Annotated in this window: 53 protein-coding genes (1 of these 53 running past the window's edge); 24 read left to right on the top strand and 29 right to left on the bottom strand. The window is 72.3% G+C overall.

Going from position 1 to position 55,659, the window contains the following annotated elements:
* Positions 1 to 104: 104 nt before the first annotated feature.
* From ACFV2X_RS08840 to ACFV2X_RS08855, 4 genes are all read right to left on the bottom strand, one after another.
* Positions 105 to 998, bottom strand: a complete 894-nt coding sequence (locus tag ACFV2X_RS08840) for a right-handed parallel beta-helix repeat-containing protein (protein WP_385613289.1) — start codon at positions 996 to 998, stop codon at positions 105 to 107.
* 130 nt (positions 999 to 1,128) lie between these two features.
* On the bottom strand, positions 1,129 to 2,061 hold the full coding sequence (locus ACFV2X_RS08845; protein ID WP_385613291.1) for a D-alanyl-D-alanine carboxypeptidase family protein: 933 nt from the start codon (positions 2,059 to 2,061) through the stop codon (positions 1,129 to 1,131).
* A gap of 76 nt (positions 2,062 to 2,137) precedes the next feature.
* Positions 2,138 to 2,791 (bottom strand): HAD family hydrolase, encoded by a 654-nt coding sequence (locus ACFV2X_RS08850; RefSeq protein WP_385613293.1) that lies wholly within the window; start codon positions 2,789 to 2,791, stop codon positions 2,138 to 2,140.
* A gap of 244 nt (positions 2,792 to 3,035) precedes the next feature.
* Positions 3,036 to 3,584, bottom strand: coding sequence for an Lrp/AsnC family transcriptional regulator (locus ACFV2X_RS08855; protein WP_385613295.1), 549 nt, complete (start codon positions 3,582 to 3,584; stop codon positions 3,036 to 3,038).
* A gap of 275 nt (positions 3,585 to 3,859) precedes the next feature.
* On the opposite strand from ACFV2X_RS08855, the gene ACFV2X_RS08860 reads away from it, so the two are divergent.
* Both ACFV2X_RS08860 and ACFV2X_RS08865 read left to right on the top strand, forming a co-directional pair.
* On the top strand, positions 3,860 to 5,368 hold the full coding sequence (locus tag ACFV2X_RS08860; protein ID WP_385613479.1) for an FUSC family protein: 1,509 nt from the start codon (positions 3,860 to 3,862) through the stop codon (positions 5,366 to 5,368).
* Positions 5,369 to 5,466: 98 nt separating this feature from the next.
* Entirely contained in the window at positions 5,467 to 6,528 is a 1,062-nt protein-coding gene (locus tag ACFV2X_RS08865; RefSeq protein WP_385613298.1) for a lactonase family protein, read from the top strand.
* Between the two features lie 113 nt (positions 6,529 to 6,641).
* Here the strand turns inward: ACFV2X_RS08865 and ACFV2X_RS08870 are convergent, their stop codons facing one another.
* The 6 genes from ACFV2X_RS08870 to ACFV2X_RS08895 all read right to left on the bottom strand — a co-directional run bounded on the left by ACFV2X_RS08870 (position 6,642) and on the right by ACFV2X_RS08895 (position 12,879).
* Positions 6,642 to 7,643: a hypothetical protein gene (locus tag ACFV2X_RS08870; RefSeq protein WP_385613301.1), complete on the bottom strand. Its 1,002-nt coding sequence runs from the start codon at positions 7,641 to 7,643 to the stop codon at positions 6,642 to 6,644.
* Between the two features lie 140 nt (positions 7,644 to 7,783).
* A complete protein-coding gene (locus ACFV2X_RS08875; RefSeq protein WP_385613303.1) occupies positions 7,784 to 8,995 on the bottom strand; it encodes an N-acetylglucosamine kinase in 1,212 nt (403 codons plus the stop codon).
* Between the two features lie 3 nt (positions 8,996 to 8,998).
* Positions 8,999 to 9,814 carry a phospholipid scramblase-related protein gene (locus ACFV2X_RS08880; RefSeq protein WP_014174656.1) on the bottom strand — a complete coding sequence of 272 codons (816 nt, stop codon included), beginning with the start codon at positions 9,812 to 9,814 and terminating at the stop codon, positions 8,999 to 9,001.
* Between the two features lie 39 nt (positions 9,815 to 9,853).
* A complete protein-coding gene (locus ACFV2X_RS08885; protein WP_089510105.1) occupies positions 9,854 to 10,531 on the bottom strand; it encodes a uracil-DNA glycosylase in 678 nt (225 codons plus the stop codon).
* A 64-nt stretch (positions 10,532 to 10,595) separates the two neighbouring features.
* The gene (locus ACFV2X_RS08890) at positions 10,596 to 11,681 is read right to left on the bottom strand and encodes a WD40/YVTN/BNR-like repeat-containing protein (RefSeq protein WP_385613305.1); all 1,086 of its coding nucleotides are present in this window, start codon (positions 11,679 to 11,681) and stop codon (positions 10,596 to 10,598) included.
* A gap of 100 nt (positions 11,682 to 11,781) precedes the next feature.
* Positions 11,782 to 12,879 carry an NADH:flavin oxidoreductase/NADH oxidase gene (locus tag ACFV2X_RS08895; protein ID WP_385613307.1) on the bottom strand — a complete coding sequence of 366 codons (1,098 nt, stop codon included), beginning with the start codon at positions 12,877 to 12,879 and terminating at the stop codon, positions 11,782 to 11,784.
* 132 nt (positions 12,880 to 13,011) lie between these two features.
* On the opposite strand from ACFV2X_RS08895, the gene ACFV2X_RS08900 reads away from it, so the two are divergent.
* On the top strand, positions 13,012 to 13,395 hold the full coding sequence (locus tag ACFV2X_RS08900) for an ArsR/SmtB family transcription factor (protein WP_385613310.1): 384 nt from the start codon (positions 13,012 to 13,014) through the stop codon (positions 13,393 to 13,395).
* On the opposite strand, the gene ACFV2X_RS08905 is transcribed toward ACFV2X_RS08900, so the two are convergent.
* The 3 genes from ACFV2X_RS08905 to ACFV2X_RS08915 form a co-directional block, all read right to left on the bottom strand.
* Complete coding sequence (locus ACFV2X_RS08905) at positions 13,300 to 14,706, bottom strand: nucleobase:cation symporter-2 family protein (protein WP_385613313.1); 1,407 nt, start codon at positions 14,704 to 14,706, stop codon at positions 13,300 to 13,302. The two genes, ACFV2X_RS08900 and ACFV2X_RS08905, sit on opposite strands and share 96 nt — an antisense overlap.
* A 131-nt stretch (positions 14,707 to 14,837) precedes the next feature.
* The gene (locus ACFV2X_RS08910; protein ID WP_385613316.1) at positions 14,838 to 16,184 is read right to left on the bottom strand and encodes an FAD-dependent oxidoreductase; all 1,347 of its coding nucleotides are present in this window, start codon (positions 16,182 to 16,184) and stop codon (positions 14,838 to 14,840) included.
* 190 nt (positions 16,185 to 16,374) lie between these two features.
* Positions 16,375 to 17,082, bottom strand: a complete 708-nt coding sequence (locus ACFV2X_RS08915; protein ID WP_385613319.1) for a DUF305 domain-containing protein — start codon at positions 17,080 to 17,082, stop codon at positions 16,375 to 16,377.
* Between the two features lie 243 nt (positions 17,083 to 17,325).
* On the opposite strand from ACFV2X_RS08915, the gene ACFV2X_RS08920 reads away from it, so the two are divergent.
* Complete coding sequence (locus ACFV2X_RS08920; protein ID WP_385613322.1) at positions 17,326 to 18,783, top strand: LVIVD repeat-containing protein; 1,458 nt, start codon at positions 17,326 to 17,328, stop codon at positions 18,781 to 18,783.
* On the opposite strand, the gene ACFV2X_RS08925 is transcribed toward ACFV2X_RS08920, so the two are convergent.
* From ACFV2X_RS08925 to ACFV2X_RS08945, 5 genes are all read right to left on the bottom strand, one after another.
* Positions 18,774 to 19,490 (bottom strand): TetR/AcrR family transcriptional regulator, encoded by a 717-nt coding sequence (locus ACFV2X_RS08925; protein ID WP_385613325.1) that lies wholly within the window; start codon positions 19,488 to 19,490, stop codon positions 18,774 to 18,776. The two genes, ACFV2X_RS08920 and ACFV2X_RS08925, sit on opposite strands and share 10 nt — an antisense overlap.
* A gap of 179 nt (positions 19,491 to 19,669) precedes the next feature.
* The gene (locus ACFV2X_RS08930; protein WP_385613327.1) at positions 19,670 to 20,380 is read right to left on the bottom strand and encodes an HAD family hydrolase; all 711 of its coding nucleotides are present in this window, start codon (positions 20,378 to 20,380) and stop codon (positions 19,670 to 19,672) included.
* Between the two features lie 26 nt (positions 20,381 to 20,406).
* A complete protein-coding gene (locus ACFV2X_RS08935; protein WP_385613330.1) occupies positions 20,407 to 21,099 on the bottom strand; it encodes a phosphatase PAP2 family protein in 693 nt (230 codons plus the stop codon).
* A 105-nt stretch (positions 21,100 to 21,204) separates the two neighbouring features.
* Complete coding sequence (locus tag ACFV2X_RS08940) at positions 21,205 to 22,140, bottom strand: M56 family metallopeptidase (protein WP_385613332.1); 936 nt, start codon at positions 22,138 to 22,140, stop codon at positions 21,205 to 21,207.
* A 106-nt stretch (positions 22,141 to 22,246) separates the two neighbouring features.
* Positions 22,247 to 22,837 (bottom strand): DUF5134 domain-containing protein, encoded by a 591-nt coding sequence (locus ACFV2X_RS08945; RefSeq protein WP_385613335.1) that lies wholly within the window; start codon positions 22,835 to 22,837, stop codon positions 22,247 to 22,249.
* A 173-nt stretch (positions 22,838 to 23,010) separates the two neighbouring features.
* Here ACFV2X_RS08945 and ACFV2X_RS08950 point away from each other — a divergent pair, with 173 nt between their 5' ends.
* Both ACFV2X_RS08950 and ACFV2X_RS08955 read left to right on the top strand, forming a co-directional pair.
* A complete protein-coding gene (locus ACFV2X_RS08950) occupies positions 23,011 to 23,967 on the top strand; it encodes an SDR family NAD(P)-dependent oxidoreductase (RefSeq protein WP_385613337.1) in 957 nt (318 codons plus the stop codon).
* 90 nt (positions 23,968 to 24,057) lie between these two features.
* A complete protein-coding gene (locus ACFV2X_RS08955; protein ID WP_385613340.1) occupies positions 24,058 to 24,531 on the top strand; it encodes a hypothetical protein in 474 nt (157 codons plus the stop codon).
* On the opposite strand, the gene ACFV2X_RS08960 is transcribed toward ACFV2X_RS08955, so the two are convergent.
* Together ACFV2X_RS08960 and ACFV2X_RS08965 are read right to left on the bottom strand one after the other, a co-directional pair.
* Complete coding sequence (locus ACFV2X_RS08960) at positions 24,490 to 25,086, bottom strand: GNAT family N-acetyltransferase (protein ID WP_385613343.1); 597 nt, start codon at positions 25,084 to 25,086, stop codon at positions 24,490 to 24,492. The two genes, ACFV2X_RS08955 and ACFV2X_RS08960, sit on opposite strands and share 42 nt — an antisense overlap.
* Before the next feature lie 86 nt (positions 25,087 to 25,172).
* Positions 25,173 to 25,565: a VOC family protein gene (locus ACFV2X_RS08965; RefSeq protein ID WP_385613345.1), complete on the bottom strand. Its 393-nt coding sequence runs from the start codon at positions 25,563 to 25,565 to the stop codon at positions 25,173 to 25,175.
* A gap of 80 nt (positions 25,566 to 25,645) precedes the next feature.
* Here ACFV2X_RS08965 and ACFV2X_RS08970 point away from each other — a divergent pair, with 80 nt between their 5' ends.
* On the top strand, positions 25,646 to 26,200 hold the full coding sequence (locus ACFV2X_RS08970) for a GNAT family N-acetyltransferase (RefSeq protein WP_385613347.1): 555 nt from the start codon (positions 25,646 to 25,648) through the stop codon (positions 26,198 to 26,200).
* A 36-nt stretch (positions 26,201 to 26,236) separates the two neighbouring features.
* On the opposite strand, the gene ACFV2X_RS08975 is transcribed toward ACFV2X_RS08970, so the two are convergent.
* Positions 26,237 to 26,920, bottom strand: a complete 684-nt coding sequence (locus ACFV2X_RS08975) for a glycerophosphodiester phosphodiesterase (protein ID WP_385613349.1) — start codon at positions 26,918 to 26,920, stop codon at positions 26,237 to 26,239.
* 290 nt (positions 26,921 to 27,210) lie between these two features.
* Between ACFV2X_RS08975 and ACFV2X_RS08980 the strand changes: the two genes are divergently transcribed.
* From ACFV2X_RS08980 to ACFV2X_RS08990, 3 genes are read left to right on the top strand one after another with little or no spacing between them, the layout of a single operon-like run.
* Complete coding sequence (locus ACFV2X_RS08980; RefSeq protein ID WP_385613351.1) at positions 27,211 to 28,617, top strand: DUF6421 family protein; 1,407 nt, start codon at positions 27,211 to 27,213, stop codon at positions 28,615 to 28,617.
* A 59-nt stretch (positions 28,618 to 28,676) separates the two neighbouring features.
* Positions 28,677 to 29,462 carry an SDR family NAD(P)-dependent oxidoreductase gene (locus ACFV2X_RS08985; protein ID WP_385613354.1) on the top strand — a complete coding sequence of 262 codons (786 nt, stop codon included), beginning with the start codon at positions 28,677 to 28,679 and terminating at the stop codon, positions 29,460 to 29,462.
* Complete coding sequence (locus tag ACFV2X_RS08990) at positions 29,459 to 30,532, top strand: threonine aldolase family protein (RefSeq protein ID WP_385613357.1); 1,074 nt, start codon at positions 29,459 to 29,461, stop codon at positions 30,530 to 30,532. The genes ACFV2X_RS08985 and ACFV2X_RS08990 overlap by 4 nt, the downstream gene beginning before the upstream one ends.
* Before the next feature lie 69 nt (positions 30,533 to 30,601).
* On the opposite strand, the gene ACFV2X_RS08995 is transcribed toward ACFV2X_RS08990, so the two are convergent.
* Entirely contained in the window at positions 30,602 to 31,330 is a 729-nt protein-coding gene (locus tag ACFV2X_RS08995; RefSeq protein WP_385613359.1) for a lysophospholipid acyltransferase family protein, read from the bottom strand.
* A 272-nt stretch (positions 31,331 to 31,602) separates the two neighbouring features.
* Here ACFV2X_RS08995 and ACFV2X_RS09000 point away from each other — a divergent pair, with 272 nt between their 5' ends.
* The 5 genes from ACFV2X_RS09000 to ACFV2X_RS09020 all read left to right on the top strand — a co-directional run bounded on the left by ACFV2X_RS09000 (position 31,603) and on the right by ACFV2X_RS09020 (position 36,918).
* The gene (locus ACFV2X_RS09000) at positions 31,603 to 31,941 is read left to right on the top strand and encodes a TlpA family protein disulfide reductase (RefSeq protein WP_385613362.1); all 339 of its coding nucleotides are present in this window, start codon (positions 31,603 to 31,605) and stop codon (positions 31,939 to 31,941) included.
* A 196-nt stretch (positions 31,942 to 32,137) separates the two neighbouring features.
* Complete coding sequence (locus ACFV2X_RS09005; protein WP_385613364.1) at positions 32,138 to 32,923, top strand: electron transfer flavoprotein subunit beta/FixA family protein; 786 nt, start codon at positions 32,138 to 32,140, stop codon at positions 32,921 to 32,923.
* Between the two features lie 60 nt (positions 32,924 to 32,983).
* Entirely contained in the window at positions 32,984 to 33,958 is a 975-nt protein-coding gene (locus ACFV2X_RS09010) for an electron transfer flavoprotein subunit alpha/FixB family protein (RefSeq protein ID WP_385613366.1), read from the top strand.
* Between the two features lie 176 nt (positions 33,959 to 34,134).
* Positions 34,135 to 35,427: a DUF6986 family protein gene (locus tag ACFV2X_RS09015; protein ID WP_385613369.1), complete on the top strand. Its 1,293-nt coding sequence runs from the start codon at positions 34,135 to 34,137 to the stop codon at positions 35,425 to 35,427.
* 273 nt (positions 35,428 to 35,700) lie between these two features.
* Entirely contained in the window at positions 35,701 to 36,918 is a 1,218-nt protein-coding gene (locus tag ACFV2X_RS09020; protein WP_385613372.1) for a hypothetical protein, read from the top strand.
* Positions 36,919 to 36,934: 16 nt separating this feature from the next.
* On the opposite strand, the gene ACFV2X_RS09025 is transcribed toward ACFV2X_RS09020, so the two are convergent.
* Positions 36,935 to 37,564 (bottom strand): GAP family protein, encoded by a 630-nt coding sequence (locus ACFV2X_RS09025; RefSeq protein ID WP_385613374.1) that lies wholly within the window; start codon positions 37,562 to 37,564, stop codon positions 36,935 to 36,937.
* A gap of 211 nt (positions 37,565 to 37,775) precedes the next feature.
* On the opposite strand from ACFV2X_RS09025, the gene ACFV2X_RS09030 reads away from it, so the two are divergent.
* Positions 37,776 to 38,159, top strand: a complete 384-nt coding sequence (locus ACFV2X_RS09030) for an SHOCT domain-containing protein (RefSeq protein WP_358640477.1) — start codon at positions 37,776 to 37,778, stop codon at positions 38,157 to 38,159.
* A gap of 40 nt (positions 38,160 to 38,199) precedes the next feature.
* Here the strand turns inward: ACFV2X_RS09030 and ACFV2X_RS09035 are convergent, their stop codons facing one another.
* A complete protein-coding gene (locus ACFV2X_RS09035; protein WP_385613376.1) occupies positions 38,200 to 39,246 on the bottom strand; it encodes a LacI family DNA-binding transcriptional regulator in 1,047 nt (348 codons plus the stop codon).
* Positions 39,247 to 39,412: 166 nt separating this feature from the next.
* Between ACFV2X_RS09035 and ACFV2X_RS09040 the strand changes: the two genes are divergently transcribed.
* A complete protein-coding gene (locus ACFV2X_RS09040; RefSeq protein ID WP_385613378.1) occupies positions 39,413 to 40,369 on the top strand; it encodes an ROK family protein in 957 nt (318 codons plus the stop codon).
* A gap of 177 nt (positions 40,370 to 40,546) precedes the next feature.
* Positions 40,547 to 42,673, top strand: a complete 2,127-nt coding sequence (locus ACFV2X_RS09045; protein WP_385613381.1) for a protein kinase — start codon at positions 40,547 to 40,549, stop codon at positions 42,671 to 42,673.
* Between the two features lie 66 nt (positions 42,674 to 42,739).
* On the opposite strand, the gene ACFV2X_RS09050 is transcribed toward ACFV2X_RS09045, so the two are convergent.
* Positions 42,740 to 44,833: an NPCBM/NEW2 domain-containing protein gene (locus tag ACFV2X_RS09050; RefSeq protein WP_385613383.1), complete on the bottom strand. Its 2,094-nt coding sequence runs from the start codon at positions 44,831 to 44,833 to the stop codon at positions 42,740 to 42,742.
* Positions 44,834 to 45,043: 210 nt separating this feature from the next.
* Between ACFV2X_RS09050 and ACFV2X_RS09055 the strand changes: the two genes are divergently transcribed.
* The 4 genes from ACFV2X_RS09055 to ACFV2X_RS09070 all read left to right on the top strand — a co-directional run bounded on the left by ACFV2X_RS09055 (position 45,044) and on the right by ACFV2X_RS09070 (position 49,360).
* Entirely contained in the window at positions 45,044 to 46,327 is a 1,284-nt protein-coding gene (locus ACFV2X_RS09055; protein ID WP_385613386.1) for an ABC transporter substrate-binding protein, read from the top strand.
* Positions 46,328 to 46,339: 12 nt separating this feature from the next.
* Positions 46,340 to 47,254 carry a carbohydrate ABC transporter permease gene (locus ACFV2X_RS09060; protein WP_385613388.1) on the top strand — a complete coding sequence of 305 codons (915 nt, stop codon included), beginning with the start codon at positions 46,340 to 46,342 and terminating at the stop codon, positions 47,252 to 47,254.
* An 8-nt stretch (positions 47,255 to 47,262) separates the two neighbouring features.
* Entirely contained in the window at positions 47,263 to 48,189 is a 927-nt protein-coding gene (locus ACFV2X_RS09065; RefSeq protein ID WP_385613481.1) for a carbohydrate ABC transporter permease, read from the top strand.
* Positions 48,190 to 48,325: 136 nt separating this feature from the next.
* On the top strand, positions 48,326 to 49,360 hold the full coding sequence (locus tag ACFV2X_RS09070) for an NUDIX hydrolase (RefSeq protein ID WP_089510072.1): 1,035 nt from the start codon (positions 48,326 to 48,328) through the stop codon (positions 49,358 to 49,360).
* 622 nt (positions 49,361 to 49,982) lie between these two features.
* Here the strand turns inward: ACFV2X_RS09070 and ACFV2X_RS09075 are convergent.
* Positions 49,983 to 51,419: a dipeptidase gene (locus ACFV2X_RS09075; RefSeq protein ID WP_385613392.1), complete on the bottom strand. Its 1,437-nt coding sequence runs from the start codon at positions 51,417 to 51,419 to the stop codon at positions 49,983 to 49,985.
* Positions 51,420 to 51,599: 180 nt separating this feature from the next.
* Between ACFV2X_RS09075 and ACFV2X_RS09080 the strand changes: the two genes are divergently transcribed.
* On the top strand, positions 51,600 to 52,829 hold the full coding sequence (locus tag ACFV2X_RS09080; protein WP_358640100.1) for a geranylgeranyl reductase family protein: 1,230 nt from the start codon (positions 51,600 to 51,602) through the stop codon (positions 52,827 to 52,829).
* A gap of 73 nt (positions 52,830 to 52,902) precedes the next feature.
* Here the strand turns inward: ACFV2X_RS09080 and ACFV2X_RS09085 are convergent, their stop codons facing one another.
* Positions 52,903 to 53,394, bottom strand: a complete 492-nt coding sequence (locus tag ACFV2X_RS09085) for a nitroreductase family deazaflavin-dependent oxidoreductase (RefSeq protein ID WP_385613396.1) — start codon at positions 53,392 to 53,394, stop codon at positions 52,903 to 52,905.
* 140 nt (positions 53,395 to 53,534) lie between these two features.
* Between ACFV2X_RS09085 and ACFV2X_RS09090 the strand changes: the two genes are divergently transcribed.
* Complete coding sequence (locus tag ACFV2X_RS09090; protein WP_385613399.1) at positions 53,535 to 54,230, top strand: TetR/AcrR family transcriptional regulator; 696 nt, start codon at positions 53,535 to 53,537, stop codon at positions 54,228 to 54,230.
* A gap of 23 nt (positions 54,231 to 54,253) precedes the next feature.
* Here ACFV2X_RS09090 and ACFV2X_RS09095 read toward each other — a convergent pair whose 3' ends face one another.
* Both ACFV2X_RS09095 and ACFV2X_RS09100 read right to left on the bottom strand, forming a co-directional pair.
* Complete coding sequence (locus tag ACFV2X_RS09095; protein ID WP_385613401.1) at positions 54,254 to 55,123, bottom strand: biotin-dependent carboxyltransferase family protein; 870 nt, start codon at positions 55,121 to 55,123, stop codon at positions 54,254 to 54,256.
* Positions 55,120 to 55,659, bottom strand: partial view of an allophanate hydrolase subunit 1 gene (locus ACFV2X_RS09100; RefSeq protein ID WP_385613404.1) — the 3' portion only. 195 nt of this gene lie beyond the right edge of the window; the window shows 540 of its 735 coding nt (coding positions 196–735); its start codon lies beyond the right edge, outside the window — the gene reads right to left on this strand; the stop codon is at positions 55,120 to 55,122. Before ACFV2X_RS09100 ends, ACFV2X_RS09095 begins: the two co-directional genes overlap by 4 nt.

The raw sequence follows: 55,659 nt of genomic DNA on the forward strand, positions 1-55,659 counted from the left end.
GGGGGGGGGGGGGGGGGGGGGGGTTGGGGGGGGGGGGGGGGGGGGGCCCGCGCCCCCCCCTCCGCCCGGCCCCCCCCGCCGCCTGCCCCCTTCCCCCCTGGCTGTTACGGCTCTCCGCCGGGCTCCGGGCCCTCGTAGCCCGGCCGGGACGAGGCGTCGACACCGACCTCGTAGCGGATACCGGCGTGCAGCCTGTTGCCGCTGACATGAGCTCCGGTGGAGTGGATGGCGAGCCCGATGGCGTGGTGAGTGGGCGCGGCGAAGGTGTTCTTGGTGATGGTCACGTTCTGGACGTCTTCGAACATCAGGGCCTGCGAAGCGCGCAGCGTCTCGCAGAAGTTGTCCTTGATGACGAAGTCCGAGGTGGTGCCCCGCCCGTCGCCCTCGCCGTCATTGGGCCCCTCGGCCATCAGGCACATGTTGTCGACCTGTTCGCAGCGGTTGCCCTCGATGCGCACCCGGTGGCTGGGCGGGGTGTCGCTGGCGAACGTCTGCATGCAGTCGGCGTGGCGGCCGCCGCTGTTGTCGGTGTCGCGCACCGCGTTGTGCGCGATGGTCAGATCGTCGCCGAAGAAGCGGATGCCGTCGCCGTCCCCGCCCTGCGGGCGGATCACGGTGGTGTTCCGCAGTGTGATCCGGTCGCCGGTCAGCACGACCCCCGGCGCCTGGGGACGGACCGCCCGGAAGCCCTCGACGACCACGTCGTCGGCCTCGACCGTGATCCCCTTCACGGAGTCCCCGCCGCCGGAGTACACGATCGGGTGGCGTGGCGTGCCGCCCTTGGTGATGACCAGCCGGCGCCGGGAGAGGTCGCCGTCGAAGCAGACCACATCGCCCGGCCGCGCCGAGCGCGCCGCGTCGGCGGGTCCGGTGGCGTGCCGGGTGCAGCGCGGGGCCGCGTCCGACCGGGCGGACGCCGTCAGAGCGGTCAGCGTGATCAGAAGCGCGAGAACCGAGATCGCGAGAAAGCCCACGACGTGTTTCCAGGTGATCCGCATGCCGGTCACCGTAGACAGCCGGGGTGGGGACCGGTCCCCACCCCGGCGCATGGCGAACGACGCGACGCCCCGCCCGGAACCGGTCCGGACGGGGCGTCACGCGCTCACGAGCGCTGGAGGACTGAGCGGATCAGTCCTGCTGCGCGCCCTTGGGGAGCTGGCGCCACTTCACCGTGGTGCTGGAGTTGAACGCCCAGTCGAGCATCTTCTTGGCGTCCGGGTACCGCTTCGGGGCGTTGAGAATCACGCCCACCACCGTCCGCCCGTTGCGCTTGGCGGCGAAGACGAGGCACCTGCCGGGCGCGGTACCGGTGCCCGTCTTGATGCCGATCGCGCCGCTGTACGAACCCAGCAGCCGGTTGGTGTTGTTCCAGGAGTACGTCCTCGTCCTGCCGTTGGCCGCCGGCGCCTTCTGAACGGTGTCGACGGACTTGACGACCGTGGAGAGGGTGGAGTTGCCGAGCGCATGCCGGGCGAGCTTGGCCATGTCGCGGGGCGTGGTGTAGTTCTGCCCCCCGTACGAGATGCCGTCGAAGGTGTCGTAGTGGGTCTTGGTCATCCCCAGCGCGGACGCCTTCTTGTTCATCTGGGAGATGAACGACTTGGTGCGCTTGGCCGTGGTGTCGCCGGTGCCGAACGTGTCGGCGAGCGCCATGGCCGCGTCGCAGCCGGACGGCAGCATCAGGGCGTACAGCATCTGCTTGACGGTGAGCTTGTCGCCCTTCTTCAGGTCCGCCTTGCTGCCGCCGACCCGTGCGACGTAGTCGATGTACGACTGCTTGACGGTGACCTTCTTGCTGAGGTTCAGCCCCCGGGAGTCAAGCACCACGACCGCGGTCATGAGCTTGGTGGTGCTGGCCATCGGCCGCTTGGTGTCGGCGGCCTTGGCCCACAGCTGTTTGTTGGCGGTGTTGTCCAGCAGATAAGCGCCCTTGGCGCTGATCCCCGACGGACCGCCGGCGGCCTGCGCGCTCGATACCGGCAGCGCGACCGATACGGCCGCCGCGGATGCGATGACGGCCGCTCCCCAGCGACGCACCGCCGTTCCCCCTAATCTCCTCATATGCCCTCCATCTTCTAGGAATTTCGCGGGCGAGCGCATCATTCCATCGGGTGACGGAGGGACGGAAATCGGGGCGTCAGTTCGATTGTGCGACCCAGTCGTAGGCGATTTGTGCGTCGAACTCCCGCTGGCCGCCCGCGAAGACCAGCCCGGCCGAGGCGAACGCGGCGCCGTCCTGGCCCTCGCTCTCGTCGCTCCCGGGCCGCTGGCCGTCCGGAACGTAGGGCACCGCGATACAGCGCATCCCGGCCCGGCGCGCCGCCTCGACCCCGGGCGCGGAGTCCTCCACCACCCCACACTCGGCCGGAGCGGCGCCCAGCAGGCGCGCGGCCTCCAGGAAGACGTCCGGCTCCGGCTTGCCGCGGCCGACCTCCTCCGCCGAGACGCGCACGGTCAGCAGCGAGCCCAGCCCGGTGGCCTCCAGCGCGGCGTCGATCGCGGTGCGGGAGGACCCGGACGCGACGGCGAGGGGGTGCCCGGCGGTGTGCAGCCGCTCCATGAACGCCCGCATCTGGGGGAAGGCCGTGGCGGAGGTGCCCACCAGCTCCAGGTAGTGGTGGTTCTTGACGGCCAGCAGCTCGTCCACGGGCGCGTCGATGCCGTACTCGGCGCGCAGGGTCTCCAGGGTCTCGCGGGTGCCGATCCCGATGAAGCGGGTGTGCTGCTCCCAGGTGAAGCCGGTGACCCCGTACCGCTCGAGGGTCAGCCGCCCCGCCCTCCCCTTTTTCAAGTGCTCGGTTCGCCTCCGGGGCGCTACAGCCCCTGTCGACGGTCGACCGTGCTCGGCCCTTCGTTCCTCAGGGCCTCCGCGCGCTCTCCCTTTCGACAGCGGCGCGCCCCTTCGGCTCACTCGCTGGGGTAGTGCGGCTCGCTGTCCACGAGCGTGCCGTCCAGGTCGAAGAGCACCGCGGGGGTGCGGGAGGCGCGGGGCGTGGTGCGGGACGTCATGGGCACCAGCATGCCAAGCGGGGCGGTCAGCCCTCCCGGCGGGCTCGCGCCGCCCGGTCCCGTCCGGTCGGGGCCGCCGCCCGTTCCTGCCTGGCCGTGGCCGCCGCCCGCCCCACCGCCTCGACCAGCGGCAGCACCCGGTGGGCCACCCGCTCGCGCAGCGCCATCTCGGTGCGGGTGCGGACCACGCCCGGCAGCTGGATGAGCCGCTGGACGACGTCCTCCAGATGCTCGTTGTCCCGCGCCACGACCCGGGTCAGCAGATCCCCGGCACCGGTGATCGAGAACGCCTCGATGATCTCGGGCACCTCGGCGAGCGCGTCGCCGACGTCGTCCAGATGGCCCTGGGTGACCTCGATGTGGACGAATGCCAGCACCGGATGGCCGAGGGCTGCCGGGGACACGCTCGGCCCATAGGCGGTGATCACCCCGTCGCGCTCCAGGCGGTCGAGCCGCGCCTGTACGGTGCCGCGCGCGACGCCCAGGACCCGGGCGTACTCGCGCACGCTGGTGCGCGGCTGCTCCAGGAGCAGCCGCAGGATCTTCGCGTCCAGCGCGTCCACCGCTGCCGCCATGGGCGGGCGTCCTTTCTCCGGGGTCCACCACGCTGCGGCGATCTTACGGCGGGGCAGCCTGACGCCCGTAGTCCATTGGCCCGCCCCTGGCCGGTGAAACACGCCCCAGGCTGTACCAATGGCCCAGCGATTTCCGGGTCTGTTGAGCCAGCGGCGCGACCATGCTGTGATGACACCGTCGATGGCGCTGCGGATTCCGCGGCGCCTTTTTCATGTACGGGCTGTACGGGCGTCAGGGGAGCGGGGAAGCGGTGCTGAAGAGGGCGTTCGCAGGGGTGTTTGTGGCCGCGGACCCGGGGCGGCTGCGGCTGCGCACCTCGGCGCGCGCCGTCCTCGGCATCGGCCTGGCCGTGGCCGCTGTGGTGGCGTCCGGTCTGCCGCTGTCCGCCGCGATCGCGGGCGGACTCGCGGCGCTGCTCGCGCTGTTCACCGTCGCCGATCCCACGGTGCGGGGGCAGGCGGTCACGACCGCGCTGCTCCCGGTCGTCGGCCTGCCGGTGCTCGCTCTGGCCACCGCGCTGCACGGGCGGCCGCTGGCGCGTGACGCGGCCTTTCTCGCGGTCGTCTTCTGCGGGGTCGCCGCCCGGCGCCGTGGGCCGCGGGGCAACGCGCTCGGCATCTTCGCCTTCATGATGTTCTTCGCCACCCAGTTCCTGCACGCGGTGCCCGGCGAACTGCCGCAGCTGGTGGCGGCGGTGCTGCTCGCGCCGGCCGTGGCGGCCGGTGTGCGGTTCGGCGTCTGGCGCATTGAGCGCGGCTCCCTGCCGCCCGCCGCCGCACCGACGCCCTTGCCGGCCGGGCGGGGGCCGGCTCACCCAGCCACCCGGCAGGCCGTCCAGGCGGTCGCCGCCTGCGGCTTCGCGCTCGCCGTCGGGCAGGCCGTCTCCGGAGAGCGCTGGTACTGGGCCGTCGGCACCGCCTGGTGGATCTTCGTCAACACCGCCTCGCGCGGCGAGACGCTGGTCCGCGGCTTCCGCCGGATCCTCGGCACGGTGTGCGGCATCGCGGCCGGGCTGCTGATCGCCGTACCGCTGCACGGCGCGCCCGTGCCCACCGCCGCCCTCGTCGCCGGCTGCGTCTTCGGCATCTTCTACGCCGCGCCGCTCTCCTACAGCTGGATGATGTTCTTCGTGACGCTGATGGCCGGACTGCTGTACGGGCTCCTCGGCGTGCTCCACCCGGGGCTGCTGGCGCTGCGCCTGGAGCAGACCGTCATCGGCGCCCTCGGCGCGGCCCTCGCCGTCACGGCAGTCCTGCCGGTCACCACGCACGCCGCGACCGACGCCTGGATCAGGCGCGCCCTGCACTGCGTACGGGAGTGCGCCGCCGAGTCCGCCCGGCGGCTCGCGGGCGACCCGGCCGCCGACCCCGCGCCCCGGGTGGCCGAACTCGAAGCGGTGCTGGTCAGGCTGCGGATGTCGATCGCCCCGCTGCTGCACCCGCTCAGCCCGCTGCGCGCCCGTAAGTCCCGGGCCCGGCAGGTCATGGTGGCCCTCGACGACTGCGCCCGGCAGGTACGCGGCCTCGCCGAGGTCGCCGCCGACCCGGACGCCTCCCACGACGCCCGGCTGAACGCCGCCTGTCTGCGAGTCGAGGCCGCGGTGGGGCGCCTGGTGAACCCCGCCGCCCGCCCCGCCGCCGAACCCACCGCGCCCGGAGCCGAGCCGCACCACCACCCGGGCGCGGAGCGCGCCCTCGCCCACCTCCACGGTCTGGAAGCGGCGCTCGCCGGTCTCGCGGCACCGCTGTACGGCGGCGCGCGGGCGCCGCTCGCGGGGGCGTGACGCGCGCGAGCGGCAGATATCCGGGAGTTGGCCGGGTTGGTCTAGACCGCTGCGTTACCGTCGGGCTGCATCTGTAAAGTCGGCGGAAGGGCAGTGCGGTGAGCACCACAGGCAGTGGACAGCGGGCGTACATCGGGTCGTTCACCTCGGCGGGCGGCGCCGGCGTCACGGTCGCGTCCGTGGACGCGGAGACGGGCGGGCTGGTCGCCCTGCACAGTACGGACGCCGTGCCCAACCCCTCCTACCTCGCGCTCGCCCCCGGCGGCGAAACCCTCTACACGGTGAGCGAGACCGACGATGGCGCGGCCGCCGCCTTCCGTGTCGCGGACCCCACCCGGCCGCCCGTCCCGCTGGGCACCCCCGTACCGGTGCGCGGCGCCGCCCCGACGCACCTCGCGCTCGCCGCCGGGCATCTCCTCACCGCCAACTACGGCTCCGGAAGCGTCACCGCGCTCCCGGTCCGGGACGACGGCGCGCTCGCCGAACCGTCGGGGGTGCTGTACCACGAGGGCAGCGGCCCCGACGCCGTTCGCCAGGAGGGCCCGCACGCGCACGCCGTAGTGCCGGACCCGTCGGGGCGCTGGGTGCTCGCGGTCGACCTGGGGACGGACTCGGTGTGGGTGTACGCGGCGGGTACGGGTGGGGGAGCCGGCGTGGCCTTGCGGGTTCACCGCGAGGCCCGGCTGCGCCCCGGCAGCGGCCCGCGCCACCTCGCCTTCCACCCCCGCGGCGAGCGCGCTTACGTCGTCAACGAACTGGACCCGACGGTCACGGTGTGCCGCTGGGACGCGGCGTCCGGCACCCTCGACCCGCTCGGCGGGGTACGCGTCCTGCCGAGCGGTACGGACGTCCCCAACTTCCCGTCAGAGATCGTCGTCTCGGCGGACGGCCGGTTCGCCTGGGTCGCCAACCGCGGCCACGACAGCGTCGCGACCCTCGCCCTCGACGCGTCCGGCGACACGATGACGCTGGTCACCACCACCCCCTGCGGCGGCCACTGGCCCCGCGACCTGACCCTCGCCCCCTCGGGCCGCCACCTCTACGCCGCGAACGAGCGCTCCGGCGATGTGACCTGGTTCCGGATCGACCCGTCATCGGGCGTCCCGACCCGGATGGGCTCACTCGCCGCCCCGGCGGCCTCGTGCGTGATCTTCGCCTGAGCGGGCGACCCGCCGCCCCGCTGCGCAAGCGACGGCCCAGGGCGTCGTACGGGTAAGCGGGGCGGCGGCCCCGGTGGCGGGGCCGCCATGTACCCGTGCGGCTCAGCGCGGCGTCAGCGCATGGCCGGGTTCGGCTGGAGCTTGATGCCCAGGACCGTCGCGTACTTCGCCAGCACCAGCTTGCCCACGGCCGGGTACGCGCCGAGCGGCTCCGCCGCCGCGCACTCCGCTTCTTCGGCGGCGGCCGCGGGGAGGTCGGCCGCGACCTCGGGACCGATGAGGTAGGGGGCGAGGGCCAGCCGGGTGGAGCCGGCCGTGCGCAGTTGCTCGGCGACGCGGACGACGGCCCCGTCCTCGTCCAGCGCGGCGGCCATCACCGGTATGGCCAGGCGCGCGGAGAGCAGCATGCCGGTGATGCCACCGGCCTGGGCCGCCTCGGCGCCGCCGACCGTGGCGAGGACGATCCCGTCCGCGGCGGTGGCGACCGTGAAGAGGCGGGCGCGGTCGGCGCGGGCGAGGCTCGCCTCCGACAGGCGTACGTGCAGCGCCTCGGCGAGGAGCGGATGCGGGCCGAGGACGTCGGTGAGTTCGGCGGCGGAGCCGCTGTGCTTGACGGCCTGGCGTATCCGGCGCAGCAGCGCGTTGTCCGGCCCGGCGAGCAGCGGCACGACGACGGCGGAGGCGGTCTCGTCGGTGACGGCGGGCTCGGCGGCGGCCGCCGCGGCCGCGCCCTCCTCGCCCAGCGCCTCCGCTTCCGCCTCGGCCTTGGCCTTGGCCGCAGCGGCGGCCCGGCGGGCGCGCTCGCCGCGCTCCTGCGCGGCGCGGGTGAGCACGCCCTCGAGCGCCGGGAAGTCCTCGCTCGCGCCTTCCCCGTCACCGTCGCCGTCCACGTACCCGATCCGGGCGTCGAGGCCGGGCAGCTCGGAGCGGGCGATGCTCAGGACCTCCTCGGCCAGGCTCCGGGTGGCGTCGTCAGGCGAACCCGGGACGGCCAGCACCAGCGGAGGGGCGCCTACAGGGGCGACCACGGGCTCCGGTCGGCGGTGCCGTCCGGGCTGGCGGGGACGCGGCATTCGTACAGGCAGGCCGGACGCGGGCCCAGTGGGGGAGCTCATGGCGCCGCATGTTAGTCGCTTGTTGTGATCGACTGTTCGGGAGGGTGCGACGCGGGGTCTTCTGTCCCTATTTGCCGAGCCGTGTTGTTCGACACTGTTCGCTTTACCGCTGTTTGCCTTGACGCCGTGCGATGGCGGGTTCAGGACTCCGGAGCGACCGAGCCGACGTCCATGACGCGCAACAGCGCCGCGTCCAGCGGCAGGCGCAGCGAGTCCGTGGCGAGCGCCGTGGCGATGCGCACCGCGCCGGCCAGCGGATCCCCGGCCGCCTCGGTCACCCGGGCGTTCGGCAGCCGCTCGGCCAACTGGGCGCGCAGCGGTACGAGCAGGGGCGCGCCCATACGGAAGAGGCCGCCGGTGAGTGCCACCACACGCCCCTCCACATCCGGGCAGACCGCCTCCGCGGCTTGCGCGATGTGCTGTGCGGCGCCCCGCAGGATCGCGGCCGCGACCGGATCCCGCTCCGCGCAGCGCCCGACCTCGGGCGCGAACGAGGCCAGCACGGCGGGCCGGTCGGGGCGCGGATACAGCTTCCCCGGCAGCTCGCCCGCCGGTCCGAAGACCGCTTCCAGACGCGCCAGCAGCGGCTGTGAGCCGCCCTCCCGCCCGTCGTACGCGCGCATCGCCGCTTCGAGTCCGGCCCGGCCGATCCAGGCGCCGCCGCCGCAGTCGCCGAGGAGATGGCCCCAGCCGTCGGCACGGCGCCAGCCGCCGCCCCTGCGGGCACCGGCAGTCGAACGGGCGGTGTTTTCCCCGCCGCCGTCACCGTCCGCGCCGCCCGTGCCGTCCGCGCCGCCCGTGCCGTCCGCGCCGCCCGTCCCGTCCGCGCCGCCCGTGCCGTCCGCGCCCGCCGTATCGCTCGGCAGGGCGCCCAGCGCGATCAGGCCCGTGCCGGCCGCGACCACCGCGCCGGGCCGCTGGCCGAGGGCGCCGGCGTAGGCGGTCACCCCGTCGGCCGCCAGGGCCAGCCGCCGGGTGCCCAGCGAACTCGCCAGCGCGTCCGGCAGCTTGGCGCGCAGATCGTCGCCGAGCGAGGCCATGCCCGCGGCGCCGACGCACACCGCCGCCACCCGGTCCGCCCCCGCCTCGCGCAGCAGTGCGCGGGCGGCGGGGAGCACTCGGGCGAGCAGGCTGTCCGCGTCGATGCCCCGGTCGCCGACCACGGCGGGCGTGGGCACGGACGAGGACCAGGTCAGCCCGCTCGCCGGGCCGTCGCCCCCACCGCCGCCCCGCTCCTCGCCGCCGTCCTCGTCTCCCTCGTACGGGGCGTCCGCGCGGGCGAGCGCGACTCGGACGCCGGAGCCGCCGGAGTCGATGCCGAGTACGAATCCCTGCTCCGTACTGTCGCCCACCGCTCAGCCGAACCCGCGCGCGTCCTGCTTGAGCGCGGTGTCGACGGTCAGTGCGGTGGCCACGACGAGGCTCAGCAGCGGGTCGGGCAGCTGGCGGTGGATCTGCAGGACGTAGTTGTCCGCGGTGGTGAACATCGTCTTCGCCAGACCTTCCCAGGTCTTGGTGATCCGGGCGATCTCGGTGTCGGTGTGGTCGACGATGGCGAAGTTCCAGGCCCGCCAGTTCTCCGCCTTGATGGCGCCGATCTGCTGGCCGTTGACCTGAATGGCGAAGTTGATCTTGCCGATGGCGTTCTGCTGCACGATCTCGCCGACCGGCTGCCCGTCCGGGCGCGTCACGAGCACCTTGGACTTGATGAACTTCGCCGGGCGGGTGAGCACCAGATGCGGCTGCCCCTGGGCATCGCGGATCTCGAGCTTGTGGGTCATGAACTGGTCGAGGCTGGAGACGAACCGAGCCACCTTCTTCAGGGTGCTCTGGCCGACCTGGACCACCGAGCCGATGGTGCGCCCGTGCTGGTCGAAGACGCTGTACTCGTTGGTGAGCTCGATCAGCTTGGCCTTCTGGTTCACCACCAGCACCGGCTCGCTGAAGAGCGTGCCGCCGCCGGCGTGGACCGGGGCGACGCCCGCCTGCTGCTGCACCTGGCGCTGGACCTTGGCCGGGTCGGCGACCGGCGCCTGCTGCTGCGGGACCTGCCCGGGCTGGCCAGGGTGGGTGTGCTCGGTCCACTGCGCGCCGTCCCACCAGCGCAGCAGGTTGGGCGTGCCCTGCGGGTCGGCGTACCAGCCCGCAGGGGTGTTCGGATGTGTCGTCATGGCGGGCAGACTACCCGCCCCTCACCAGGAAGGAAGCCGTCAGGGAAGGCGCCAGTCCACCGGCTGGGCCCCTTGCTGTACCAGGAGGTCATTGGCCCGGCTGAACGGACGTGAGCCGAAGAAGCCGCGGTCGGCGGACATGGGGGAGGGGTGCGCGGATTCGACGGCGGGCAGGCTGCCGAGCAGCGGGCGCACGTTCCGGGCGTCGCGGCCCCACAGGATGGACACCAGGGGGCGGCCACGCGCGGCCAGCGCCCGGATGGCCTGCTCGGTGACCTCTTCCCAGCCCTTGCCGCGGTGCGCGGCGGGCCGGCGCGGCGCGGTGGTCAGCGCCTTGTTGAGCAGCAGCACGCCCTGCGCGGACCACGGGGTCAGATCGCCGTTGGACGGGCGGGGCAGGCCGAGGTCGGTGTGCAGCTCGCGGTAGATGTTCTCCAGGCTGCCGGGCAGCGGGCGCACCTCGGGGGCCACCGAGAAGCTGAGCCCCACGGCGTGGCCGGGCGTCGGATAGGGGTCCTGACCGACGATCAGGACGCGCACCTCGTCGAAGGGCTGCTGGAAGGCGCGCAGCACATTCTGTCCGGCCGGCAGATAGGTGCGCCCCGCCGCTATCTCGGCCCGCAGGAAGTCGCCCATCGCGGCGATGCGTCCTTCGACCGGCTCAAGTGCCTTGGCCCAGCCTGCTTCTACGATTTCGTTCAAGGGTCGTGCAGCCACGTCGCGTCACTCTAGTGGTTCAGCGCGTGGCCGTGCGCCACCTCACCCGGGCAGGTCCCTCAGCTCACCCCACCACCGCCGCCCGTACGCACAGCACGTCCGGAAGGTGCTCGGCGACCAGCCGCCAGCTGTCCCCGTCGTCCGCGCTCGCGTACACCTCGCCGTTGCGGTTGCCGAAGTAGACGCCCGCCGGGTCGGCGTCGTCCGTGCGCAGCGCGTCACGCAGCACCACCCCGTAGTGGTCGGCCTTCGGCAGCCCGGCGGACAGCTCGGACCACGACGCCCCCGCGTCCTCGGTGCGGAAGACCCGGCAGCGGTAGCCGGGCGGATAGCGGTCCGAGCCGTCGCTGATCGGGAACACATAGGCCACGCCGCCGCGCCGGGGGTGGGCGGCGACGGCGAATCCGAAGTCGGCGGGCAGCCCCTTGCCGATCTCCAGCCAGGTCGCCCCGGCGTCGTCGCTGCGGTACACCCCGCCGTGGTTCTGCAGATACAGCCGGTCGGGGTCCGCCGCGTCCGGCGCGATCTTGTGCACGCACTGGCCGAACTCCGGGTACGGATCGGGCAGGAACTCCGCCTTCAGCCCGGTGTTGGACGGGGCCCAGCTCGCCCCGCCGTCCGCGGACCGGTACACCCCGCCCGAGGACACGGCCGCCAGCACCACATCGGCGTCGCGGGGGTCGGTGACGACCGTATGGACCGCCTGCCCGCCGAAGCCCGCGCCCCACTCCGGCCGCTGCGGGTGATCCCACAGGCTCCGTACGAACGCGAAGGTCTCGCCGCCGTCGTCGGACCGGAAGACGGCGCCCGGCTGAGTGCCCGCGTACACCACATCGGGCGCGGCGGGCCCGGCCGGATGCAGCTGCCACACCCGCTCCAGCGAGGTGTCGGTGCCCTCCGGGAACCGCACCGCGGGCGCGGGCGGTTCGTGCCAGGTGCGCCCGAGGTCGTCGGAGCGGAAGACCGACGGACCCCAGTGCGAGCTGTCGGCCCCGGCCAGCAGCCGGGGCACGGCGCGGCGGGTGTCGATGCCGACGGAGTACACCGCCTGCATCGGGAAGTGGGGACCGGTCAGGTCCCAGCCCCCGCCCCCGCGGCGCCCGAGGAACAGCCCCTTGCGGGTGCCGATGGCGAGCAGGACGTCATCCATGGCGCATCACTCCTTGCGATGTGTCCGGCATCACAGAGCCAGCACCTCAGAGTCTGCACCCCACCACTGACAACGGCCCGCTCCCTCACGTCACTCCAGCTCAGACGGCCCGGCCGTACTGCGGCGGGACCGGGGCGACCGCGCCGAGATCACGCGCCGCGTGCCGCGCCCAGTACGGGTCGCGCAGCAGCTCGCGGCCGAGCAGCACGGCGTCCGCCTCGCCGCCCGCGACGATCTTCTCGGCCTGCTCCGGTTCGGTGATCATGCCGACCGCGGCGACCGGAAGCCCGGTCTCGGCCCGGACGCGCGCGGCGAACGGCACCTGGTAGCCCGGGCCGGTCGGGATCCGCGCCCGCGCCGCGTTGCCGCCGGTGGAGACGTCCAGCAGGTCCACTCCATGGGCGCTGAGCTCCCGCGCGAACCGCACGGTGTCGTCGGCGGTCCAGCCCTGGCGTTCGTCGGAGTCGTCCTCGGTCAGCCAGTCGGTCGCCGAGATCCGGAAGAACAGCGGCAGCTCGTCCGGCCACACCGCGCGTACGGCGTCCACGACCTCGAGCGCGAAGCGCGTCCGGTTCTCGAAGGACCCGCCGTACTCGTCGGTGCGGCGGTTGCTGTACGGCGAAAGGAACTCGCCGATCAGATAGCCGTGCGCGCCATGGACCTCGGCGACCTCGAACCCGGCCGCCAGCGCGCGCCGCGCCGCCTCGGCGAACTGGCCCACGATCTGCTGGATCTGCTCGACCGTCAGCTCCTCGGGCACCGGGTGGCCCTCGTCGAACGGCAGCGGGCTGGGCCCGAGCGGCTGCCAGCCGCCCCCGTCCTCGGCCACGGGCCCGCCGCCCAGCCACGGCCGGTCGGTCGATGCCTTGCGTCCGGCATGGGCCAGCTGGATGCCCGGCGTGGTGCCGCGCTCCTTCAGGAACGCGGTGATCCGGCGGAACGCCTCGGTCTGGGTGTCGTTCCACAGGCCCAGGTCGGCGGGGCTGATCCGGCCCTCGGGGCTGACGGCGGTGGCCTCGGTCAGGATCAGACCGGTGCCGCCGACGGCGCGCGAGGTGTAGTGCGAGAAGTGCCAGTCGCCCGCCACGCCCGCGTCCGGGCCGCTGGCCTCGGCGGAGTACTGGCACATGGGGGACATCCAGATCCGGTTGGGAATGGTCAGCGACCGCAGGGTGTAGGGCTCGAACAGCGCACTCACGGCAGGCTCCGTCTCAGGTCTTCGCCAGTGGATCGCTCGTACGATAACCCTCGTAGTACGCCAAACGTCAAACTACGAGAGGTCTCGTACAATGGGATCTCGTCACGAGGCACGAGGCACCGAGGAGCAGCCGTGCAGCCGCAGACCCCCGCCCCGCCACCGTCGACCAGCCGTGCATTGGAGCACCCCGCACCCGACGCCATCCGCCTCGAAGACGTGCTGCACGCGCTGTCCGACCCCATGCGGCTGCGGGTGGTGCGGACCCTGTCGGAACAGGCCCGCGAACTGACCTGTTCCGATATCGAGCTGCCGGTGAGCAAATCCACCACCACCCACCACTTCCGGGTGCTGCGGGAGTGCGGGGTGATCAGCCAGATCTACCGGGGCACCGCCAAGATGAACGCGCTGCGCCGCGAGGATCTAGACGCGCTGTTCCCCGGACTGCTCGACAGCGTCCTGCTCGCCGCCGACCGCCAGGACCTGGTCCCCGGCGGCTCGGCGGGCGACGGGCGCTGACGCCGCCTGACCGGACCCGGTCGGCAGATGGTTGAAGAGCAGGTTGAGCGCGATGGCGGTGAGGCAGCCCGCGCTGATCCCGCTGGTCATGATCGTCTGGAACCAGTGCGGGAACTGCTCATAGACCCCCGGCACGCCCACCGGCAGCAGCCCGACGGCGACCGAGACCGCGACCACCGTGAGGTTGTGGTTGTCCCGGAAGTCCACCCCGGCCAGCGTCCGCAGCCCGCTCGCCGCGACCGTCCCGAACATCACCAGACCGGCCCCACCCAGCACCGGCGCCGGGACCGCCGCGACCAGCGCGCCCAGCTTGGGCTCCAGCCCCAGCAGCACCAGAATCCCGCCCGCCGCGGCCACCACCCACCGGCTGTGCACCCGCGTCATCCCCACCAGGCCGACGTTCTGGGCGAAGGCCGTGTACGGAAAGGTGTTGAAGACCCCGCCCAGCAGGGTGGCGGCACCGTCCGCGCGCAGCCCGTCCGCGAGCCGCCGGGCATCGACCTCACGGCCGGTCATCTCGCCCACCGCGATGAAGTCCCCGGTCGTCTCGGTCATCGACACCACGGCGACCACCAGCATCGACGCCACGGCCGCCGCCTCGAAGGTCGGGGCGCCGAAGTGGAAGGGCGTGGAGACACCGACCCAGTCGGAGTCGCCCACCCCCGAGAAGTCGGTGAAGCCGAGCGGTACGGCCGCCGCCGTCCCGGCCACGATGCCGGCCAGCACCGCGACCCGGCCCAGAAAGCCGGGCGCGAAGCGCTGCACGGCCAGCACGGTGATCAGCACCCCGGCGGCAAGACCCAGGTTCTTCGGCGCCCCGAAGTCCGCCGAACCCTGGCCGCCCGCCGCCCAGTTGCCCGCCACCGGCAGCAGCGACAGGCCGATGACCAGGATCACCGTGCCGGTCACCAGCGGCGGGAAGAAGCGCAGCAGCCGCCCGAAGACCGGCGCGAGCAGGATCATCGCGAGGCCCGAGACGAGCACCGAACCGTAGATCGCCGGCAGCCCGCCGCCCCCGGTGCCGATCAGCACCATCGGGGTGACCGCCGCGAAAGTACAGCCCTGCATGATCGGCAGCCGTACGCCGAACCGCCACAGCCCCACGCACTGCAGCACGGTCGCTATCCCGCACAGCAGCAGATCCGCGTTGATGAGGTACGCCAGATCCGCGGGCGGCAGCTTCATGGCGCCGCCGACGATCAGCGGCACGGCGACCGCGCCCGCGTACATCGCGAGCACATGCTGCAGACCGAAGGCCGCGAGCTGTCCGGGCGGCGGGACCTCGTCCACGGGATGGCGTGCGGGCTTCATGGCGGCTCCTTTTGCGGCTACGGGAATGCTGGGGAGTGGGTAGCACGACAACTGGGCGCGACGATAGAAGCCTTGAACAGTCTGTTGATTTCACCGGCGTTGCGGCTGTGTGTTCCGGGAAGGGGCGGAGCTCAGCCCCGGGCGTCGCGGGCCGCGGTCAGCAGTCCGGGCCAGTCCGGGATCTTCACCCGAGGCCGCCCCAACGCCTGCCCGAGCGCCGACTCCGCCGCCTCGATCCGCAGCCAGCCGGGCCACTCCACCGGCTCCAGACCCATCGCGCGCAGCGCCGCCCGCGGGTCCTCGGCCACGGGGCGCGCGGCGAGGGCGGCGGCGTCGGACAGGAGGGAGGTGATGGTCTCCTTGGCGCACGACCGGTTCGTCCCGATGACCCCGGTCGGCCCCCGCTTGATCCACCCCGCGACGTACTCGCCGGCCGAGGGCGCGCCGCCGCGCACCACCCGCCCCTGCTCATGCGGGACCGTCCCGCTGGCCGCGGCGAACGGCAGCCCGGGCAGTGGTACGCCCCGATAGCCGACCGAGCGCAGGACCAGCTGCGCCGGTACGTCCTCGAAGTCGCCGGTCCCGGCGACCCCGCCCATCCCGTCCGGCGCGGTCCGCTCGAACCGCACCGCCCGTACGGCGCCCTCGCCGAGCACCGCCGCCGGGCGCAGGAAGAAGCGCAGATGGATCCGGCGCGGCCGGCCCACGGGCTCGTGGCGCGCCCAGTCGCGCAGCACCTCCACATTGCGCCGGATGGGCCCCGGCAGCCGCGACGGGTCGGCGAACGCCGGGTCCATCGCCAGCTCCTCGGGCCGCACCAGCACATCGGCGCCGGCCAGCGCGCCGAGCTCGCGCAGCTCCTTGGTGGTGAACTTGGCCTGCGACGGACCGCGCCTGCCGACCATGTGCACATCGGTGACCTGGCTGTCGGCGAGCGCGTCGAGGGCGGCGTGCGGTACGTCGGTGGCGCGCAGCTCCTCCGCCCCGCGGGCGAGCACCCGCGCCACGTCGACCGCGACATTCCCGACCCCGATGACCACGGCGGAGCGCGCGCCCAGCGCGAAGGCGTCGATCGCCGAGTCGGGGTGGGCGCTGTACCAGGAGACGAACTCGGTGGCCGAGAAGCTGCCCGGCAGCTCCTCCCCGGGGATGCCGAGCCGTCGGTCGGACGCCGCCCCGACGCAGTACACGACCGCGTGGTACAGCCCGAGCAGCCGCTCGGGCACCAGCGGCGCCGGCCCCACCGGCACATTGCCCAGGAAGCTGACCCGGGGGTGCTCCAGGACCGTGCGGAGGGTGTTCTGCAGCGACTTGATCTTCTCGTGGTCCGGGGCGACCCCGTAGCGCACCAGCCCGTACGGACAGGGCAGCCGGTCCAGCACATCCACGGCCACATCGGGCACGGCCTGCTGCTGGACGAGCGCCTGGGCGGCGTAGACCCCGCTCGGCCCGGATCCGACGACTGCTACGCGAAGCACGGCGGAGCTCCTTCCGCAGGATGTCTCCAGCATCGCACCCGATGGGGCTAAGGTCCGGCTTACGCGCCGGACAACAGGCTCCCGGGTGACGGCCGAGGCCGGAAGCTGACGTTCCGGAGCGGAGGTCGGCGTTACGGACCGGAGCCGGGCGCCCGGCTCCGGGCGCTGTCCGTGATTCGCGCGATGCGCGCTATCCGAGTTGCTGCATCCGCCGGATCTCGGCACTCTGCTGCGCGATGACGTCGTCCGCCATCTCCTCCACCTTCACGTTGTTGCCCTGCGCCAGCACGTCCGTGGCCATGGAGATCGCGCCGGAGTGATGGGTGATCATCAGCTTGAGGAAGAGCTTGTCGAACTCGGCTCCGTCGGCGGCGCGCAGCTGATCCAGCTGCTTCTGGGTGGCCATACCGGGCATGAAGCCGTGGTCGTGCCCGCCCTCGTGGCCCGCCGTGCCGCCTTCCGTACCGCCGTCGGTGCCGCCGTTCGTCTGCAGCCAGCCCTTCATCGCCTCGATCTCCGGCTTCTGCCCGGCGGAGATGCGCTCGGCGAGCCGTTTGACCTTCGACGACTTCGCCCGGTCGGGGGCCAGGGCGGTCATCACCAGGGCCTGCCGGTGGTGCTGGATCATCATGCGTACGTAGCTGAAATCGGCCGCGTTGGGGGAGTCGTCGTCCTTCGCCTTCGCCGCCTCTTCGGCCGTCAGTTTCCTGGCCGCCTCCCCGGGTTTGCCCGGTGCGATCACCGAGGGCCCGGAGTCCTTGGCCTTGTCGCCGGCCTTGTCGCCGCCGTCGGCCTCGCAGCCGGTGAGGGCCAGCACCAGGGCCGCGGCCAGCGCCGCGACCGCGAGCGAGGCGGCGCGTGCGGCACGGGCGGTCGTGGTCGTACGCCGGATCAACACCGTGACCTCCAGAGACTTTTACGAGCTGTGCTGACCGTATTAGCACGTAAGTGGCTGATCCATGCAAGGAATCTTCGTTACATATTCATTGCCGACTGTTGAGGTGTACATGGATCGAGCGATACTGCCCAGGGCCCACGTCTACACATCGTTCGATCCCGAACGGGAACGACCCGAACGGGAAAAGAAGGGAGGACGCAGTTGAAGCCGTGGCACAGACTCCAGACGCGCCATAGACCCTCGATGCGCCCCCGACACCTCGGCACCGCCGTAGCCGCCTTCGGTCTGCTCGCCTCGCTGTTCGCCGCGAGCCCGGCGGCCGCGACGCCCGACCCCGGAGCCACCCCGAAGAGTGAACGGGTGTCCGAGGGGCAGGCCGATGAGGTCAAGGCGGCCATCAAGGACGGCGAGATACCCGGTGTGGACGAGATCGTCCACAGCGACAACGTCAGCCATCTGACGAACATCCCCAAGCAGGCCCTCAAGGGCACCAATTCGGACCTGGCCTTCCAGGGCAAGTACGCCTTCGCGGGCAACTACGACGGCTTCGTCATCTACGACATCAGCAACCCGAAGCAGCCGAAGACCGTCAGCCAGGTGCTGTGCCCGGGCTCGCAGAACGACATCAGCGTCTCCGGGAACCTGCTCTTCCTCTCCACGGACTCCTCGCGCAGTGACAACTCCTGCAACAGCACCACGCAGCCCGCCACGGAGAAGTCGTCCTGGGAGGGCATGAAGGTCTTCGACATCAGCGACAAGACCGAGCCCAAGTACGTCGCCGCCATCGAGACCTCCTGCGGCTCGCACACCCACACCCTTGTGCCCGAGCGGGACAACGTCTACATCTACGTCTCCTCGTACTCCCCGGACGCCACCTTCCCGGACTGCCAGCCGCCGCACGACGGCATCTCCGTCATCAAGGTGCCGCGCCGCGCGCCCGAGAAGTCGGCGGTCGTCGACTTCCCGGTGCTCTTCCCGGACGGCGGCAACCCGGGCGCGCCCACCAACCCGGGCGTGTCCAAGACGACCGGCTGCCACGACATCACCAGCTTCCCCAAGCTCAAGCTGGCGGCGGGCGCCTGCATGGGTGACGGCATCCTGCTGGACATCGCCGACCCCGCCAAGCCGCGCGTCATCGACCGGGTCGAGGACAACGTCAACTTCGCGTTCTGGCACTCCGCGACCTTCAACGAGCGCGGCAACAAGGTCGTGTTCACCGACGAGCTCGGCGGCGGCGGGGCCGCGACCTGCAACGCGGAGGTCGGCCCCGACCACGGCGCCGACGGCATCTACGACATCGTCGGCAAGGGCGACCAGCGCAAGCTGGTCTTCCGGAACTACTACAAGATCCCGCGCTACCAGGCGAACACCGAGAACTGCGTCGCCCACAACGGGTCGCTGATCCCGGTCAAGGGCCGCGACATCATGGTCCAGGCGTGGTACCAGGGCGGCGTGTCCATCTGGGAGTTCACCGACTCCAAGAACCCGAAGGAGATCGGCTACTTCGAGCGCGGTCCCATCTCCGCCGACACGCTGGTGGGCGGGGGCTCCTGGTCCGCGTACTACTACAACGGCTACATCTACTCGAACGACATCGCCAAGGGCTTCGACGTCCTGAAGATCGACGACCGGCGCACCGACGGCGCCCGGTCGGTGCGGCTGAGCGAGCTGAACGTACAGACGCAGCCCGACTACCGCTGACCGTCCGCCCCGGACGGCTTCCGGCCGTCCGGGGCGTCACCACCGGTGTCGCCGACCGTCTCGCCGCCTGTTCCGCTGTCTGCTTCGGCGTCGTCACCCGCCTGTGCGCCCGGCGGGACGCCCAGCTCCCAGTCCAGCTTGTAGCGGTTGAAGAGCTCGGCCCGCAGCCGCTCGACCGGCACCGGGGCCCCCGGCAGCAGCACCGCGACCACCGCGCCCATCAGCTGCGCGCGTAACAGCACATAGTCGGCGTCCGGTTCCGACGATCCGTACCGGACCATCGTCTCGCGGAGCAGCGCGGCCAGCCGCTGCTGCTCGGCGCACTTGATGAACCCCTCGGCCGTCAGGATGCCCGCCATATGCGTCCGCATCAGCCGCGGACGCTCCACGGCGAGCCCCAGGATCGCGTCGATCGCCCGCGCCAGCCACTCCCGGCCCGCGTCCTCGCCTTCCGGCAGCGGTTCGCGCTCGAGCCCCTTGGCCAGCTCCAGATGCATCAGCCGGTGCACGGCCGTCTGCAGCAACTGGCGCTTGCCGGGGAAGTAGTAGGAGACGAGGCCGCGCGCGGCCCCCGCCCGGTCGGCGATATCGGCGAGCGTCGTCGCCTCGTAGCCGCGCTCGCCGACCAGCTCGACCGTCGCCTGCAGCAGACGCTCCTGGGATCGACGGCGCAACTCCTCATTGACCGAAGCGCTGCGGGGGGACATGCTGTAACTCCTGCGTTGACTGGCTCTTGGCCAATATACTCAGTGAGGTCTCGGGTTGTCCGCCACCGTGCCCTGGGCGGCCCCGATACTCCGTCGATTTCGGGCGACGCGGGGGATCGCCCGAAATCGACGGTTTTGCCGCGTCTATGACGGGTCGTTGTGGCGAATTCGCAGGGTTGTCAGGCCGTCTCGGCGCCGCCCGCGAGATCCAGCACCGGCCGCAGCCCGTCGGGCCGCTGATCCACCGGCAGATGGTCCACCAAGTGCACCCGGCACCCCAGCCGCGACGCTCCCCCGTCCGCCCGCCGGTCGTCCCCCGCCATCACGGTGTCGGCCGGGGCCAGCACGAGCGCGTCGCACGCCACCCGGAACAGCCGGGGGTCCGGTTTCTGGATGCCGTGCTCGTACGACAGCACATAAGCGTCCACGAACTCGTCGAGACCGTGCGCCCGGAACACCGGCCGCAGATCCCAGCCGATGTTGCTGACCACCGCGATCCGCACCCCGCGCCGCCGCAGCTCGCCCAGCACCTCGGCCGTGTCGGGGTACGGCCGCCAGGCGGCCGGCTCCATATGGCGGTCGTACAGCGCGTCGTACAGCTCCGGATCGGGCAGCGGCACCTCGCGGGCCAGGCCGGTGTAGGCGGCGCGGTGGTCCTCGGCGCGGCGGTCCCGTACGCCCCACAGCTCGGTCAGATGGGGCGGTACGGCCTGGGGCGGGGCGCCGCCCGGCAGCGCCCCCGCGTCCTCCAGCTGCCGCGCGTACCGTGGAATCTCCTCCTCCGGGATGGCCGCGCCCGTTGCGTCGAGCGCGGCCCGCAGCCAGGACTCGGTCGGCTCGATACGGAAGAGGGTCCCGGAGAAGTCGAAGAGCGCACCCTTGATCGTCATGCCCTCATCGTTCCAGGCGAGACCCCTCACCGGGGCGTATCGGGCGATTCCCCCGCCGGCTCGTCCTGACGGCCCGGCGGGAGCCGCCGGGGGTACGGGTACGCGGCCGCCGCGGCGCAGACCAGGGCGGCGCCCAGCAGCCAGCCGCCCAGGACGTCGGAGAGCCAGTGCACCCCCAGATACACGCGGGTGAACCCCACGCCGGCCACGGACACCGCGGCCACCAGCGCCACTGCCCTCAGCCACGCCCGCCGCGCCCCGCACAGCGCCATCACCCACAGCAGCAGCCCGAACGCGACGGTGGTGGTGAGGGCGTGGCCGGACGGGAAGGCCGCATAGTGCGCCGAGTCCACCGGGTTCCGCCAGCGCGGGCGCTCCCGGCCGACCGCCGCCTTGACCCCCTGCTGGAGCGCGGTCCCCGCGGCGGAGACGGCCATGACCCACAGCGCGAGCAGCCGCTCCCGGCGCCACAGCAGCCACCCTACGAGCAGCGCCGTCCCCGCACGCATCGTCCAGGGGTCCCACACCCAGTCGGTCAGCGCTTTGTTGGCGTCGGTCCAGCCGTGGTGCGTCACCGCCGTCCGGTGCAGGGCTTCGGCGACGTCCCCGTCGGCGTCCTCCAGCGGACCCCAGCGGGCCACGACCAGGATCAGCAGGACCATGAACAGCACGGTCAGGACAGCGGCGGTACGTACGGCACGGAGCCTCAAGACGTGCATAGGACGATGATCGCGCACTGACGGGTGCGCGCGTCGGCCAGGGCTCCCGGGCGCGGACGAGGGACGCGTGTCCCGCCCCCGGTCACCTCCCGCGGAGTGCTCCGCTCAGCCCAGCACCCGCAGCGCCGGGACCAGCGTGACCACGAGCGGTACGACGGGGACCAGCGCCGCCGCGGCCGTCAGCCGCAGGCGGCGTGCGGGGGAGAGCCGCGCGGCGGGGGCGAGCAGCCGGTCCACCCGCCGCGGGACCTCCGCGAGCTGGGCCGGGACGGGCCCGAACACCCCGCGGTGCTCGTTCAGTTCGACCAGCGCGAGCGCGGTCGTCAGCCGCCCGAAGCGGCGCGAGGCGGAGTCGTCGGCGGCCAGCTCCACCAGCCGGTGCACCTGGTCGCGGAAGGCCGCGAACACCGGCACCTGCGGAAAGCCCGTGGCCAGCGCGGAGGAGCAGTGCAGCAGCCAGTGGTGGCGGGCCCGGGCGTGCCCCTGCTCATGCGCCAGTACGGCGTCCAGCCGGCGGCCCTTCAGGCGGCGCAGCGCCGCCGTGGTGATGACCAGCCGGGGCGGCGTGCCCGGCAGCCACCACGCCTCGGGCCGCTCGCCCTCCAGCACCACCAGCCGGTCCCCGGTGGGCTCCTCGCCGGGCAACGCCGGGCAGCGGTCGAGCAGTTCGGCCCGCCGCTGCTTGCGCCGCGTCCGCGCCCGGCCGATCTCGCGCGTCAGCATCAGCGCCGTCCACACGGCGCCGCAGGCCAGGGCGAGTGCGACGGGGGCGGCCCAGGGTCCGTACGCGGACAGCGCGTACGCCTCCACCACGCCGTGGGGCGCGGGGGCGAAGACATTCCCGCGCACGGCCTGCGAGGCCGCCGCCGCGGTCAGTGCCATGGTCAGCCCGCAGCACAGCAACACGGCGACCACCACGCACTGCCACACCCACAGGGCGAGCACTGGTTCGCGGTCGGCCCAGTCGGACCGGGCCAGCAGGCGGGGCGCCATTGCCGCCGCCAGGGCGCCGAGGCCCATCAGCGCGAGCGGGACCATCATGGCCGTTACCTTATGAGCGCGGTGTCGGGGCGGGTACGGTCCTGCGGCCGGAAGTGACGTACGCCACGATCACCGGAGGCCGGGCGAGATCGCCCCGGGCGCCGACTCAGAGCGTCAGCAACATCGCCAGCATCCCGATCCCCATGGACAGCCTGCACGCGTCGGCCAGTTCGGGCCGCCGCGACCAGGCGAGGCCACTGGAGCTCCCGCTCGCCCCGGCCGGCGCCAGCCGGGTCGCCGACCACACCACGTACACCGCGAAGTACAGGAGCAGCACGGCGGTGAGCGCCGGTACGCCGCCCGGCACCCGGCCCTGCGCCGCGTGCCCGGCGTGGCCGTGGCCCCCGGCCGGGGTGCCCACCGCCATCGCGAGCGCCATATAGACCATCGCCAATGCCCCGACCGCGTGGTGCAGATGGTGCCCCAGTGCCCTGCCGCCGCCGTGCCACGCGGGCAGCAGCGCCCGTACGGCCGCCACGGCGAACACCGCCGCGAGCAGGGGCGGGCCCCAGGGCCGGGGATCCAGGGCCGCGGCGGGCACCGCCATCACCGCCATCCCCCACCCCATCAGCGCCTCCGCCCCCGCGGCCCGTCGCACCCGGCCGGGCGGCTCGCCGCGCATCCGCAGCAGGCAGTACGACCCCGTGGCCGCGCACAGCGCGACCAGCAGCCAGCCGACCAGCGGTGGTCCGTGCACGGCGCACCTCCCGGGACGGACGGATCCCCCGGAGGCTGCCCGGTGAGCGCCCCGCACACGGGAGCGCACGGGGGCAACGGGGGAGCGCGATCCCCCCGCCCCAGGGCCCCGCCCCAGGGCCCGAAGTCGCGATCTTGACCTCGTGCGCACTCCAAGTCCTAGCGTCCCGGGACATGAGCACCGAGCAACACAAGATGGGCAGCGGTTTCGGCGCGCACAGCACGGCGGACGACGTACTCACCGGCATCGACCTGTCGGGCAGGACCGCCCTGGTCACCGGCGGCTACTCCGGTCTCGGCCTGGAGACCACCCGGTCACTCGCCCGGGCCGGCGCCCATGTCGTCGTCCCGGCCCGCAGGCCCGCCACCGCGGAGGAGGCCCTGCGCGGCACAGCGGGGACGGAGGCGTGGCAGCTGGAGCTGTCCGACCTGGAGAGCGTACGGGCCTTCGCCGACCGCTTCCTGGAGACCGGCCGCGCCCTCGACATCGTCATCAACAACGCGGGCGTCATGGCCTGCCCCGAAACCCGTGTCGGCCCCGGCTGGGAGGCGCATTTCGCGATCAACCACCTCGGCCACTTCGCCCTCGTCAACCGCCTCCGCCCGGCGCTGGCCCCCGGCGGGGTGCGGGTGGTGTCCGTGGCCTCGTCGGGCCACTTCCTCTCCGATATCCGCTGGGACGATCCGCACTTCCGCGCGGGCTACGACCGATGGCTCGCCTACGCCCAGTCGAAGACCGCGAACGCCCTCTTCGCCCTGCACCTCGACACATTGGGCGCAGACAGCGGAGTCCACGCCTTCGCCCTCCACCCGGGCTCCATCCTCACCCCTCTCCAACGGCACATCCCCCGCGACGAGCAGATCGCCCAGGGCTGGATCACCGCCGACGGCACACCCGCGGACGGCTTCAAGACCCCGGCCCAGGGCGCGGCGACGGCCGTATGGGCCGCCACCTCGCCCCTGCTGGACGGCCACGGTGGTGCGTACTGCCAGGACTGCGACATCGCCGAGCCCGCCACGACCGACGACATGCTGATCGGCGGGGTCAAACCCTGGGCCGTGGACCCCGCCGCGGCGGCCCGGCTGTGGGAGCTGTCCAGCGAACTCACGAACCTGGACGCGTTCTCGTAGGCCGCCGGTACGGGCACGGTGCCGGTTCGGACCCGGCCTCGGCGAAAAGCCGGTGGCGGCGCGGCGAGCCCCTGCCCGATCATCGGCGTCATGGACGCCGTCGTTCAATGGGTGCGCACCGAGTGGACCAAGTCCTCCCGCGGCGGCCCCGAAGCCGTACGGAGGAACGCGACCCCCATCGCGTTCCCGCTGCCGCCGGGTCTGGCGTCGTCCGTGCACGAGGTCGTGATGCGGGAGGCGGATTCCTTCGAGCCCCATGCGGCCGTACGGGAGCTGCCGGATGCCGGAGTGGCGCTGCGGGAGGAGGACGGGCGGCTGCTGCGGATCGGTCCGCCGCAGGTGTCGATGTTCAGCACGCCGCGCCGCCATCGCCGCCCGCCCGCGGTGCGGCTCGCCCCCGGGGAGTGGCTGCGGTGGCAGATCAACCACCGGTTCGTCGGGCTCTGCGGCGGGGAGTGGTTCTACCGGCTCGACACCCTCAACGTCGCCTACGGTCCCACCACCCCGGATGTCTTCCTGGGCTCACCGACGCGTCGCGTCGACGAGCGCGCCCACCTGCGCTGACCGGGACCGTATGTGCAGATGGCCGTCGCGGGGGAACGCGGGCGGCGCGGCGGGCAGAAGCGTGGCCAGGTCGTATCCGCTCTTCTGCGCGACGCGGCATGACGCCGCGTTGTCCACCTGGTGCAGCAGCTCAAGACGCGTCAGTCCGTCGGCGGCGAAGGTGGCGAAGGCCCAGTCGGTGAGGGCCCGCAGCGCCCGGGGGGCGACTCCCCGGCCGCGCGCGTGTGCCGCGGTCCAGTAGCCGACCTCGGCCGAGGGCTCGCCGGAGGTGACGTTCTTGAGCACCACATGGCCCGCCAACCGCCCCTCGGACGCCGTGGTTCGGGCTTCGACGACCGCGAAAGTGAAGCGGTCCCCCGTCTCCCATCCCCGCTGCAGTTCCTGGATCCATCGCTCCGCGCCCGCCTCGTCGTCCACGGCCGAACTCGTCCAGCGGCGCAATACGTCGTCCCGGTACAGCTCGACGAGGTCGGCGGCGTCCGCCGGGCCCCAGGGGCGCAGCGCGAGGGCGGGCGCCGACGAGGTCGCCTCCGCTTCCAGCCGGGCAGGGATCACGTCACCAAGTCCTTTGCGATCGATTCGATAAAGGTGAACTTCTTGCCCCGTCCGGTCAGGACGGCGCCGTCCTGGCTCCAGTCGTCCTACGTCCCCGGTCGATAGCGAAGGGGATGATCGTGCGGGACCTCCACGAGAACGATCTTGACCCCGTCCGGGTCGCTGATCCACATCTCGATCAGGCCCCAGGGCTCCCTCAGCGGTGGCCGCAGCACCTCGACCCCGTGGGCCATCAGCTCCTCATGGGCCGCAGCGACGTCGGCGACCTGCAGCCACAGCTGGAGGCCGGGGGCCGGAGGGGTGTCGGAGCGGCCGGAGACCTCGAGGAAGCCGCCGCCGAGGAAGTAGACCGTCCCGCGCTCGGGACCCTCGCCGAATTCCCGGTAGACCACGAGGCCCAGGGTCTCGCCGTAGAAGGCACGGGAGCGTTCCGGGTCGGTCGGCCGCAGCAGGGTGCGGCTGCTCAGTACATGCACCATGGCGCGACCTTACGCATCGGGGGCGGGTTAAAGTCGACTGCCGCCGCAGGGCACACCGTAAGGAAAGGACATCCGACCTCATGGAGACCGTGGACACCACCCGGCCCGCCGCCGAGCCGACTTTCCGGGCCGCGACCGCGGCCGATGTGCCGGAGCTGGTCGCACTGATCGAATCGGCCTATCGCGGGGACTCCAGCAAGGCGGGCTGGACGACGGAGGCCGACATCCTGGGCGGGCGGCGCACCGACCCCGAGGGGGTCGCGGCCGTGGTGACGGGGGAGAACGGCCGGATGCTGGTGGTCGAGCGGGGTGGCGAGATGGTGGCCTGCTGCCAGCTGGAGCACCGCGGCGACCATGCCTACTTCGGGATGTTCGCGGTGCGGCCCGCACTCCAGGGTGCCGGGCTCGGCAAGGTGATCATCGCCGAGGCGGAGCGGTGGGTGCGGGCCGAGTGGGGCGCGCGGGAGATGCGTATGACGGTGATCTCGGCCCGCGAGGACCTGATCGCGTGGTACGAGCGGCGCGGCTACGCCCGTACGGGGGAGATGACGCCGTTCCCGTACGGGGATGAGCGCTTCGGCATCCCGCGCCGCGCCGACCTCGAGTTCGAGCTGCTGGTCAAGCCGCTGGCGTGAGGCCGGCCCACCGGAAGCCGAACCCCAGGAGCCTGGTCACGCCGTGTAGCGGGCCGCTCGCCTGATCTCCGGGTAGTCGGTGGTGCCGCCGTCCAAGCCGAGGCCGCGGGCCAGCTTCAGATGGTCCGGGGTGTTCACCGTCCAGCCGATGACCTTGAGGCCGGCCGCGTGGGCGCGCTGTACGAGCTCGAGGGTGATCCGGCGGATGTTGAGGACCAGCATCCCGGCGTCGACCGCCTGCGCCCGGTCGATCACATCGAGGCCGTAGCGGCTGGCGACGAGCGCGGTGCGGGCGGTCGGCAGGAGGGTGCGGATCTCGGCGATGGCCTGGTCGTGGAAGGAGAGCACGTCCACGCGGTCCAGCAGATTGCGGCGGGTGATCACCTCGGCGAGGGCCCGCGCGGCCGCCGTGTCCTTGATCTCCGCCTGGAGGGGCGCCTGCACGGCGTCCACGACCTCCGCGAAGACCGGGATGCGCTCGCCCTGCCCGGCGTCGAGCTGGCGCAGTTCGGCGAGGGTGAAGTCGCTGATGGGCCCCTGTCCGTCGGTCGTGCGGTCCACGTCGGCGTCGTGCATGACCACGAGCTCGCCGTCCTTGCTCAGATGCAGGTCCAGCTCGATGACGTCCAGGCCCTCGCGCTCGGCCCGGAGGAAGGACCGGAGGGTGTTCTCCGGCTCGACGCCCATCACTCCGCGGTGTCCGATGGTGAGAAAGGTCAACGGTGTCTCGCTCTTCTGTCGGCTCTGCTGGTCGTGCTGAGGCGCTGGTCGTGCTGAGGCGGCTGCCCGGACCGGCGCTCAGCGTAACGGCCCACCGCGACGCGGGGGTTAAGACAGGGCCGCGGCAGAGGCGCGGCTCGGCTGCCGATCCATGACCGAGCCATGTTCTACAGGAAAAACATCGGTGGGGAGGGGGCGGGGCAGGATAATTTCCGGTGGCCCCCCTTGAGCCGGAGAACAGTCGATGGATACGGTGTCTTTACGCGAGTTTCTTCGGTGGAGGTGTGGTTATGGCGGAAATTCTTTCGTCTATGGTGGCGGAGGGTGTCATTCTGCCTGCGGAGCGTGTGGACCGCGTAGTGGAGCACCCGTCCTGGGCCGCGCTCAAGGGCGCCGTGGAGGCCATCAGGCCCTGGCAGTCCAAGGACGGTTCGATCGACTTCGAGGCCGACGGCGCTCCATCCCGGGCCAGAGCCCAGGACGCCGTCGACCGGGTCGTGGGGGCCGTCGAGGAGCTGGCCCCGCTGCTGCCGCACGACGCCGCGTACCACCAGGCGCTCGTCGCCGATCTGCGCCGCTGGGCCGAGGGCGGCTTCGGGGTGCCGGACTTCCTCGACTCGCTGCTCGCCTTCCAGCCCGCCCGCGGGCGCGCCGACGGCCTGCAGCACCTGGTCGTCTTCCCGATGTACACGCAGAACGGCAACCCGGACCGCAACCTCGAGGCGCTGGTCGTACGCGTGGTGTGGCCGGACTGGCTGGCCGAGCTCGAGCGCACCCGCTACGACAACCCGCTCTACATCGGCCTGGCCTTCGAGGACTTCACCTCCGGCTACGACACCAACTCCGCGGTGCTCTTCCCCGAGACCATCGCCGTCCGCGAGGTCCCGGAGCGGTTCAACTGGGGAGGGATCTTCTGCGACCGCGAGGCCGCCCGCTTCCGGCGGGTGAGCGAGGCCGCCGTCCAGGCGCTGGGCATCGAGCTCCCCGAGGACGTCCGGGACATGCTCGCCGACCAGCGGCGCTGCCAGGAGGCGTTCGCCCTGTGGGACATGGTCCACGACCGCACCCACAGCCATGGCGATCTGCCCTTCGACCCCTTCATGATCAAGCAGCGCCAGCCGTTCTGGATGTACGGCCTGGAGGAGCTGCGCTGTGACCTCACCGCCTTCAAGGAGGCCGTGAAGCTGGAGGCCGAGGGGATCGCCCAGGCCCGCGACGTCCAGTACGCCGTGATCTTCGACCGGATGTTCCGGTTCCCCGTCACCGGCGACCGCGTACGCAACTACGACGGACTCGGCGGCCAGCTGCTCTTCGCCTATCTGCACCAGCACGACGTCGTACGCTGGACGGACAACACCCTGCACATCGACTGGGTCCGCGCCCCGCAGGTCACCAACCAGCTGTGCGGCGAGATCGAGAAGCTGTACCGCGACGGCATCGACCGCCCCAAGCTCGTCCACTGGTTCAAGGCGTACGAGCTGGTCTCGTCCTATCTGGCCCCGCACCCCGGCTCGGTGTGGGCCAAGGGCCCCGACGCCCTCGACCTCACCCAGCCGCCGCGCAAACTGGTGGACGACGTGCTCCCCGACGAGTTCCCGCTCAGCATGTTCTACGAGGCGCTTGCCAAGAAGCTGCGCGCCGTGGTCGCCTCCACCAAGGGCATCACGGCCGACAGCGACGTCAAGGCGGCCGCGTGAAGCCGAAGGCAGGGAAGCCGATGGCAGGGATGAGCGGAGCGCCCGAGGAGGCGACGACCATGACCACACCGACGTCGAGCCCCACCCCCAACGAGCCGAACGGCAAGGGGCCCCTGGACGGAGCCGTGGTCGCGGTGGCCGGCGCCGCGGGCCCGGCGGGCCGCGCCGTGCTGCTCCGCCTCGCCGAGGCCGGGGCCACCGTCATCGCCTCCGACGCGGACCCCGCCCGGCTGGCCGAAGCCGTGGACGCCGCCCGCTACGCCCACGGCGGGGCCACCGTCACCGGCGACACCGTCGACCTGCTCGATCTGCGCGCGGCCCGCGAATGGGCCGACCGCACCGAGAAGGAGTTCGGCCGGGTCGACGGACTGGTGCATCTGGTCGGCGGCTGGCGCGGCGGCAAGAGCTTCGCCGACGCCCCGCTCGCCGACTGGGACACCCTGCACAACCTGCTGATCAGGACCGCCCAGCACACCTCACTCGCCTTCCACGACGCCCTGCTGCGCAGCGGCAAGGGGCGCTATGTCCTGATCAGCGCGGCGGGCGCCTCCCAGCCAACCGCCGGGAACGCCGCGTACGCCGCCGCCAAGGCCGCCGCCGAGGCATGGACCCTCGCGCTCGCCGACTCCTTCCGGAAGCTGGGGGACGAGGGTGGCCCGGCCGCGGCCGCTGTCATCCTGGTGGTCAAGGCGCTGGTGCACGACACCATGCGAGCGGAGCGCCCCAACGCGAAGTTCGCGGGCTTCACGGACGTCAAGGAGCTGGCCGAGGCCATCGCCGGACTCTGGGACCGGCCCGCCCGGGAAGTGAACGGAACCCGTCTGTGGCTGACCCTCAAGCCGTGAACCCAGGGCGCACCGACGCCCGCCGCCACCACGACCCTGATCTGCGCGGATTCGCCAGCGACAACTACGCGGGAGCCCATCCGGAAGTCCTCGCCGCGCTCGCCCTCGCCAACGGCGGCCATCAGGTCGCCTACGGCGAGGACGAGTACACCGAGCACCTCCAGCGGGTGATGCGCAGCCACTTCGGGGCGGCGGCGCAGACCTTCCCGGTCTTCAACGGCACCGGCGCCAATGTGGTCGCCCTCCAGGCGCTCACCGACCGCTGGGGCGCGGTCATCGCGGCCGACACCGCGCATATCCACGTCGACGAGTGCGGGGCTCCCGAGCGCGTGGGCGGGCTGAAGCTGCTCACCGTTCCCACCGAGGACGGCAAGCTCACCCCCGAGCTCATCGACCGCGAGGCGTACGGCTGGGACGACGAGCACCGGGCCATGCCCCAGGTCGTCTCCATCGCCCAGAACACCGAGCTGGGCACCGTCTACACCGTGGACGAGATCCGCGCCATCTGCGACCACGCCCATGAGCGAGGCATGAAGGTCCACCTCGACGGGGCCCGGATAGCGAACGCGGCCGCGTCCCTGGACGTGCCGATGCGCTCCTTCACCAATGTGGCGGGCGTGGACGTGCTGACCTTCGGCGGCACCAAGAACGGCATGCTCTTCGGCGAGGCCGTGGTGGTCCTCAACCCGGACGCGGTCCGCGGTATGAAGCATCTGCGCAAGCTGTCCATGCAGCTGGCGTCCAAGATGCGGTTCGTCTCCGTACAGCTGGAGGCGCTGCTCGCCCGCGACCTGTGGCTGCGCAACGCGCGCCACGCCAACACCATGGCCCGGCGGCTGGCCGACGGGGTCCGTACGGTCGAGGGAGTCCAGATCCTCCACCCGGTCCAGGCCAACGCCGTCTTCGCCCGGCTGCCGCACGACGCGGCCGAGCGCCTGCAGAAGCGCTACCGCTTCTACTTCTGGGACGAGGCGGCGGGCGATGTGCGGTGGATGTGCTCCTTCGATACGACGGAGGAGGACGTCGACGGGTTCGTCGCCGCGCTTCGCGAGGAGATGGGCAAGGCGTAGTGCCTCCCCTGGCCCTGTTCGGCAAGCGGTCGGACAGGGCCCGTACGGAGCGGGCCTGTACGAGCGGGGTCAGCGGCGGTCGAGACCGGCCGCCTGGGCCGGGGTGGGCGCGGTGCCGCCGAGGTGGGCCGGGACCCACCAGGTGTCGTCCTCGTTCTTGGGCCGCACCGGATACGCCCGCTGCGCCGCCTCCAGCAGCTCCTGCACCCGGGAGCGCAGCCGCTCGGTGAGCGTGTCGGACGGTTCGGTCGGGTCGGCCTCCATGGGCGCGCCCACCCGCATCGTGATCGGGAAGTGGTTACGGCCCAGATCGCGCTTGTGGCCCTTGGTCCACAGCCGCTGGGTGCCCCACAGCGCCATCGGCAGCAGCGGTACGCCGGCCTCCTGGGCCAGCCGGGCCGCGCCGGTCTTGAAGTTCTTGAGGGCGAACGACTGGGAGATCGTCGCCTCCGGGAAGACCCCGATGATTTCGCCCGAGCGCAGCGCCTTCAGCGCGTGGCGGTAGGCGTCCATGCCCGCCGCGCGGTCGACGGGGATGTGCTTCATCGCGCGCATCAGCGGCCCGGCGACCTTGTGCCGGAAGACCGAGTCCTTGGCCATGAAGCGGACCAGCCGCTTGGCCGGACGCGCGGTGAACCCGCAGAAGACGAAGTCCAGATAGCCGATGTGGTTGCTCACCAGTACCGCGCCGCCCCGCTTGGGGATGTTCTCGGCGCCCTTGATGTCGAAGCGCAGGTCCAGCGCCTTGAACATGGTGCGGGCGGCTCCGATCACCGGCGGATAGACGAGCTCTGCCATGGGGGGACCCTTCTCTTTTCCTGGGAGGGCTCTCCCGACGGAAGTTACGCGGCCGTAGGTTCTGGGCTTCTGGCAGATGGTGCCCCATATCGCGCCCGTCTGCCTACCGGGCGAACACTTGGGGCCGCGAGATCCTCATCACGTCGGCGGACGGGCGTACGCCGGGGCGGGTGCGGGGAGGAATGTCCCCCGGGAATCCCGCGCTGCATCCGTCGAGGGACGATCGAGATCCGTCGAGGGACGATCGAGAGGGACGATCGAAAGGACAGCGGGTGCGAAGCGGACAGGGCGAGGGCGATCAGGGCGGGCGGCTGGACGCCGCGGAACTGGGTGCGCGGCTGGGGGAGCGGGCGACGCTCGTGCAGTTTTCCAGCGCGTTCTGCCAGCCGTGCCGGGCCACCCGGCGAGTCCTCGCCGATGTCGCCCGGATGGTGGACGGCGTGGCGCATGTGGAGATCGACGCCGAGGCGCGACTGGACCTCGTGCGCAGACTGGATGTCGTACGGACCCCCACGGTGCTGGTGCTCGACGCCGCGGGCCGCATCGTGCGCCGCGCGGCCGGGCAGCCGCGTACGGCGGATGTGATCGCGGCGCTCGGCGCGGCGGTCTGAACCGCCGACGGCTGCCGTTGGCAAGGTCACAGTTCAACCGGGTTGCTTACGGGGAACGACCTGGGTGTACTGGCGAGTAATATATCGATCGGTGCAGGGTCCACCCCGGTCGCCGACCGGCCGGAATCCGCACCCGAAGGCGCCTATGCTGCCTGGACAAGGCAGCACGAAGAGACGATGCAGTAGGAGAGCCGGCGTGAGCTTGAGGATCGTTGTCTGTGTGAAGTACGTGCCCGACGCCACCGGCGACCGGCACTTCGCCGAAGATCTGACTGTCGACCGCGACGATGTGGACGGCCTGCTCTCCGAGCTGGACGAGTACGCGGTCGAGCAGGCCCTCCAGATCGCCGACGAGGCCGATGACGCCGAGATCACCGTGCTGACCGTCGGCCCCGAGGACGCCAAGGACGCGCTGCGCAAGGCGCTGTCCATGGGTGCCGACAAGGCCGTCCATGTAGAGGACGACGATCTGCACGGCACCGATGCGCTGGGCACCTCGCTGGTGCTGGCCAAGGCGGTCGAGAAGACCGGCTACGACCTGGTGATCTGCGGTATGGCCTCCACGGACGGCACCATGGGCGTGCTGCCGGCGCTGCTCGCCGAGCGCCTGGGCGTCCCGCAGGTCACGCTGCTGTCGGAGGTCTCGGTCGAGGACGGCACAGTGAAGGGCCGCCGCGACGGGGACACCGCGAGCGAGCAGCTGGAGGCTTCGCTGCCCGCCGTCGTGTCGGTCACCGACCAGTCGGGCGAGGCCCGTTACCCCTCCTTCAAGGGCATCATGGCCGCCAAGAAGAAGCCGGTGACCTCCTGGGACCTGGAGGACCTGGAGATCGAGGCGGACGAGGTCGGCCTGGAGGGCGCCTGGACCGCGGTCGACAGCGCCGCGGAGCGCCCGGCCCGTACCGCGGGCACGATCGTCAAGGACGAGGGCGAGGGCGGCAAGCAGCTTGCCGAGTTCCTCGCGGGTCAGAAGTTCATCTGACCCGGCCGCGCCCGACGCACCGCCAACCGCCCGCACTTTTTCCGCAGGAGATCGATTCCCATGGCTGAAGTCCTCGTCTATGTCGACCACGTGGACGGCGCCGTCCGCAAGCCCACCCTCGAGCTGCTGACCCTGGCCCGCCGCATCGGCGAGCCGGTCGCCGTCGCCCTGGGCGGCGGCGCAGCCGACACCGCCGCCACGCTCGCCGGGCACGGCGCCGTGAAGGTCCTGACCCACGAGGCGTCCGAGTACGCCGACTACCTGGTCGTACCGAAGGTGGACGCGCTGCAGGCCGCCTACAAGGTGGTGTCCGCCGGGGGCTCCCTGGCCGCCGTCCTCGTCCCCTCCTCCGCCGAGGGCAAGGAGATCGCCGCCCGGCTGGCGGTCCGGATCGGCTCGGGCATCATCACCGACGCCATCGACCTGGAGGCCGGCGACGAGGGCCCGGTCGCGACGCAGTCGGTGTTCGCCGCCGCGTTCACCACCAAGTCCCGGGTCAGCCAGGGCACCCCGGTCATCACCGTCAAGCCGAACGCGGCAGCCGTGGAGGCCGCCCCGGCCGCCGGTGCCGTCGAGGCTCTTGAGGTGTCGTTCTCGGAGCAGGCCACCGGTACCAAGGTCACCGCCCGCACCCCGCGCGAGTCCACCGGCCGCCCGGAGCTGACCGAGGCCGCGATCGTGGTCTCCGGCGGCCGTGGCGTCGGCGGCGCGGAGAACTTCCCCCTCGTCGAGGCCCTGGCCGACTCGCTCGGCGCCGCCGTGGGCGCCTCGCGCGCCGCCGTCGACGCGGGCTGGTACCCGCACACCAACCAGGTGGGCCAGACCGGCAAGTCGGTCTCGCCGCAGCTGTACATCGCGACCGGCATCTCCGGCGCCATCCAGCACCGGGCCGGTATGCAGACCTCCAAGACCATCGTGGCCATCAACAAGGACGCCGAGGCCCCGATCTTCGACCTCGTCGACTACGGCGTGGTCGGCGACCTCTTCGAGGTGGTCCCGCAGCTGACCGAGGAGATCAAGGCCCGTAAGGGCTGACACCTCTGCCACTGGACGGCCCTCATGCGCGGACCACGCTCCGTGCGTGGGGGCCGCGTGCGTTTCTGGCGAAGGGGGAGGGTGTTGACCTGGGGTCGAGCCACGGATAACTTCGCTGTGCGGATTACGGATTCCGCATTTCGGAAAGGCTGGCTGGTGTGATGGAAGGTACGGGGATGGGGCAGCAGGAGACGTTCACGACCAGCCTTCCCAGCGCCGTACGTGACGGAATCGCCGCCTCCCTCGCCGGCGTCGACGCCGAACTCGCCCGCCGCTACCCCGGCGACCCCGGCACCCGCCAGCCCGTCCACACCGTCTACGTCCCCGCCGACCTCTACACCGCGGGCACCGTCCGCGACTGGGGCGACCAGGCGCTCGCCGCGCTCGATGAACACGCCCCCGACGCCGCCGCGCTGGCCGCCGTCCTCGGCATTCAGGACGACCTCGCCGAGCCGGTTTACGCGCGGATGCGCGCCAAGCTGACGCGCGAGCCCATCGAGGATCTGCGCATCGACTTCGAGGACGGCTACGGCCCGCGCCCCGACGCCGAGGAGGACGCCGCGGCCGCCCGCGCGGCCTCGCTCGTCGCCGCCGCCGTCGCGGACGGCACCGCGCCGCCGTACATCGGCATCCGCATGAAGTGCATGGAGGCCGCCGTCCGCGACCGTGGCATCCGCACCCTCGACATCTTTCTCACCGGGCTGACGGACGCCGGAGGTCTGCCCGGCGGACTCGTCCTCACCCTGCCGAAGGTCACCTACGCCGAGCAGGTCACCGCCATGGTCCGGCTGTGCGAGGCGTTCGAGCGCGCGCACGGCCTGGCCGCGGGCCGGATCGGCTTCGAGATCCAGATCGAGACCACCCAGGCGATCCTCGGCCCCGACGGCCGCGCCACCGTCGCCCGTATGATCGACGCCGCCGAGGGCCGGGCCACCGGGCTGCACTACGGAACCTTCGACTACAGCGCCTCCTGCGGGGTCAGCGCCGCCCACCAGTCCATGGACCACCCCGTCGCGGACCACGCCAAGGCCGTGATGCAGGTCGCTGCCGCGGGCACCGGCATCAGGCTCTCCGACGGCTCGACCAACGTCCTGCCCGTCGGCTCGTCCGAGCAGGTCCACGAGGCCTGGCGGCTCCACCACCGCTTGGTGCGGCGGTCGTTGGCGCGCGCGTACTACCAGGGGTGGGACATGCACCCCGGCCATCTGCCGACCCGTTACGCCGCCGTCTACGGTTTCTACCGGGAGGGTCTGCCCCAGGCCGCGGCCCGGCTGGCCGCGTACGTCGACCGCGCGGGCGGCGCCGGGGGCGCGATCGCCGACGAACCGGCCACGGCCAAGGCCCTCAGCGGCTATCTGCTGCGCGGCTTGGACTGCGGCGCGGTGGACGGTGCGGAGGTGGAGCGCCTGACCGGCCTGGGCCGCGCCGCCCTGAACACCCTTTCGGGCCGGACCCCCGCCACGAGTTGACCCCGCCGGGCCGGGGGAGCTCTGCCGGGCCCGACTCCGCGCGCTTCACTCCGACGCCTCACCCGGGATGCGGTCCCGCCGGGGAAGGCGGGAGATGTTGTCATGACCGGCGCCCCCGACGAGTCACCGGCCGGCCCCCCGACACCGAAGCCCCCGACGACGAAGCCCCCGAAGCCACCGCACGGCCACTCAGCCGCTGGAGTGCGGGGCGGCCGGGTGTGCCGTCGCGGGGTCCGCTGCGTCGGGGGGACCGCCAGGACCGCCGCGTCGGGATTGCTGATCTCGCTCGCCTGTCTGCTCGTACCGGTGTCCCTGGTGTCGGTGTGGCTCCACGACGTTCTCCTCGACACCGGCCGCTACATGGCGACGGTCTCCCCGCTCGCCAAGGACCCGGCCATCCAGGACGCCGCGCTGCGGCACGTACGCCAAGCCCTGAACGCCCGCCGCAGCGGCCGGGACCTCACCACGGACATCGCTTCCTGGCTGCGCCGCCAGGGGGTTTCACCCAAGGCCGCCGACGCCGTCCAGGGGCTGGGGCTCAAGCTGGACCCGGCCGTCGACCAGGCGTTGACGAGGGTGGCGGTGCATGTCGTGCGCGGCGACCAGTTCCCGGCGGTGTGGGTCGGTGCCAACCGGGCCGGCCACTCCGCTCTCGTGCATGTGCTCACCGGCGAGGGGCACGGGGCGGTCGGGGTGGACGGCGACACCGTGACCCTGGACGTGGGCGCGGCCGTCAAGAAGGTCAAACGGCAGTTGCAGAACGTCGGACTCTCCTCGGCGAGCGCCATCCCCGACGTCGACCGGCGCATGGTCCTGTTCCACTCCGACCAACTGGGCCGGGTCAGATTCGGGGCGCGCCTGCTGGACCTTGCCGGTGTCTGGCTCCCCGGGCTGACCGGACTGCTCGGCACCTCGGGCCTCCTGCTCGCGCGCCGGCGCCGCCGCGCCCTGGCCCGCGCCGCGCTGGGGACCGCCGTCACCTCTCTCGCCCTGGGCGCGGGCCTGGCCGTCGCCCGCCGGTACTGGCTCGACCATCTGCCGCCGAGCGTGCTGCCGCGGGCGGCAGCGGCGGCCGTATACGACACGCTGCTGCGCGGTTTGTGGACCACCGTCCGCACCGCGGGGGTGCTCGGCCTCGCCGTCGCGCTGGGCGCCTACCTGGCGGGACCCGGCCGACTGCCCCGCGCGGCGCGCAAGGGCGCCGACCGCGGTGCCGACGCCGCCGCGCGCTGGAGCGCGGCGCGCGGGCTGCGCACCGGGCGGGTCGGCGCCTGGGTGGCCGGCCACCGCCGGGGGCTGACGTTCGGGGTGCTGCTGCCGACGGCCGCCGCGTTCGGCGTCCGGAACCGCCCCACCGCGGCGACGGTGCTGCTCCTGACGCTGGTTCTGCTGGCCGCGCTCGCCGCGATCGCGCTGCTGGCGGCGACCGGCCGGGTGCCCCGGCCCCGCGCGGCCCGCCCCCGGGCGCCCACCGGGCGCGGCGGTCGGTAGCCGGTAGCCGGGGCCGCTACGTGAGGATGAGCACGATGAAGAGCAGACAGGTGGCGATGGTGACCACCCAGCTGTGCGAGGTCAGCCACTCCCGGACCCGGGGCATGGCCCGCCGCCCGCGCTCACCGGCGAGGAGATAGACCAGCAGCGGCAACGCCGCGATCAGCACGGTCAGGCCGATGAACGGCAGCGCCGCCGCCACACCCCCGCCGTGCTGCTCCAGGGACGCCCCCACCGTCAGCATGACCACGATGTCGGACGGCATGGCCAGGATGACCAGGAGGCCGACCGTGAACGCCTTCCAGGCCCCCGCCTCCATCAGCGAGCCCAGCCACTTCGGCGGCTCGGCCGTCTCCCGCCTCACGTACGCCTTCACCGCCGCGAACACCAGCAGTGACACCAGCACGAGCTGGACGACCGTCCCGGCCGAGCCGCGCTCGGACGGGCTGCCCGGTGCGACCACTTGGCCCAGCAGCGCGAAGATCCCCCGGGTGATCGTGACCCCCGCCGTCGTCGCGATGGCCACCCCGAGCAGGAACGTCAGGGACACCCGCACCGGCCGCGGCGCGGTCACCAGGATGACGGCGGCCACGATCTGCGGCCCCGCCATCATGGTGACGGCGAGCGGGAGAATCTGCAGGTCCATGGGGCGCCCTCTCCGGCCTCCGGCTCGCGGCGACTTCGCTTCCTCCGGACGACTTCGCTCTCTCTCCATTCGTACGCGCCCGCGTGCCTACGGCATCCGGTGCTGCGCCGACCGGGCCCGAGAAGGCGCCGTACGCTTGGAGTGTCGGCCCCGGTGGGAGCCTTCTGCCCCTTCGTTGGGTCCGCCGGGCGCGTCCGATAGGAGGCGGATGATGAGCTATCCATTGCTGGACGTATTCCTGACCACGGTCTGGGTCTTTCTGTGGATCCTGTGGTTCATACTGCTCTTCCGCGTCATCGGCGACCTCTTCCGGGATGACTCGGTGAGCGGCTGGGGCAAGGCGGGCTGGTGCGTCTTCGTCGTCGTGCTGCCCTTCCTCGGCGTCTTCGTGTACCTGATCGCGAGGGGGCGCGGCATGGGCGAGCGCGAGGCGAAGGCCGCCCTGAAGGCGGAGGCGGATATGAAAGCGTTCGTGCGCGAGACCGCGGCGACCGGTCATGCCGAGGAGCTCTCCAAGCTGGTGGAGCTCAAGAACCACGGCGACATCACCACCGAGGAGTACGAGCGCGCCAAGGCCAAGGTGCTCGCGGCCTGAGTGCGCGGCCTGTTTCCGTCTGCGGCTGGCTGCGCGTGCGTTACGCGGCCGGCGGCAACTCGCCGGAGCCGCGGGCGATCAGGCGGGTCGGCAGGACCACCCGCCGAGGCTCGCCCCCCGCCCCGTCGAGGCGGCGGAAGAGCAGGTCCGCCGCGGTACGGCCGAGTTGGGCCGAGTCCTGGGCGATGACGGTGATACCGGGGGAGAGGAGATCGGCGAGTTCGAAGTCGTCGAAGCCGACGAGGGCCACCGGTCGGGGGCGCCCGGCCAGGACCCGTACGACGGTGACCGTCACCCGGTTGTTGCCCGCGAACAGCGCGGTGACCGGCTCAGGTGCGTCCAGCATCTCGATGGCCGCCGCCCGTACCCGCTCGGGGTCGGTGGGGCCGAGGGACACCCACGCGTCGTCGACCGGCAGCCCGGCCTCGGCCATCGCCGTGCGATAGCCGCGCAGCCGCTCCTCGGCGGTGTGGATGCCCGGCTGGTCGCCGAGGAAGCCGATGCGGCGGTGGCCATGGGCGATCAGATGGGCGACGCCGTCCCGCGCGCCGCCGAAGCTGTCGGAGAGCACGGCGTCGGCGTCGATACGGCCGGCCGGGCGGTCCACGAACACCGTGGCGACGCCCGCGGCTATCTCCGGGGCCAGGTAGCGGTGGTCGCGCCCGGCCGGGATGATGACGAGCCCGTCGACCCGGCGCGCGCACAGCGCGAGCACCAGTTCCTGCTCGCGCTCGGGGTCCTCGGCACTCGAACCGTTGATCAGCAGGGCGCCGTGCGCGCGGGCGACCTCCTCGACGGCGCGGCTGAGCGGCCCGTAGAACGGGTCGGCGAGGTCTTCGAGGACCAGTCCGATGCTGGCGGTGCGGCCCTTGCGCAGAATGCGGGCGCTGTCGTTGCGGCGGAAGCCGAGCGCGGTGATGGCCTCCTTGACGCGCCGTTCGGTGTCGGGCGTGACCCCCGGCTCGCCGTTGACCACTCGTGAGACCGTCTTGAGGCCGACCCCGGCGCGCGCGGCGACATCCTTCATGGTGGGGCGGGTGCCGTAGCGGCGAGAGGTGGTGGCGGTGCCCGGAGCGGTGTCGGTCACGGTGCGGTTGTCCCGTCGCTGGTCGTTCACTGGTCGTTCGCCGGCCGTCCGCTGGTGGTCGTGCGGAAGGGTGTCCGAGCATAGCCCCTGGACAACGTTGTCAGCGGCAGGGAAGACTGTTGCCCCACAGCGATACGTCGAGAGACTGCCGGGGGAGTCGACTCATATGCCACGTGACCTCATTGCCGCACTGGATATCGGCGGTACCAAGATCGCGGGTGCCCTGGTGGACGGCAGCGGCAAACTGGTCGTACGGGCCAGACGCGCCACCCCCGCCCAGGAACCGGGCGAAACCGTGATGCGCGAGGTCACGGCGGTGCTCGACGAGCTGTCCGGCAGCGCCCAGTGGTCCCGGGTCGCCGCGGTCGGAATCGGCAGCGCGGGCCCGGTCGACGCCTCCGTCGGCACCGTCAGCCCCGTCAACATTCCCGGCTGGCGCGACTTCCCCCTCGTCGCCGGGGTCCGGGAGATGGTCGGCGAACTGCCGGTCGCGCTGGTCGGCGACGGGGTGGCGATGACGGCGGCCGAACACTGGCAGGGCGCGGCGCGCGGGCGTACGGGTGCGCTGTGCATGGTGGTGTCCACGGGCGTCGGCGGCGGCCTGGTGCTGAACGGGCGACTCCACCCGGGCCCCACGGGGAACGCCGGGCACATCGGCCACATCAGCGTCGACCTCGACGGCGACCCGTGCCCGTGCGGCGCGCGCGGCTGCGTCGAGCGCATCGCCAGCGGCCCCAACATCGCCCGTCGCGCCCTGGAGAGCGGCTGGCGCCCCGGCCCGGGCGGCGATACGAGCGCGGCGGCCGTGGCGGCCTCGGCCCGGACCGGCGACCCGGTCGCACAGGCCTCCTTCGAACGCGCCGCGCAGGCGCTGGCCGCCGGAATCGCGGCCACCGCGACGCTCGTCGAGATCGAGGTGGCCGTGGTCGGCGGCGGGGTGGCGGGCGCCGGTGACGTGCTCTTCGTACCCCTGCGGCGCGCGCTGCGCGACTACGCGACCCTGTCGTTCGTCAGTGGCCTGGAGGTCGTCCCGGCGCAGACGGGTACGGACGCCGGCCTGGTCGGCGCCGCCGCGGCGGCGGCCCAGCAGGCCGGACTGGACGGCTTCGGCAGCCCTTCTTAGGGCTCGGTTCTTCCCCAGCTACCGCTGGGAGGCGCCCCCCGGGGGCGCCTCAGCCCCTGTCGACGGTCGACCGCGCTCGCACGCCCGCGAGTTGAGCGGGACTGTCGGTGCTTGCCCCTAAGCTGTTGCGCGACCACGGCTTACAAGGGGGACTGAGGCACGGTGTCACCGGGGGACATGAGCGGGGATCTGACCGGCAGGCTGTTGGGCGGTCGATACCGAGTGACCGGCACGCTCGGCCGGGGCGGTATGGGCGTGGTCTGCAAGGCCGTCGACGAGGTGCTGGGCCGGGAGGTCGCGGTCAAGGTGCTGCGCGCCTACACCGACTCCTCCGGGCCCGAACTCGCCGATCTGCGCGTCCGGATGCAGCGGGAGGCAAGAGCCGCGGCGCGGATCCGCCACTCCGGTGTGATCACGGTGCACGACGTGACCGAGGAGAGCGGGCTTCCGGTCATCGTCATGGAGCTCATCGAAGGCCGGTCGCTGGACGACCTGATCGACGAGCGGGGCGTCGTGGAGCCCCTGGAAGCCGCGGCGATCGGCGCGAAGGTCGCGGACGCCCTCGGCGCGGGCCATCACGCCGGTGTGCTGCACCGGGACGTGAAGCCGGGCAATGTGCTGCTCGACCACGACGGCCGGGTCGTCCTCACCGACTTCGGCATCGCGAGCATGGAGGCGCCGGGCGACGACGCGACGACCAAGCTGACCCGCAGCGGCGAGCTCATCGGCTCCCTCGACTATCTCGCGCCGGAGCGCGCCCAGGGCCAGGAGCCCGGCCCGGCCTCGGACATCTGGGCGCTCGGCATGACGCTGTACGCGGCGGTGGAGGGCTCGTCCCCGTTCCGGCGTACGTCGGTGTGGTCGACGCTGACGGCCATCGTCACCGAACCGCTCCCGGAGCCAAGGCGGGCCGGACCGCTGACGCCGGTCCTGCACGCGATGATGGACAAGGACCCGGCGGCGCGGCCGTCCGTGGGCCAGGCGCGGGTGATGCTGGAGGCCGTCGCGGCCGGCGAGGACCCCTGGGCCGCCGCGGGCTGGGCCGGGCGGACGCCGACGACACCGGACGTGCTGGGCTCCGCGGCGCCGCGCAGCGCCCGGACGGGCGACCCGGTCGGCGGTCCGGCGGTCAGTCCGGCCGGCGGATCGCCGGCTGGTCCGGCCTTGGGCCCGGCTGGCGGCCAGTTCGGCAGTTCGCCCGCTGGCTCGTCCTCCGGTCCGGCCGGCGGCTCGCCTGCTGGCTCGCCCGGCGGGCAGTTCGGCGGCCCGGCCTTCGGCCCCTCAGGGGGTCCGCCCGGCGACTCGTCCCTCGGCTCGTCCGGGGGGCAGGCCGCCGACCCGTCCGGCGGACCGTGGTCCACCCAGCCGCAGCCCCCCGCACCCCACGACTCCCAGCCCGCCGTCCCGCCGCCCTCCGCCCCACAGCCTTCGGCCGCTCAGTCGCCCATTCCGCCGTCCCCCTCCCCCCTGCTGTCCTCGGCCCCGCCCGGCTTCGGGCCGCCGCAGGTGCCCGAGGAGCCGCTGGTGAGCGGCGGGGCTCCGGGGGGCGCGGCGCCGCGGCGGCCCGGGCGTAAGAAGGCGCTGATCGCGGCCATGGCCGTCGCCGTTCTGCTCGCCGGGGGCGGCGTGACGTACGCGCTTGTCGGCGACGACGGCGACAAGACCGCGGCCGGGAGCCAGGAGGACACATCGGCGTCCCCCACCCACTCCGCCTCACCGGACGGCGGGAAGGCCCGGGACAAGGGGAGCACGGACAGCGAGGACGACGAGGACGGTGAGGGAGACAAGGGCGACAAGGGCGGGAAGAAGACCGCGGAGCCCTCGGGCTCCGGTTCCCCGTCCGCCTCGGGCAAGCCCGGCGACCGCGGAAACGGCGCGTCCGGAGGCTCGGACGGCGGCTCGGACGGCGGCAAGGGCGGCGGCGGAGGCGACGGGACTTCGGGCGGCGGCGGAGGCGGCGACGACAGCAACTCCGCCAACGGGGGCGGGGCCGGCGGCGGCACGGCGGACCCCGACCCCCCGCCGGTCTGCCATGACGCCGGCGGGGGCAAGTACAACTGCGAGGTCTGGCGCGCCGCCACGTCGTACACGGCCTCCGGAGAGCCGGTCGGCACCCTCAACCAGGGCCTGAACTACTTCTACTGCCAGCAGAACCTGGGCCGCCGGGAGACCTACGGCAAGTGGACGAACGTGTGGTGGGCCAAGACGGACGACGACAGCGGCCACACCAACGTGTTCATCAGCGACGTCTACATCAAGGGCGGGGACAACGACCAGCCCCTCCCTGGGCTGCCCGTGTGCTGACGGGCGCGCGGGGAAGGGCCGGCCGACCGCGGAGCGGAGCGCGGTGGCTCCGCCCGCGTAGCGGAGTCAGCAGCTGAAGGCCGCCTCCGCCCAGTCACCGTGGTCGCTGGTCACACCGTCCCCGGCGTCGGTGGTCACCAGCTTGACGGTCGTCGCGCCGCCGAGCGCGGCGGTGACTGCCGTGGCCGGGTCGGCGTTGGTGAGCGTCCCCGTCGAGGCAACCTTCTCGCCGTCCGCCCACACCTCGAAGGCGACCGTCCCGGCGGCGTCCTCCTCGTCGTCGACGCCGACCTGGGCGGTGAAGCTCGTGCACCGGCCGCCGGTGTAGTACGTCACCTCGCTGGGCGCGTGCACCCCGAGGCCCTTGGCGTGCACGGTGCCGCCGATGGTGATCGGATGTCCGTCGCCCGCCGCGTTCTCGCCCACGCTGGTGTCCTTCTCCACCGGACCCCAGCCGTTGACCGCGCTCAGCCACGGCAGATCGCTTGCGTACGAGGTTCCGGAGGGCGGGGCCACCACCACATGCACCGGAGCCGGCAGCTGTGCCGCGGCCCGGGTGCCCTGCGGGGAACGGTAGTCCGCCGAGACCTTCAGCTCGTACGCACCGGCCGGGGTGCCGGCGGGCGCGGTGACCTGCCAGCGCGTGGTCAGTTTCCGGCCGGTGGGCAGGGTGGCGGCCCTGGTCGGGGAGGTGGCCTCGACGCGCCAGCCGTCAGGGCCGATGAGGCGGACCGAGACCTGGCGGGCGGGGGTGCGGCCGAGGTCGGTCACGGTCGTGGCGACCTTGGCGGTGGTCCCGGCCTCGGCCGGCGCGGCCGCGCCGGTGCCCAGTTCCACGGCGGGCGGATAGGCGGTCCAGCGCCGGTCGGCCGAGACGCGGAACAGCGCGGTGCCATGGGCCGGGACGGTGGCTGCCACGTCTCCGGCGGTGTTGTAGCTCCGGTGTTCCCACAGGTCGCGCAGCCGGTACGCGTCCGCCTCCGGCAGGCCGAGCGCCGCGGCCGTGGTGGCGATGTGCCGGGGCCGGTCGGTCTCGTTGAAGAGCGCGACCGCTCGGTCGCCGCCCGCGAGCTCCTTGGCGACGACCCAGCCCCCGCCCTCGGAGGAGAGCACCTGGCCCTGTTTGCCGAGCCCGTCCTGGTCGACGGCGATGACCTCGCGGTTGCCCAGGATCTCGTATGTCTCGGGGGTGGCCTTGCGCAGATCGGTCCCGATCAGCAGCGGCGCCGCCATGATCGACCAGAGGGAGAAGTGGCTGCGGTACTCGGTGGGCGTCATCCCGCCGTTGCCGACCTCCAGCATGTCGGGGTCGTTCCAGCGGCCGGGCCCGGCGTGCGGGGCGAGCGGGAGATTCGCCTTGGCGATCGAGAGCATGCTGCCCCAGCTGTCGCTGATGTCGCCGGTGGTACGCCACAGTTGGCCGACGTCCGCGGCCCACTCCCATGGTTTGTTCTGGCCCCATTCGCAGATGCTGTAGACGACGGGGCGGCCGGTCGCCTGGAGCGCGTCGCGCATGGCGAGATAGCGCTGCTTGGCGTCCACGCCTTGGTTATTGCAGTTGTCGTACTTGAGGTAGTCCACGCCCCAGTCGGCGAACTGCTGGGCGTCCGACCGCTCATGGCCCAGGGCGCCGGGGAAGCCGGCGCTATTGCAGGTCTTGGTGCCGGCGCTGGTGTAGATGCCGAACTTGAGCCCCTTGGAGTGCACATAGTCGGCGACGGCCTTGATGCCGTTCGGGAAGCGCACCGGGTCCGGGACCAGTTTGCCGTCCGCGTCGCGCTGGGGCAGCGCCCAGCAGTCGTCGAGGTTGACGTACTGGTATCCGGCCTCCTTCAGACCCTTGGTCGCGAAGATATCGGTGATGTCCTTGACCATCGCCTCGTTGAACTCGGCCCGGCAGTGGGTCGAGTTCCAGTTGTTGAAGCCCATCGGGGGAGTGAGGGCGAGCCCGTCGCCCGGTGCCGCGGCGACTGGTGCCGCGTCTGCGGCGGCAACGGAGTTGGCGTCGGCGGGCTGGGCCGTGGGCTGGGCCGTGGGCTGGGGCGCGGGCTGGGCTGCGGCCGGGACGGTCAGCCCGGCGGCCCCGGTCGTACCAAGCAGTGCTGCGGCCACTCCTCCGATGATTCTTCGGCGGATGGCCAGGGAAGAGACATGGCGCATGATGCGTGTCCTCCGTTCTCGACGGGGTGACGCTGCGTCAAAGCACGTAACTCGCGGTCGTTTACGGTAGACCGTGTTGGAGTCTGTTGGAAGAGAACCGGTAACGGTTGTTCGATATCTCGTCATAACTCTTGACTGGGCCCCGTCCGACGGGTGAGATCCACTCACTCGCGTTCGGTTGTGTTCGATTGAACCTCCTTGGAGGGGCACATGGCACAGTCTTCGTCAGAACATCGGATCTCCCGTCGTGCTCTGCTCCGGGGCACCGCGATCGGAGCCGGTGCGGTCGCCCTCCCGACGCTGCTCACCGCCTGTGGGGGCCCCAGTGACGAGGTGAAAATAGGGTCCAACGCCTCGGATGCCGTACCGCGCAAGGCGTTCGCCGAGGTATTCGACGCGTACGAGAAGAAGTCCGACAAGAAGCTCAAGGTCAACACCGTCAACCACGAGTCCTTCCAGGAGAACATCAACCGCTATCTCAAGGGCACCCCGGACGATGTCTTCATGTGGTTCGCGGGGTACCGCATGCAGTTCTTCGCCAAACAAGGGCTGCTCGCCGAGATCAGCGACCTCTGGAAGGGGTTCGAAGGCTTCTCCGACGCGCTCAAGCAGCAGTCCTCCGGCGAGGACGGCAAGCAGTACTTCGTACCGTATTACTACTACCCATGGGCCGTCTTCTACCGGAAGAGCGTGTTCCAGCAGCACGGCTACGAGATCCCCAAGACCTTCGACGAGTACCGCGCGCTCGCCAAGCGGATGGACAAGGACGGCCTGGACGCGATCGCCTTCGGCGACAAGGACGGCTGGCCCGCCATGGGCACCTTCGACTACCTCAATATGCGGGCCAACGGCTACGACTTCCACATCTCGCTGATGCGGGGCAAGGAGTCCTGGACCGACCCCAAGGTCAAGCAGGTCTTCGACCTGTGGCGTGGTCTGATGCCGTACCACCAGAAGGGGGCCAACGGCCGCACCTGGCAGGAGGCCGCGCAGAGCCTGGCGCAGAAGAAGTCGGGCATGGCGGTCTTCGGGCTTCCGCACCCCGGGCAGCAGTTCCCCGAGGCCGACCGGAACGACCTCGACTTCTTCCCCTTCCCGGAGATCGACTCCGCCTACGGCCAGGACGCGGTCGAGGCGCCGATCGACGGCTTCCTGCTGTCCAAGAAGTCCAAACGGCAGAAGCAGGGCAAGGAGCTGCTGAAGTACCTCGCCACCCCGGCCGCCGAGGAGATCTACCTCAAACGGGACCCCAACAACATCGCGGTCAACGAGGGCGCGTCCAACTCCTCGTACAACACGCTGCAGAAGAAGGCCGTCGAGCTCATCGCCGACGCGAAGCAGATCTCGCAGTTCATGGACCGCGACACCCGCCCCGACTTCGCGTCCCAGGTGATGATCCGGGCCATCCAGCAGTTCATCAACAGCCCGAACGACATCGACTCCCTGACGAAGAGCATCGAGTCCCAGAAGAAGACCATCTTCACCAGCGACTAGGAGACACACGCCGTGCCGCACACCACCGCGCGGCGTGCCAGGCGGCGGGGTCCGCGGAAGTTCACCACCCGCGACCTCGCCGTCATCGGCGTGCTGCTGGGCATACCCGTACTGCTCGACCTCACCCTCATCTGGGGGCCGACCCTCGCCTCCATCGGTCTGTCCTTCACCAGCTGGGACGGCATCGGCGATATCCACTGGGTCGGCGTCGACAACTACCGCACCCTGTTCACCGACTATCCGCCGTTCTGGCCGGCCGCCCGCAACAACCTGCTGTGGCTGGCGTTCCTGGGGTTCGTCGCCACTCCGTTCGGGCTGCTGCTGGCCGTACTCCTCGACAAGGGTGTCCGGTTCAGCCGCTTCTATCAGTCCACCCTCTACATGCCGGTGGTGCTCTCGCTCGCCATCGTCGGCTTCATCGCCCAACTGGTCTTCTCCCGCGACCAGGGCGTGCTCAACGCCATCATCGGCAACACCGACGACCCGGTCGACTGGCTCGGCGACCCCGACCTCAACATCTGGGTGGTGCTGCTGGCCGCCGCCTGGCGGCACACCGGCTATGTGATGATCCTCTATCTGGCCGGGCTGAAGTCCGTGGACCCCTCACTCAAGGAGGCCGCGGCCCTCGACGGGGCCAACGAGCGGCAGACCTTCTTCCGGGTCGTGTGGCCCACGCTCCGGCCGGTCAACGTCATCGTCGGCGTCATCACCGTCATCGAGGCGCTGCGCGCCTTCGACATCGTCTACGCCATCAACCACGGGCGCAACGGCCTGGAACTGCTCTCCGTGCTCGTCACGGACAACATCATCGGCGAGGCCAGCCGCATCGGCTTCGGATCCGCCATCGCCGTCGTCCTGCTCACCGTGTCCCTGGGATTCATCGTGACCTATCTGGTGCAGGAGCTGCGAGGGGAGAAGAAGGGATGACCAGGGGGATGACCGCACCGGCCCGGACCGCACCCGCGCGGACCCCCGCGCCCGCGACGCCCGCGGGCGGCGGGCGCCGCCGGACGCGCCCCGCGCGCCTGGGGCTGCACGCCTTCCTGATGACCGTCTCGCTCGCCTTCCTCGCCCCGCTGCTGCTGGCCGTCTACGCCTCGCTGCGCCCGTACGAGGAGACCGCCGAGCACGGCTACTTCTCGCTGCCGCGCCATCTGTCGTTCGACTACTACAAGCAGGCGTTCAGCGACTCGGGCATGAGCAAGTACTTCGTCAACTCGCTCATCATCGCGGTGCCCGGGGTGCTGCTGACGCTCTTCTTCGCCTCGTTCGTCGCCTTCGTCGTCTCCCGGCTGAAGATGCGCGGCGGGCTGATCCTGCTGATGGTCTTCACGGCCGGGAACCTGCTGCCGCAGCAGGTGATCGTCACCCCGCTGTATGTGCTCTTCACCAAGATCAACCTGCCGTACTGGATGTCGGACTCGATGACGATGTACGACTCCTACTGGGCGGTGATCGCCGTCCAGGTCGCCTTTCAAGTCGGCTTCTGCGTCTTCGTCCTGGCAAACTTCATGCGCACCCTGCCGCTGGAGATTCTGGAGGCGGCGGTGGTGGACGGCGCGGGGGTGTGGACCCAGTACTGGCGGATCACCCTGCCGCTGTGCCGCCCGGCGCTGGCGGCGCTCGGCACGCTCCAGTTCACCTGGATGTACAACGACTTCCTCTGGGCCCTCGTCTTCGTCTCCGACGGCGACAAGCTCCCCATCACCTCCGCGCTCAACAACCTGCGCGGGCAGTTCTTCACGGACTACAACCTGCTGGCGGCCGGTTCCGTGATCGTGGCGCTGCCCACTGTGCTGGTCTTTCTACTCCTCCAGCGGCATTTCATCGCGGGTCTCACCCTCGGCGCGAGCAAGGGCTGAAGGGCGGCTCCGGGGTGCGCCGACGGCCTGCGCCGCCGCCCCGGCGGCGGCGCGATCCGTCACTCCGCGGCCCCCGGGCGTTTTCACAACAGGGTGATGCGGGCAACTGACAGGGGGCGATGGAATAGGGGGAAATGTGATCGTCTGGCTGAACGGTGCGTTCGGCGCGGGCAAAACCACCGCGGCCCGCGAATTGGTGGACTTCTTGCCGGGCAGCACGTTCTATGACCCGGAACTTGTCGGCGACGGCCTGCGGATGATGCTGCCGCGCAAGCGCCTTGACGAGGTGTCCGACTACCAGGACCTGCCGTCCTGGCGGCGGCTGGTCGTCGACACGGGCGCGGCGCTGATCGCCGAGGTCGGCGGCCCGCTGGTGGTGCCGATGACAGTCCTGAGGCAGGAGTACCGCGATGAGATCTTCGGCGGCTTCGCGGCCCGGCGCATTCCCGTGCGGCATGTGTTGCTGCACACCGACGAAACGATACTGCGCGAGCGAATAGCGGAGCGCGAGGCCATCCCGGGCGACGCGGACGGCAGCGAATCCGTCCGCCGCTGGTGCCTGGACCACCTCGCGCCCTACCGTTCGGCCCTGCCGTGGCTCGTCGACGACGCGTATGTCGTGGACACCACCGGGCTCACCCCCCGGCAGACCGCCGAGCACATTGCCGACGCCGTCCGCGAGGGCGCGGGCAGCTGCGACATCGTGCAGACCCCGGAGCCCAGAGCCGAGACCCTGGCGGCCGGGGTGCTGCTCTTCGACGAGGACGACCGGGTCCTGCTCGTCGATCCCACGTACAAGCCCGGCTGGGAGTTCCCCGGCGGCGTCGTCGAGTCCGGCGAACCGCCCACCGACGCCGGCGTCCGGGAGGTGGTCGAGGAACTGGGCCTCAGACCGGCCGAGCCGCTGCGGCTGCTGGTCGTCGACTGGGAGCAGCCCTGCCCACCCGGCTACGGCGGCCTGCGGCTGCTCTTCGACGGCGGACGGCTCACCGCCGAGGCGGCCCGCGACGTCCTGCTCCCGGCCTCCGAACTGCGCGCCTGGCGCTTCGTCACGGAGGGGGAAGCCGCGGAGCTGTTGCCTCCGGTACGCCTGAGCCGATTGCGCTGGGCGCTGCGCGCCCGAGAACAGGGGCGCCCCCTGTACCTCGAGGCGGGCACGCCGACGGGCTGACCGCGGGAGGCGGGCTCGGGATGGCTCCGCGGCGCCCGTGCCGCGCCGCGGTACGGGCGGCTTACGGCCCGGCGGCGAGCACGCGGCCTGGTCCGGCGGCTCCCTGCCCCGGCCCGGGTCGGCCCTGCCCTGGACCGGGCGTGTTTCGGCCGGGCCCGGCCCGGCTTGCGTCGGGCCGGTTTCCGGGAGTTCGTGTGGGGCTCCTGTTCCGGCGGTACCGGCCGCGCTTCGGGGGCGGCCTTGGGGCCGCCGGGGCTGCGGCCCCGAATTGCTCCGACCTGTTCCGGCCCGGCCGCCGGGACCGGCCTGGTCGGCTCGGTCTGCGCCGGGCTGCCCCGGCCTGTCCTGGCCGGGGTTCTCGGCCCCGGTTCAGGTCTGCGGCCGACGGCGGCCGGGGCCAGGGTCGGTCGCGCTTCGGGTGCGGGCTTGGGGCCGCCGGGACCGCGGCCCCAAGCTGTTCCGGCCCTTTCTCAGCCCGGCCGCCGGAACCGGCCCGGCCGGGCACCGCGCCCGACCGGACCGGCCGGACCGGCCGGGCGGCATCAGCGGGCGCCATGCCCCGCGGGGCGTGACGCCCGCTCAGCAGACGCCAGACACCAGACGGCGACGCCCCGCGCAGCGGCTATCGCGTCGGGGCGGCCGGCGTATTCGCGGCCTCGTCCGCGTAAGAGCGCAGGAACAGCGCCTCCGCGAGCGAGAGCCGTTCCAGCTCCTCCGGTGAAACGCTCTCGTTGACGGCGTGGATCTGCGCGTCCGGCTCGCTCAGCCCGATCAGCAGGATCTCCGCCTCCGGGTAGAGCGAGGCGAGCGTGTTGCACAGCGGGATCGAGCCGCCCGCGCCCGCGATCGCCATCTCCTGACCGTCGTACGCCTCGCTCAGGGCCCGACCCATCGCCGTGTACGCGGGGCTGGCGGTGTCCGCGCGGAACGGCTGGCCCTGGCCGACCTGTTCGACGGCGACCCGCGCGCCCCAGGGCGCGGCGGACTGCAGGTGGGCGGTGAGCAGTTCGGCCGCCTGGCCCGCGTCCACGCCCGGCGGCACCCGCAGGCTCACCGCCGCCCGCGCGCTCGCCTGCACCGACGGGGTGGCGCCGACGACCGGAGGGGAGTCGATGCCCAGGACGGTGACCGCGGGGCGGGCCCAGACGCGGTCGGCGACCGTGCCCGAGCCGATCAGCTCGACCCCGTCCAGCACCTTGGCATCCTTGCGGAAGTCGTCGTCCGGATACTGGAGTCCGTCCCAGGTCTCGTCGGCCGCCAGACCCTGGACGGTCGTGGAGCCGTCCTCGGCCCGCAGCGAGTCCAGGATGCGGATCAGCGCGGCGAGCGCGTCCGGGGCGGCGCCGCCGAACTGGCCGGAGTGCAGATTGCCTTCCAGGGTGTCCACCCGGACCCGCAGCAGCGCCATGCCGCGCAGCATCGCGGTGACCGTCGGCAGCCCGCAGCGGAAGTTGCCGGTGTCGCCGATGACGATCGCGTCGGCGGTCAGCAGCTCGGGGTGCGCCTCCGCGTAGCGCTCCAGGCCCCCCGTGCCCTGCTCCTCCGAGCCCTCGACGATGACCTTGACGTTCACCGGGATCCCGCCGTGCTGCCCCAGCGCGCGCAGCGCGGTGAGGTGCATGATCAAGCCACCTTTGCAGTCGGCGGCGCCGCGCCCGTACCAGCGCCCGTCGCGCTCGGTCAGCTCGAAGGGCGGGGAGATCCAGGCGGCCTCGTCCAGCGGCGGCTGGACGTCGTAATGCGCGTAGAGCAGTACCGTCGGGGCCCCGGACGGGCCGGGCAGAAAGCCGTAGACCGACTCGGTGCCGTCGGGGGTGTCCAGCAGCGCCACATCCGTGAACCCCTCGGCGCGCAGCGCGTCGGCGACCCATCGCGCGGCGGCCTCGCATTCGCTCTTGGGGAACTGCGCCGGGTCCGCGACCGATTTGAAGGCCACGAGCTCGGACAGTTCGGCCTTGGCGCGGGGCTGCAGCGCGGCGACGGTGGCGGCGATGGCCCGGCGGTCGGCCGGGGCGGTGGCCGCGGGGCCGTCGGGTCGGGCGTGAGGTGCCTGCTCCATGTGGGGACGCTCCTGTGGGATGCGCGCGATGGCACGGATGTACGACTGTACGACTTGATAGTTGTGCTGCTGATCATCCCACAGCGGGGTCACACCCTGGTGAGCCGTAGGATGCCACGGTGGCCCGCGGCGGTGGTGGCGCAGGGCGATCAGGTCGGTCGAGTGGGAGCGGAAGCACACGTGAGCAGCGACAACGCGGCCCGGAACGGGGCCTCCCCGGCGGAGCCGGCGGACGAGTCGGTATGGGACGTCGTGGTGGTGGGGGCGGGCCCGGCGGGTGCCTCCGCCGCCTACGCCGCCGCCTGTGCGGGCCGCCGGGTGCTGCTGCTGGAGAAGGCCGAGCTGCCGCGCTACAAGACGTGCGGCGGCGGCATCATCGGCCCCACGCGCGATGCGCTGCCGCCCGGCTTCGAACTCCCGCTGCGTGAGCGCGTACACGCCGTGACGTTCTCGCTGAACGGCAAGCTGACCCGTACCCGCCGCTCCAAGCAGGCTCTGTTCGGGCTGATCAACCGGCCAGAGTTCGACGCCGGGCTGGTCGAGGCGGCCAAGGACGCGGGCGCTCAGGTGCGTACCGGCACCGCGGTGGCGCGTGTCGAGCAGCACGGCCCGTCCGTGCCCGACCGGCGCACCGTGGCCGTGGTGCTCTCGGACGGCGAGACCGTGCTGGCCCGGGCCGTGGTCGGCGCGGACGGCAGCGCCAGCCGGATAGGCGCCCACGTCGGGGTCAAGCTCGACCAGGTCGACCTCGGTCTGGAGGCGGAGATTCCGGTGCCGCCGACCGTGGCGGAGGACTGGTCGGGCCGGGTGCTCATCGACTGGGGCCCGCTGCCGGGCAGTTACGGCTGGGTCTTCCCCAAGGGCGACACGCTGACGGTCGGGGTGATCTCGGCCCGCGGCGAGGGCGCCGGGACCAAGCGTTATCTCGAGGACTTCATCGCCCGGCTCGGGCTCGCCGGGTTCGAGCCGCGTATCTCCTCAGGTCATCTGACCCGCTGCCGCTCCGACGACTCTCCGCTGTCGCGCGGCCGGGTGCTGGTGTGCGGGGATGCGGCGGGGCTGCTGGAGCCGTGGACCCGGGAGGGCATCTCCTTCGCGCTGCGCTCGGGGCGGCTCGCGGGGGAGTGGGCGGTACGGATCGCCGAGGCCCATGACGCGGTCGACGCCAGGCGCCAGGCGCTGAACTACGCCTTCGCGATCAAGGCGGGGCTCGGGGTGGAGATGGGGGTCGGGCGGCGGCTGTACTCGGTGTTCGCGCGCCGCCCCGGAATGTTCCACGCGGCGCTCACGGGCTTCAGGCCGGCGTGGCGGGCGTTTACGAAGATCACGCGCGGTACGACGACTCTCGCCGAGATCGTCCGCACCCATCCGGCGGCCCGGCGGGCGCTGACCGCGTTCGACCGCCGGTAGCGGCACGGGGCCGGTCTGTTGCACGGCCGGCCCGCCGCCCGGGCGGCCCCGATGCCTTCCGCCGGCCGCCGCTTCACGCCTTGGCGGCCGGGGGCTCGGCGGAGGTGGCGGTGGAGGCGTCGTCGGTGGTGATGCGGAAGACCGGGTGGAGCGGGGAGATCCGCGCCAGTTCATCGTCCGAGGACTTCGCGGTCACCCCGTCGAAGAAGCTCTTCACCTCCCAGCCCCAGCGGTCGAGGTAGGCGCGCAGCGCCTCGGTCTTCTCCGCGCCCTCCGGCAGCTCGGTGGCGGTGAAGGTGTGCTCGCGGCGTCCGAGACGCAGTCGCCCGCCGCCCGCCGCCCGCATGTTGCGCACCCACTGGGAGGCGCCGCGGGGGGAGACCAGATAGCGCTCGCTGTTCAGCGACAGCGGGTTGACCGGCACACGACGCCATTCGCCGGACTTCCGGCCGACGACGGACAGTTCGGCGGTGCCGAAGAAGCTCACCCCGCGCCGGGCGAGCCAGGTGATGGTGGCGTTCATGGCGCCGTCGAACCGGCTGGGCTTGATGTGGTGCTCCGACATGGTGTCCTCCTGTGCTCGCTGTGCTCCATTTCGAGAGCGGTGCTCTCGCTTGAGATCAGTGTGCATGAATCGGCGTGCCGCCGCAAGAGCACTGCTCTCGTTGTTGGCCGGTGCTCCGTCCGGATGAGAGACTGGCTGCCATGAGTGCGATCCGAGGGGCCAGGGAACGGGCCCGTACCGAAGTGACCGCCGCCATCAAGGAAGAGGCGCGCCGCCAGCTCGCCCGCGAGGGCGCGGCCAAGCTGTCGCTGCGCGCCGTCGCCCGCGAGCTAGGCATGGTCTCGTCCGCCCTCTACCGCTACTTCCCGAGCCGCGACGAGCTGCTGACCGCGCTCATCGTGGACGCGTACGACGCCCTCGGCGCCGCCGCGGAAGCGGCCCTGGCGAAGGCGGACGGCCAGGAGCCCGTCGAGCGGTGGAGCGCGGTCTGCCAGGCCGTACGGGAGTGGGCGCTGGCCCATCCGCACGAGTACGCGCTGATCTACGGCTCCCCGGTGCCCGGCTACTCCGCGCCCCAGACCACCGTCGTACCCGCCTCCCGCGTGGGCCTCGCCCTGCTCGCCATCGTGGGCGACGCCCACGCCGCGGGTACGTTGCGCGTCCCCGGGGACGCCGGGGTGCCCGAAGCGGTGCGGGGAGATGTGCGAGCTCTGGCCGGGACCCTGGGGATCGAGCTGCCCGACGCGGCGCTCGCGCGGTTCATCGCGGCTTGGGCGCAGCTGTTCGGCCTGGTCAGCTTTGAGCTCTTCGGCCAGTTCAAGGGCGTCGTCGAGGCGCGCGAGGAGTTCTTCGGCCAAGCCGTGGCGACCCTCGGCCGTACGGTGGGCCTCCTCTAGCAGGCCCTGTTCAGCGCGGGTGGCTACCGGGCCCGGCGTGGCACGAAGCGCACCACCGTGCCCGGGACGGCCTGGGCGGCCGCGGCGAGACGGCCCTCGGGGACGACGCCGACGACGGGGTAGCCGCCGGTCGTGGGATGGTCGGCCAGGAACAGCACCGGGCGGCCGTCCGGCGGGACCTGCAGCGCGCCCAGGACCATGCCCTCGCTGGGCAGTTCGCCGTCCCTCGCGCGCTCCAGCGAGGGCCCCTCGGTGCGCAGCCCGATGCGGTTGCTCGCGGCCGACACCCGGAACTCGCCGGTCGCCAGGGCGCGCAGCGCCCGGGGGGTGAACCAGTCGTCGCGCGGGCCGAGCGCGACCGGCAGGACGAGTTCGCGCGGCGGCCCCGGGCAGGGCGCCGCGTCCACGGCGGGCGCCGGACCGTACGGCGCGCCCAGCCGCAGCACCGCGCCGTCGGCGAGCGGGGGCGGGCCGAGGCCGGAGAGCAGATCCGTGGAGCGGCTGCCGAGCACCTGCTCGGCCTCCACGCCGCCGCCGAACGCCACATAGCTGCGCACACCATGGGCCGCCGCGGCGACCTCCACCAGTGCGCCCGTGCGCACTCGCACGGGCGCGCCCCATGCGGCGGGGCGGCCGTCCACGGTGACCGGGCAGGGCGCGCCGGTGACCGCCACCGTCGCGGCGCGGCGCAGCCGTACGGCGCAGCCGGTGAGCGTGGTCTCCAGGGCCGCGGCCCCTTCGGGGTTGCCCACCAGGCGGTTGGCGAGCCGCAGGGCGGGCTCGTCGAGCGCCCCGGAGCGAGGTACGCCGAGGTGGGCGTGGCCGACCCGGCCGAGGTCCTGGACGGTGGTCAGCGCGCCGGCCCGCACCACCGCGAAGGCGCTGTCCGTCATGCGGAGGTCTCTTTCCCTGCGGGCTGGTCCCCTGTGGGCTGTTTCCCTGCCCCTATGTGTTGTTCCGCTTCCTCTGCTTCTTTGGCGGATCGCTCCGGTACGAAGCGGACGCGGGTTCCGGGGGCCAGGAGCGCGGCCGGGGTGCGCGCGGTGTCCCACAGCACCGCGTCGGTGGTGCCGATCAGCTGCCAGCCGCCGGGGGAGGAGCGCGGGTAGACGCCGGTGTACGGGCCCGCGAGGGCGACCGAGCCGACCGGGACCCTGGTCCTCGGGGTGGCGCGGCGCGGTACGTGGCGGTGCTCCGGCAGGCCGGTCAGATAGCCGAAGCCGGGGGCGAAACCGCAGAAGGCGACCCGGAATTCGGTGTCCGCGTGGATGCGCGCGACCTCGTGCGGGGCGACCCCCCACAGCTCGGCGACATCGGCCAGGTCCGGGCCGTCGTAGCGCACCGCGATATCGACGGTGGCGTCGTAGCCGCCGGCCGGCGGGGGGATGTCCCACCGGGCCACCTCGGCCGCCAGGCGGCGCGGATCGGC

The organism is Streptomyces sp. NPDC059679, assembly GCF_042734105.1.
GTDB lineage: Bacteria > Actinomycetota > Actinomycetes > Streptomycetales > Streptomycetaceae > Streptomyces.

Excerpts from the sequence above, each read along its gene's own strand:
- ACFV2X_RS08840 (WP_385613289.1), bottom strand. The coding sequence starts at position 998 with ATGCGGATCACCTGGAAACACGTCGTGGGCTTTCTCGCGATCTCGGTT.
- ACFV2X_RS08985 (WP_385613354.1), top strand. The coding sequence starts at position 28,677 with ATGACCACACCGACGTCGAGCCCCACCCCCAACGAGCCGAACGGCAAG.
- ACFV2X_RS09090 (WP_385613399.1), top strand. The coding sequence starts at position 53,535 with ATGAGTGCGATCCGAGGGGCCAGGGAACGGGCCCGTACCGAAGTGACC.
- ACFV2X_RS08855 (WP_385613295.1), bottom strand. The coding sequence starts at position 3,584 with ATGGCGGCAGCGGTGGACGCGCTGGACGCGAAGATCCTGCGGCTGCTC.
- ACFV2X_RS08930 (WP_385613327.1), bottom strand. The coding sequence starts at position 20,380 with ATGACGATCAAGGGTGCGCTCTTCGACTTCTCCGGGACCCTCTTCCGT.
- ACFV2X_RS08955 (WP_385613340.1), top strand. The coding sequence starts at position 24,058 with ATGGACGCCGTCGTTCAATGGGTGCGCACCGAGTGGACCAAGTCCTCC.
- ACFV2X_RS08970 (WP_385613347.1), top strand. The coding sequence starts at position 25,646 with ATGGAGACCGTGGACACCACCCGGCCCGCCGCCGAGCCGACTTTCCGG.
- ACFV2X_RS09055 (WP_385613386.1), top strand. The coding sequence starts at position 45,044 with ATGGCACAGTCTTCGTCAGAACATCGGATCTCCCGTCGTGCTCTGCTC.
- ACFV2X_RS09050 (WP_385613383.1), bottom strand. The coding sequence starts at position 44,833 with ATGCGCCATGTCTCTTCCCTGGCCATCCGCCGAAGAATCATCGGAGGA.
- ACFV2X_RS09095 (WP_385613401.1), bottom strand. The coding sequence starts at position 55,123 with ATGACGGACAGCGCCTTCGCGGTGGTGCGGGCCGGCGCGCTGACCACC.
- ACFV2X_RS08890 (WP_385613305.1), bottom strand. The coding sequence starts at position 11,681 with ATGGATGACGTCCTGCTCGCCATCGGCACCCGCAAGGGGCTGTTCCTC.
- ACFV2X_RS09010 (WP_385613366.1), top strand. The coding sequence starts at position 32,984 with ATGGCTGAAGTCCTCGTCTATGTCGACCACGTGGACGGCGCCGTCCGC.
- ACFV2X_RS08940 (WP_385613332.1), bottom strand. The coding sequence starts at position 22,140 with ATGATGGTCCCGCTCGCGCTGATGGGCCTCGGCGCCCTGGCGGCGGCA.
- ACFV2X_RS08870 (WP_385613301.1), bottom strand. The coding sequence starts at position 7,643 with ATGAGCTCCCCCACTGGGCCCGCGTCCGGCCTGCCTGTACGAATGCCG.
- ACFV2X_RS08935 (WP_385613330.1), bottom strand. The coding sequence starts at position 21,099 with ATGCACGTCTTGAGGCTCCGTGCCGTACGTACCGCCGCTGTCCTGACC.
- ACFV2X_RS09045 (WP_385613381.1), top strand. The coding sequence starts at position 40,547 with ATGAGCGGGGATCTGACCGGCAGGCTGTTGGGCGGTCGATACCGAGTG.
- ACFV2X_RS08880 (WP_014174656.1), bottom strand. The coding sequence starts at position 9,814 with ATGACGACACATCCGAACACCCCTGCGGGCTGGTACGCCGACCCGCAG.
- ACFV2X_RS08905 (WP_385613313.1), bottom strand. The coding sequence starts at position 14,706 with ATGAAGCCCGCACGCCATCCCGTGGACGAGGTCCCGCCGCCCGGACAG.
- ACFV2X_RS09025 (WP_385613374.1), bottom strand. The coding sequence starts at position 37,564 with ATGGACCTGCAGATTCTCCCGCTCGCCGTCACCATGATGGCGGGGCCG.
- ACFV2X_RS08920 (WP_385613322.1), top strand. The coding sequence starts at position 17,326 with ATGCGCCCCCGACACCTCGGCACCGCCGTAGCCGCCTTCGGTCTGCTC.
- ACFV2X_RS09040 (WP_385613378.1), top strand. The coding sequence starts at position 39,413 with ATGCCACGTGACCTCATTGCCGCACTGGATATCGGCGGTACCAAGATC.
- ACFV2X_RS09085 (WP_385613396.1), bottom strand. The coding sequence starts at position 53,394 with ATGTCGGAGCACCACATCAAGCCCAGCCGGTTCGACGGCGCCATGAAC.
- ACFV2X_RS08965 (WP_385613345.1), bottom strand. The coding sequence starts at position 25,565 with ATGGTGCATGTACTGAGCAGCCGCACCCTGCTGCGGCCGACCGACCCG.
- ACFV2X_RS09030 (WP_358640477.1), top strand. The coding sequence starts at position 37,776 with ATGAGCTATCCATTGCTGGACGTATTCCTGACCACGGTCTGGGTCTTT.
- ACFV2X_RS09015 (WP_385613369.1), top strand. The coding sequence starts at position 34,135 with ATGGGGCAGCAGGAGACGTTCACGACCAGCCTTCCCAGCGCCGTACGT.
- ACFV2X_RS09065 (WP_385613481.1), top strand. The coding sequence starts at position 47,263 with ATGACCGCACCGGCCCGGACCGCACCCGCGCGGACCCCCGCGCCCGCG.
- ACFV2X_RS08995 (WP_385613359.1), bottom strand. The coding sequence starts at position 31,330 with ATGGCAGAGCTCGTCTATCCGCCGGTGATCGGAGCCGCCCGCACCATG.
- ACFV2X_RS09075 (WP_385613392.1), bottom strand. The coding sequence starts at position 51,419 with ATGGAGCAGGCACCTCACGCCCGACCCGACGGCCCCGCGGCCACCGCC.
- ACFV2X_RS08925 (WP_385613325.1), bottom strand. The coding sequence starts at position 19,490 with ATGTCCCCCCGCAGCGCTTCGGTCAATGAGGAGTTGCGCCGTCGATCC.
- ACFV2X_RS08845 (WP_385613291.1), bottom strand. The coding sequence starts at position 2,061 with ATGAGGAGATTAGGGGGAACGGCGGTGCGTCGCTGGGGAGCGGCCGTC.
- ACFV2X_RS08980 (WP_385613351.1), top strand. The coding sequence starts at position 27,211 with ATGGCGGAAATTCTTTCGTCTATGGTGGCGGAGGGTGTCATTCTGCCT.
- ACFV2X_RS08950 (WP_385613337.1), top strand. The coding sequence starts at position 23,011 with ATGAGCACCGAGCAACACAAGATGGGCAGCGGTTTCGGCGCGCACAGC.